Annotated in this window: 55 protein-coding genes, 1 tRNA gene and 1 pseudogene (2 of these 57 cut by a window edge); 21 read left to right on the top strand and 36 right to left on the bottom strand. The window is 50.2% G+C overall.

The annotated features are described in order from the left end of the window. Positions 1–2,569, top strand: partial view of a SusC/RagA family TonB-linked outer membrane protein gene (locus BMW65_RS07685; protein WP_090604183.1) — the 3' portion only. It extends 626 nt beyond the left edge of the window; only the last 2,569 of its 3,195 coding nucleotides appear in the window; its start codon lies off the left edge, out of view; the stop codon is at positions 2,567–2,569. Between the two features lie 18 nt (positions 2,570–2,587). Continuing rightward, on the top strand, positions 2,588–3,976 hold the full coding sequence (locus tag BMW65_RS07680; RefSeq protein WP_090604181.1) for a RagB/SusD family nutrient uptake outer membrane protein: 1,389 nt from the start codon (positions 2,588–2,590) through the stop codon (positions 3,974–3,976). 38 nt (positions 3,977–4,014) lie between these two features. On the opposite strand, the gene BMW65_RS07675 is transcribed toward BMW65_RS07680, so the two are convergent. The 5 genes from BMW65_RS07675 to BMW65_RS07655 form a co-directional block, all read right to left on the bottom strand. Further along, positions 4,015–4,374 (bottom strand): hypothetical protein, encoded by a 360-nt coding sequence (locus tag BMW65_RS07675; protein ID WP_090604179.1) that lies wholly within the window; start codon positions 4,372–4,374, stop codon positions 4,015–4,017. A 170-nt stretch (positions 4,375–4,544) separates the two neighbouring features. Then, positions 4,545–5,129: a MauE/DoxX family redox-associated membrane protein gene (locus tag BMW65_RS07670; RefSeq protein ID WP_090604177.1), complete on the bottom strand. Its 585-nt coding sequence runs from the start codon at positions 5,127–5,129 to the stop codon at positions 4,545–4,547. 52 nt (positions 5,130–5,181) lie between these two features. Beyond that, positions 5,182–6,207, bottom strand: a complete 1,026-nt coding sequence (locus BMW65_RS07665) for a helix-turn-helix transcriptional regulator (protein WP_090604175.1) — start codon at positions 6,205–6,207, stop codon at positions 5,182–5,184. Between the two features lie 98 nt (positions 6,208–6,305). Further along, on the bottom strand, positions 6,306–6,956 hold the full coding sequence (locus tag BMW65_RS07660; RefSeq protein ID WP_090604173.1) for a cyclic nucleotide-binding domain-containing protein: 651 nt from the start codon (positions 6,954–6,956) through the stop codon (positions 6,306–6,308). Continuing rightward, positions 6,953–7,282 carry a hypothetical protein gene (locus tag BMW65_RS07655; RefSeq protein WP_090604171.1) on the bottom strand — a complete coding sequence of 110 codons (330 nt, stop codon included), beginning with the start codon at positions 7,280–7,282 and terminating at the stop codon, positions 6,953–6,955. The genes BMW65_RS07660 and BMW65_RS07655 overlap by 4 nt, the downstream gene beginning before the upstream one ends. Before the next feature lie 36 nt (positions 7,283–7,318). On the opposite strand from BMW65_RS07655, the gene BMW65_RS23865 reads away from it, so the two are divergent. Then, positions 7,319–7,528, top strand: a complete 210-nt coding sequence (locus BMW65_RS23865) for a hypothetical protein (RefSeq protein ID WP_143053837.1) — start codon at positions 7,319–7,321, stop codon at positions 7,526–7,528. 51 nt (positions 7,529–7,579) lie between these two features. After that, positions 7,580–8,449 (top strand): LytTR family DNA-binding domain-containing protein, encoded by an 870-nt coding sequence (locus BMW65_RS07645; protein WP_090604166.1) that lies wholly within the window; start codon positions 7,580–7,582, stop codon positions 8,447–8,449. An 18-nt stretch (positions 8,450–8,467) separates the two neighbouring features. Here the strand turns inward: BMW65_RS07645 and BMW65_RS07640 are convergent, their stop codons facing one another. From BMW65_RS07640 to BMW65_RS07585, 13 genes are all read right to left on the bottom strand, one after another. Next, the gene (locus BMW65_RS07640) at positions 8,468–8,695 is read right to left on the bottom strand and encodes a fructosamine kinase family protein (protein ID WP_262497314.1); all 228 of its coding nucleotides are present in this window, start codon (positions 8,693–8,695) and stop codon (positions 8,468–8,470) included. 198 nt (positions 8,696–8,893) lie between these two features. Next, complete coding sequence (locus BMW65_RS07635; protein ID WP_090604164.1) at positions 8,894–9,274, bottom strand: TolB-like translocation protein; 381 nt, start codon at positions 9,272–9,274, stop codon at positions 8,894–8,896. A 2-nt stretch (positions 9,275–9,276) separates the two neighbouring features. Next, positions 9,277–10,296, bottom strand: a complete 1,020-nt coding sequence (locus BMW65_RS07630) for an Atu2307/SP_0267 family LLM class monooxygenase (RefSeq protein ID WP_090604327.1) — start codon at positions 10,294–10,296, stop codon at positions 9,277–9,279. Positions 10,297–10,343: 47 nt separating this feature from the next. Further along, positions 10,344–12,647, bottom strand: coding sequence for a cation:proton antiporter domain-containing protein (locus BMW65_RS07625; RefSeq protein ID WP_090604163.1), 2,304 nt, complete (start codon positions 12,645–12,647; stop codon positions 10,344–10,346). 10 nt (positions 12,648–12,657) lie between these two features. Next, positions 12,658–12,978: a MoaF-related domain-containing protein gene (locus BMW65_RS07620; RefSeq protein ID WP_090604161.1), complete on the bottom strand. Its 321-nt coding sequence runs from the start codon at positions 12,976–12,978 to the stop codon at positions 12,658–12,660. Positions 12,979–13,015: 37 nt separating this feature from the next. Further along, on the bottom strand, positions 13,016–14,506 hold the full coding sequence (locus BMW65_RS07615; protein WP_143053836.1) for a hypothetical protein: 1,491 nt from the start codon (positions 14,504–14,506) through the stop codon (positions 13,016–13,018). Between the two features lie 87 nt (positions 14,507–14,593). Next, positions 14,594–14,965 (bottom strand): nuclear transport factor 2 family protein, encoded by a 372-nt coding sequence (locus BMW65_RS07610; RefSeq protein ID WP_090604157.1) that lies wholly within the window; start codon positions 14,963–14,965, stop codon positions 14,594–14,596. Positions 14,966–15,032: 67 nt separating this feature from the next. Then, positions 15,033–15,197 carry a hypothetical protein gene (locus BMW65_RS24120; RefSeq protein ID WP_177180991.1) on the bottom strand — a complete coding sequence of 55 codons (165 nt, stop codon included), beginning with the start codon at positions 15,195–15,197 and terminating at the stop codon, positions 15,033–15,035. 44 nt (positions 15,198–15,241) lie between these two features. Then, positions 15,242–16,117, bottom strand: a complete 876-nt coding sequence (locus BMW65_RS07605) for a pirin family protein (protein ID WP_090604155.1) — start codon at positions 16,115–16,117, stop codon at positions 15,242–15,244. 7 nt (positions 16,118–16,124) lie between these two features. Further along, complete coding sequence (locus BMW65_RS07600) at positions 16,125–16,481, bottom strand: nuclear transport factor 2 family protein (protein WP_143053835.1); 357 nt, start codon at positions 16,479–16,481, stop codon at positions 16,125–16,127. 26 nt (positions 16,482–16,507) lie between these two features. Beyond that, on the bottom strand, positions 16,508–17,161 hold the full coding sequence (locus BMW65_RS07595; RefSeq protein ID WP_090604151.1) for a hydrolase: 654 nt from the start codon (positions 17,159–17,161) through the stop codon (positions 16,508–16,510). Between the two features lie 124 nt (positions 17,162–17,285). Further along, complete coding sequence (locus tag BMW65_RS07590) at positions 17,286–17,867, bottom strand: Crp/Fnr family transcriptional regulator (protein WP_090604150.1); 582 nt, start codon at positions 17,865–17,867, stop codon at positions 17,286–17,288. A gap of 203 nt (positions 17,868–18,070) precedes the next feature. Further along, positions 18,071–18,955, bottom strand: a complete 885-nt coding sequence (locus BMW65_RS07585) for a fructosamine kinase family protein (RefSeq protein ID WP_090604148.1) — start codon at positions 18,953–18,955, stop codon at positions 18,071–18,073. Between the two features lie 28 nt (positions 18,956–18,983). On the opposite strand from BMW65_RS07585, the gene BMW65_RS07580 reads away from it, so the two are divergent. The 4 genes from BMW65_RS07580 to BMW65_RS07565 all read left to right on the top strand — a co-directional run bounded on the left by BMW65_RS07580 (position 18,984) and on the right by BMW65_RS07565 (position 21,092). Continuing rightward, positions 18,984–19,493: a response regulator transcription factor gene (locus BMW65_RS07580; protein WP_245747537.1), complete on the top strand. Its 510-nt coding sequence runs from the start codon at positions 18,984–18,986 to the stop codon at positions 19,491–19,493. Between the two features lie 87 nt (positions 19,494–19,580). After that, a complete protein-coding gene (locus BMW65_RS07575; RefSeq protein ID WP_090604144.1) occupies positions 19,581–20,099 on the top strand; it encodes a DUF4199 domain-containing protein in 519 nt (172 codons plus the stop codon). 44 nt (positions 20,100–20,143) lie between these two features. After that, complete coding sequence (locus tag BMW65_RS07570; protein ID WP_177181041.1) at positions 20,144–20,713, top strand: CDP-alcohol phosphatidyltransferase family protein; 570 nt, start codon at positions 20,144–20,146, stop codon at positions 20,711–20,713. A 160-nt stretch (positions 20,714–20,873) separates the two neighbouring features. Then, positions 20,874–21,092 carry a hypothetical protein gene (locus tag BMW65_RS07565; RefSeq protein ID WP_143053834.1) on the top strand — a complete coding sequence of 73 codons (219 nt, stop codon included), beginning with the start codon at positions 20,874–20,876 and terminating at the stop codon, positions 21,090–21,092. A gap of 8 nt (positions 21,093–21,100) precedes the next feature. On the opposite strand, the gene BMW65_RS07560 is transcribed toward BMW65_RS07565, so the two are convergent. The 5 genes from BMW65_RS07560 to BMW65_RS07540 all read right to left on the bottom strand — a co-directional run bounded on the left by BMW65_RS07560 (position 21,101) and on the right by BMW65_RS07540 (position 33,280). After that, positions 21,101–23,647: an AfsR/SARP family transcriptional regulator gene (locus tag BMW65_RS07560; protein WP_177181040.1), complete on the bottom strand. Its 2,547-nt coding sequence runs from the start codon at positions 23,645–23,647 to the stop codon at positions 21,101–21,103. Positions 23,648–23,919: 272 nt separating this feature from the next. Next, entirely contained in the window at positions 23,920–24,657 is a 738-nt protein-coding gene (locus BMW65_RS07555) for a DUF3823 domain-containing protein (protein ID WP_090604137.1), read from the bottom strand. A gap of 18 nt (positions 24,658–24,675) precedes the next feature. Continuing rightward, positions 24,676–26,463: a RagB/SusD family nutrient uptake outer membrane protein gene (locus BMW65_RS07550; RefSeq protein WP_090604135.1), complete on the bottom strand. Its 1,788-nt coding sequence runs from the start codon at positions 26,461–26,463 to the stop codon at positions 24,676–24,678. A gap of 48 nt (positions 26,464–26,511) precedes the next feature. After that, positions 26,512–29,667 carry a SusC/RagA family TonB-linked outer membrane protein gene (locus BMW65_RS07545; protein WP_090604132.1) on the bottom strand — a complete coding sequence of 1,052 codons (3,156 nt, stop codon included), beginning with the start codon at positions 29,665–29,667 and terminating at the stop codon, positions 26,512–26,514. Between the two features lie 247 nt (positions 29,668–29,914). Next, positions 29,915–33,280 (bottom strand): glycoside hydrolase family 2 protein, encoded by a 3,366-nt coding sequence (locus BMW65_RS07540; RefSeq protein ID WP_090604131.1) that lies wholly within the window; start codon positions 33,278–33,280, stop codon positions 29,915–29,917. Between the two features lie 169 nt (positions 33,281–33,449). Between BMW65_RS07540 and BMW65_RS24830 the strand changes: the two are divergent. Further along, a pseudogene (locus BMW65_RS24830) lies at positions 33,450–34,016 on the top strand (DUF7010 family protein). Here the strand turns inward: BMW65_RS24830 and BMW65_RS07530 are convergent. Next, positions 33,934–34,266: a LytR/AlgR family response regulator transcription factor gene (locus BMW65_RS07530; protein WP_218145361.1), complete on the bottom strand. Its 333-nt coding sequence runs from the start codon at positions 34,264–34,266 to the stop codon at positions 33,934–33,936. The pseudogene BMW65_RS24830 and the gene BMW65_RS07530 sit on opposite strands and share 83 nt — an antisense overlap. Positions 34,267–34,407: 141 nt before the next feature. On the opposite strand from BMW65_RS07530, the gene BMW65_RS07525 reads away from it, so the two are divergent. Beyond that, entirely contained in the window at positions 34,408–34,794 is a 387-nt protein-coding gene (locus tag BMW65_RS07525) for a helix-turn-helix domain-containing protein (RefSeq protein WP_090604129.1), read from the top strand. 202 nt (positions 34,795–34,996) lie between these two features. Here BMW65_RS07525 and BMW65_RS07520 read toward each other — a convergent pair whose 3' ends face one another. Together BMW65_RS07520 and BMW65_RS07515 are read right to left on the bottom strand one after the other, a co-directional pair. Next, positions 34,997–35,470, bottom strand: a complete 474-nt coding sequence (locus BMW65_RS07520) for a hypothetical protein (RefSeq protein ID WP_090604127.1) — start codon at positions 35,468–35,470, stop codon at positions 34,997–34,999. Beyond that, the gene (locus tag BMW65_RS07515) at positions 35,467–36,438 is read right to left on the bottom strand and encodes a cytochrome P460 family protein (protein WP_090604126.1); all 972 of its coding nucleotides are present in this window, start codon (positions 36,436–36,438) and stop codon (positions 35,467–35,469) included. Before BMW65_RS07515 ends, BMW65_RS07520 begins: the two co-directional genes overlap by 4 nt. 180 nt (positions 36,439–36,618) lie before the next feature. Between BMW65_RS07515 and BMW65_RS07510 the strand changes: the two genes are divergently transcribed. Then, positions 36,619–37,716 (top strand): LytR/AlgR family response regulator transcription factor, encoded by a 1,098-nt coding sequence (locus tag BMW65_RS07510; RefSeq protein WP_218145360.1) that lies wholly within the window; start codon positions 36,619–36,621, stop codon positions 37,714–37,716. 613 nt (positions 37,717–38,329) lie between these two features. Then, positions 38,330–38,536, top strand: coding sequence for a hypothetical protein (locus BMW65_RS07500; protein ID WP_090604122.1), 207 nt, complete (start codon positions 38,330–38,332; stop codon positions 38,534–38,536). 217 nt (positions 38,537–38,753) lie between these two features. Here the strand turns inward: BMW65_RS07500 and BMW65_RS07495 are convergent. Continuing rightward, positions 38,754–38,835 (bottom strand) — tRNA-Leu (locus BMW65_RS07495). A gap of 187 nt (positions 38,836–39,022) precedes the next feature. On the opposite strand from BMW65_RS07495, the gene BMW65_RS07490 reads away from it, so the two are divergent. Next, entirely contained in the window at positions 39,023–39,445 is a 423-nt protein-coding gene (locus BMW65_RS07490; RefSeq protein ID WP_090604120.1) for a VOC family protein, read from the top strand. A gap of 11 nt (positions 39,446–39,456) precedes the next feature. On the opposite strand, the gene BMW65_RS07485 is transcribed toward BMW65_RS07490, so the two are convergent. Genes BMW65_RS07485 through BMW65_RS07470 form a run of 4 tightly spaced genes read right to left on the bottom strand, consistent with a single transcriptional unit; the run spans position 39,457 to position 43,433 of the window. Then, positions 39,457–40,335: a metal ABC transporter permease gene (locus BMW65_RS07485; RefSeq protein ID WP_090604118.1), complete on the bottom strand. Its 879-nt coding sequence runs from the start codon at positions 40,333–40,335 to the stop codon at positions 39,457–39,459. Positions 40,336–40,377: 42 nt separating this feature from the next. Further along, complete coding sequence (locus BMW65_RS07480) at positions 40,378–41,664, bottom strand: metal ABC transporter permease (RefSeq protein WP_090604116.1); 1,287 nt, start codon at positions 41,662–41,664, stop codon at positions 40,378–40,380. Positions 41,665–41,678: 14 nt separating this feature from the next. Then, complete coding sequence (locus BMW65_RS07475; protein ID WP_090604114.1) at positions 41,679–42,467, bottom strand: metal ABC transporter ATP-binding protein; 789 nt, start codon at positions 42,465–42,467, stop codon at positions 41,679–41,681. Positions 42,468–42,476: 9 nt separating this feature from the next. Further along, positions 42,477–43,433: a metal ABC transporter solute-binding protein, Zn/Mn family gene (locus tag BMW65_RS07470; RefSeq protein WP_218145359.1), complete on the bottom strand. Its 957-nt coding sequence runs from the start codon at positions 43,431–43,433 to the stop codon at positions 42,477–42,479. Between the two features lie 92 nt (positions 43,434–43,525). Here BMW65_RS07470 and BMW65_RS07465 point away from each other — a divergent pair, with 92 nt between their 5' ends. The 6 genes from BMW65_RS07465 to BMW65_RS07440 all read left to right on the top strand — a co-directional run bounded on the left by BMW65_RS07465 (position 43,526) and on the right by BMW65_RS07440 (position 49,993). After that, entirely contained in the window at positions 43,526–44,707 is a 1,182-nt protein-coding gene (locus BMW65_RS07465; protein ID WP_090604112.1) for an acetyl-CoA C-acyltransferase, read from the top strand. Between the two features lie 24 nt (positions 44,708–44,731). Continuing rightward, the gene (locus BMW65_RS07460) at positions 44,732–45,634 is read left to right on the top strand and encodes a hypothetical protein (protein ID WP_143053832.1); all 903 of its coding nucleotides are present in this window, start codon (positions 44,732–44,734) and stop codon (positions 45,632–45,634) included. 111 nt (positions 45,635–45,745) lie between these two features. Next, complete coding sequence (locus tag BMW65_RS07455; RefSeq protein WP_090604108.1) at positions 45,746–47,338, top strand: peptide MFS transporter; 1,593 nt, start codon at positions 45,746–45,748, stop codon at positions 47,336–47,338. A gap of 65 nt (positions 47,339–47,403) precedes the next feature. Further along, positions 47,404–48,159, top strand: a complete 756-nt coding sequence (locus BMW65_RS07450; protein WP_090604106.1) for a polyprenol monophosphomannose synthase — start codon at positions 47,404–47,406, stop codon at positions 48,157–48,159. A 45-nt stretch (positions 48,160–48,204) separates the two neighbouring features. Next, on the top strand, positions 48,205–49,227 hold the full coding sequence (ruvB, locus tag BMW65_RS07445; protein ID WP_090604104.1) for a Holliday junction branch migration DNA helicase RuvB: 1,023 nt from the start codon (positions 48,205–48,207) through the stop codon (positions 49,225–49,227). 73 nt (positions 49,228–49,300) lie between these two features. Beyond that, positions 49,301–49,993 carry a hypothetical protein gene (locus BMW65_RS07440; protein ID WP_143053831.1) on the top strand — a complete coding sequence of 231 codons (693 nt, stop codon included), beginning with the start codon at positions 49,301–49,303 and terminating at the stop codon, positions 49,991–49,993. On the opposite strand, the gene BMW65_RS07435 is transcribed toward BMW65_RS07440, so the two are convergent. Beyond that, a complete protein-coding gene (locus BMW65_RS07435) occupies positions 49,982–50,551 on the bottom strand; it encodes a hypothetical protein (RefSeq protein WP_090604100.1) in 570 nt (189 codons plus the stop codon). The genes BMW65_RS07440 and BMW65_RS07435 overlap by 12 nt on opposite strands. Positions 50,552–50,658: 107 nt before the next feature. Here BMW65_RS07435 and BMW65_RS07430 point away from each other — a divergent pair, with 107 nt between their 5' ends. Next, positions 50,659–51,864: an NAD(P)/FAD-dependent oxidoreductase gene (locus BMW65_RS07430; protein ID WP_090604099.1), complete on the top strand. Its 1,206-nt coding sequence runs from the start codon at positions 50,659–50,661 to the stop codon at positions 51,862–51,864. Between the two features lie 50 nt (positions 51,865–51,914). Here the strand turns inward: BMW65_RS07430 and xylA are convergent, their stop codons facing one another. Beyond that, positions 51,915–53,246: a xylose isomerase gene (gene xylA, locus BMW65_RS07425; RefSeq protein WP_090604097.1), complete on the bottom strand. Its 1,332-nt coding sequence runs from the start codon at positions 53,244–53,246 to the stop codon at positions 51,915–51,917. 37 nt (positions 53,247–53,283) lie between these two features. Continuing rightward, entirely contained in the window at positions 53,284–54,792 is a 1,509-nt protein-coding gene (locus BMW65_RS07420; protein ID WP_090604095.1) for a xylulokinase, read from the bottom strand. 132 nt (positions 54,793–54,924) lie between these two features. Here BMW65_RS07420 and BMW65_RS07415 point away from each other — a divergent pair, with 132 nt between their 5' ends. Then, entirely contained in the window at positions 54,925–55,947 is a 1,023-nt protein-coding gene (locus BMW65_RS07415) for a LacI family DNA-binding transcriptional regulator (RefSeq protein ID WP_090604322.1), read from the top strand. Here the strand turns inward: BMW65_RS07415 and BMW65_RS07410 are convergent. Together BMW65_RS07410 and BMW65_RS07405 are read right to left on the bottom strand one after the other, a co-directional pair. Beyond that, a complete protein-coding gene (locus tag BMW65_RS07410; protein WP_177181039.1) occupies positions 55,944–57,095 on the bottom strand; it encodes a PepSY-associated TM helix domain-containing protein in 1,152 nt (383 codons plus the stop codon). The genes BMW65_RS07415 and BMW65_RS07410 overlap by 4 nt on opposite strands. Positions 57,096–57,108: 13 nt before the next feature. Beyond that, positions 57,109–57,671: the final stretch of a TonB-dependent receptor gene (locus tag BMW65_RS07405; protein ID WP_090604091.1), read on the bottom strand. It continues 2,047 nt past the right edge of the window; only the last 563 of its 2,610 coding nucleotides appear in the window; its start codon lies beyond the right edge, outside the window; it ends in the stop codon at positions 57,109–57,111.

The following is a 57,671-nucleotide window of genomic DNA, read 5'->3' as shown; positions in this document are numbered from 1 at the left end:
GAGCATATGGGGCGCACGGGCAGGCAACGGCGTAATCGTGATCACCACTAAAAAGGGCGGAACGGATGGCAGGGTACATATATCGCTGAATGCGAACACCAACATCACGGACAAGCCCGATCTGCTCTACTCACGCGCGTGGCTGCCGAGCGCCACAGTAATGGAAATCGAAAAGGAACGCTATGGCCTTGGGCATTACGCCACTGACAACCGCACGCCAATACCCTTATACGTGGAATGGCTAAGGGACTATGACGAGGGGCGAATAAGTGCCGGAGAGCTGGCAGCGCAGGAGGCCGTACTGCGCCAGACCGACACGCGGCAACAGGCGATGGATTACCTGTACCGGCGCAGTGGCTTCCAACAATACGCACTGAATGTATCGGGTGGGGCCGAGCGCTACGGCTACGATGTGTCGGCCGGTTACCACGGCGCGTCAGGTGAGCTGTCCGGCGACGACAGCAAGCGGGTAAACCTGAGCATGCGCAATCGGTTTTCGCTGTTTTCCGGTACAGAGTTGGTCACCACCCTGGCTTACGTAGGGCAGCGCAGCGGCAACAACGGGATCGGCTTCGGAAGCCTGAGCCCTTCCAGTATCGGCCCGTCTCCGTACCTGCGGTTGGCAGACGGGCAGGGCAATGCGCTTGCCGTTCCGCGGGATCTGCGCTACCGCTACGCCGAGTCTGCGGCGTCCAACGGACTGTTGGACTGGTTGTACAGGCCGCTGGATGAACAGCGGAGAAACGCCAATACGACGTTCAGCAACGAATTGCGTATCAACGGCGATTTGAATACCCGGATATGGCGGGGGTTGTCGGCGAAGGTAAGCTATCAGTACGTGCGTGCCAACGCGGGTTCTCAAAGCCATCACCGGAAAGACAGCTACTACGTCAGGAATCTGGTCAACCAGTTTACCCAGCCGGATGGCACGCTGGTTATTCCGCATGGGGGCATATTGCAGGTGGGTAACCCCGCCGGACGGTTTTCCCATTTTGGCCGCGCCCTGTTGAACTTCGAGCGGGGCTTCGGGGATAGCCACCGCATGGCGGCGTTGGGCGGCATTGAGATACGCCACAGCCAGTCGGAGACCTTCCCTGCATCCGTACTGTATAATTATAACGACGAATACCTTACGGGAAGCAGCCAGCTCAACTTCAACCAGCGATATCCCACACTTCCCGAAGGCTCACCCACGCGCCTTATCCCGGGTGGATCAGACATCCACCGCCTGTTCACCAACCGGGATCTGTCATATTTCGGGAACGCCAGCTATACCTACCGCCAGCGGTACACGGTGAGCGGCAGCATACGCTGGGATGGCTCCAATCTCTTCGGCGTTAAGACCAACCAGAAAGGCGTGCCGCTATGGTCCCTGGGTGGCAGTTGGGAGGCAAGCCGGGAAAACTTTTATCCCTTGGCCGGGTGGTTGCCCTATGCACGGCTGCGTGCGACCTACGGTGTCGCGGGCAATGTGAACAAGACGGTTACGCATTATCCAACGGTAAACTTCGGCCGCTCCTTTATCAATTTGCCCTCAGCTACCATCCTCAGCGTGGGCAACCCGTCGCTTCGTTGGGAACGGGTCTCCACGGTAAATGCCGCATTTGACTGGCGTCTGAAGCGCGACAGGGTGTCCGGTTCCATCGAATATTATACGAAAAGGGGCAATGACCTTATCGGGGACGACTACATGGATCCGACCACCGGTATCACCGGCAATTACAAAATAAATTATGCGGATACAAAAACCCATGGTTGGGATATACAAATCAGCAGCCGTAACCTCGAAGGCCAATTAAGGTGGAACTCTTCTGTGCTGGCCAGCTGGGTTTTTAATGAAATAACGGGCTACCGGACGAACGAAGCGGTACGGGTGACCAATTATTTCAGTTCTGTCGCTCCTCCAGCGATTGGCAAGCCACGGGATGTGGTGTATGCCCTCCCTTGGTCGGGGCTGTCCGCAGACGGATTGCCGTTGGTTTTTATCGACGGCCGGGAGACCCAGGATTACCTTAGCTATTTTAATCAGTACCTCACGCCGGATATGTTAGCGGAAGCGGGTGTTTCAGTGCCTTCATTCTATGGTTCACTGCGAAATACATTGATGTGGAAGGGGCTGGAAGTGGAGGCGTTGATTACATGGAGGTCCGGATATGTTTTCCGGCGCCCTTCTATGGAGCCTGACGGGGACTATTACATGCGGTACCATGTGGATTATTTTAACAGATGGCAGCGCCCGGGGGATGAGAATGCCACCAATGTGCCAAGAAAGATTAGCTATGGCGAAATGACGGCTGGAAACAGTTCGGGTGCCAGCAATGCTTACAGGAATTCGGAAGCGTTGATAACGAGGGGCGACCACATTCGGCTGCAGGATGCGCGGATTAGTTACCTATTGCCGGCGGCATTGATAACGGACTGGCCGATTAGGGCCGTCAGGGTATCAGCATATGCCCGCAACCTGGGAATCCTGTGGAGGGCCAATAAACAGGATATCGACCCGGATTACGCAAATTCGCTTTACAGGGCACCCCGGCAATTTGCCTTTGGGGTTCAGGTTGATTTTTAAATCTTAATATAGACGAAAATGAAATTAAGCAACGCAGCGTCACTGGTTTTTATCGTGTTGTCCGCTTCATGCGGCAGGGAATTTTTGGAGGTCAAATCGGACGTGAGCATTGGCACGCCGTCAAGCATATCGGACTATCAGGCACTTCTGGATAATTCGACAGCCAAAATGAATATAGAATCGGCATCGTCGCTGAACATTATCGGTGCCGATGAGTATTTTCTGGAATCGGACGCATGGCACAGTTTGCCGACTACCAACAATAGCCTGCAATATAAGAATGCGTATACCTGGATGGATGATTTTTACAGCGGAGAGTCCGGGAATGATTGGAATAAAGCGTACTCCCGTATTTTGTACGCCAATCTGGTGCTGGAGGGGATAGCGCGAGTGGTGCCCGCAGCGAATGAGCGCGGCGCATGGAACAACGTAAAGGGTTCGGCACTGTTTTTCCGCGCACTCAACTTTTATCAATTGGCGCAGCTCTTTTGCCAACCCTATGAAGCCGCTACCGCAGACCTGGCGCTTGGCATACCGCTGCGATTGGAGCCGGATGTAAACTTGAAGTCCACGCGGGCGACCGTGCAACAGACTTATGGACAGATACTTTCCGACCTTAACGAGTCGGCCGGCTTGCTGCCGGACTATCCGCAAGTAAAAATGAGGCCCTCAAAGGCGGCAGCATATGGCCTGATGGCACGCGTCTGCCTGTCCATGCAGGATTATCAACAGGCTGGCTTGTTTGCAAGGGAGGCATTAGACCTCCATGGCGACCTGATGGACTATAACGAATTGGACCCGGCCTTGCCGTATCCATTCCCAGCGGATTATGGAGAAACCAATGTGGAGGTCGTTTTTATGAATATGACACTGAATTATCCGATGTTCGGCGATGCACGGATGCATGTTGCCGATGATTTGCTTGCCCTTTACGAGCCTTCAGATCTGCGGCGAAGTTTATTTTATGCCACGGGTACGGTAGATAACATCTTTTTCAGGGGATCTTTCATAGGGGCCGGGGCTTTCTTCGCAGGCATTGCTACCCCCGAATTGTTTTTGATCTCCGCCGAGGCCCATGCAAGGGAGGGAAGCGACGAGGAGGCGTTGGCCGACTTGAACCGGTTACGTGAACACCGGTTCGCGCAAGGCCGGTTCAATCCGTACCGGACGGCGGATGCTGAAACAGCCTTGGACCTTGTATTGGAAGAGCGCAGGCGGGAACTGGCATTCAGGGGGCTTAGGTGGGAGGATTTGCGGAGGCTGAACCAAACGCCTTCACATGCGAAAACCATCGAACGATGGATCGATGGCCAGCGTTACACGCTGGAGCCCAACAGCGTGAAATACGTGTGGCCAATACCGGATGATGTCATCGCGCTATCGGGTATGGAACAGAACCCGAGATAGCAAATCCGGAGCGCCTCGGCGCTCCGGATTCTGGAAACCTACTGATTCCTTCTCGCGTATTGTACGGAAGAAGATGCACCGGCCGCGATGGCTTCCGCGACCGTTAATTCATCAATAGGTGTCGAAGAGTTGAAATTAGTCAAATCCAGTTCCGCTTGACAGGGATCCTGGTTATTCAATGTACTGCAATTACCGGTAGGCGGCGCAGTCCCTTCAAACGCTTCGATCTGTTGATGCTCCTGGTTATCCGGATCCAGGGGATCGACGGTTATCGTGTACCAACCCGATTCCGCTTGATGGCGACTGGCAGCCTTAAACGCCGAAAACCCTACAAACGTGGCCGCTAAGGCCAGCATGAAAAAATACTGTTTAAAGTATGTGATGGTTTTATTTACCATGTTATGGACTTTTCTTTCGCAGTTGGAAAAAAAGCACCCCAAAAAAAGGTTTGATTTAACTTAATGGCTTTAAAAGCCGTTACACTCGCCCGGCCGCTGACGTGGAGATTCCGGCCACGTGCCCTGTCCGTTCGCCTTGGAACGGACGCAGGCAGGGTAGGGGTTTGTCATCAGGCCCTACGCCGGAATACGGCCATCTTCCTTGGGAAACGCAGCCGGATGGCAACGGCACGGCAACGGTATAATTGGCGGGCAATGTGCCTGCGGCGGAAAAGCCGGAGCGCTTTGCGGTATCTACGGTGTGGATGGCCTGCCAGGTGCTTCGGCCGCGTGAGCAGGGCGCCAAAGACGGAAAGCAGCAGGAATGCCGCATTGAACCACAGATGCCCCTCCCACGACAATCCGCTGATGACCGAACCGCAGCCGCACGGGCGCTTTTCATACCAGCCCAGTACACCGAAGAGAATGAAAAGCGTAAAGCCAAGCATGAGCAATGCCGAAAGCCACATACCGTGATGCACGCGCCTGCGACTATCCGGCCAGGCAATGAGCACGGCCGAGGCCAGCTCCAGCAAGGGCAGCGGCCAATACAGGGTATCGGCCCACCAGGCGGGGAAGGGCTGCCGCAGCAGGGTGCCGTGGAATTTTTGCAAATCCCACAGCTTTTCCGCTGCGACGGGCAGCCACAACACCACAAGCGAAAGCCGGATTACGGATATGGGGAGCAATGCGATATGTTTTCTAATAGTGATCATGACCCAAAGGTAGGGCGGGCCCGGCCCTCCTTAGTTGTTAGAATACCGATAGTTATTTTGGGTTTTGATCGGGAAATGGACAAGTACCGCGCTGCTGCCTCAGCTGTTGCGGGCTGAGGCCAAATCGCCTTTTGAAGGGTTTATTGAGTGCGGCCGCATCGCTGTAGCCGAAGGTTGCGGCCAGGGCATATACGGGCTCGTCCGTGCATAGAAGGGCCTGTTTGATGGCATCCATCTTCAAGGCTTGGAGATAATCCTGTGGAGCGGTGCCCAGCCCGGCCTTAAATAGTTGCTGCAGTTTTTCGGGAGATACGCAGGCAAAATCAATGACGGATGCCAGCGACGGCGGCTGGCCGTGCCGGGAGGTTTCTTGCCTGATATGGGCCACAATCGTATCGAGCTTTTGGCGATTATAATGCGTTTGCCCTTTGCCGTTCAGCAGCCCTTTGAAAGCGGAGAATACACCTTGGAGGTGGGCCTGGATGTGCAGGTTGAACGCTTTGCGCCGTTGCATGCTTGGCGGGCTGATAAGCTTGATGAGACGACGCATAAATAGGCGGTCGGACTGGATGGACGGGCTATAATAATCATCCATCAGGGGATTGCCTGCCAGGAGTGCGGCGAGCTCGGCAAAATCTTCGCCGATGACGGCCAACTGCGCGGTATGGATGGCAATGCTGATTAGTCTTCCGGTGCCGCTGGGTAGTTGGATGGGATAGGCATGCCCACTTATACGGGCCAGATAGGCCGCGCCGGGAGCCGAGGCTTCCCAATGGCGGGTAGGGGATCCAAAATGGAAGTGCCCATCCAGTACAACGGATAGCACATATACGGGCTTTTTCTTCGGGCTGATGGACAAGGTGATGGTGTCGGTACTGGTGGTTTCCATCAAATCGATGGTAAGCAGGCTGTTGATATAGTATTGCCGGGTGGCGGTGAATGCGGATCCCGATAGGCGACGGTAAATGATGGTACAGGCCAGTGGGATGGCGTGCTGGCATAGCGCGGGGTGTTCGCCGGCCCGAAAACAGGTTTCAGCGACTTCAAAGGGAAAGTCGATATGGAATGCAGTGGCCACGCCTATTTTGCTTACCCTGCAAAATTAACCACATTGGGAAGCGGCTGTATTGACCACGGTTAGGTGAAAGGGTTAACCGGGGTTAATCCAAAAACATGCTACAATGCCAAGAGCATGCCCAGCCGGTGACGCAGGGATGACTGCCCGCCCCGCCCCAAATTGCGGAGGATGCGGCTGAGCGACTCGGGTGCAATACCCACATGTGCTGCTTGGTATTTCTTGGCAATACTGTCCAACCGGTCGCCGAAATCTTCGGCCATATGGAGGTACCTTTCCGTGGCGTCGTACTGGTAGAGGTTGCGGTCGTAACTGTTCAGGTAGATATTTTGGTTTCTCACCAAATTTCGTATCGCTCCCTTCACCGGCCGGAAGCGATCGATGATAAACTTCACGTCGGCCAATCGCAATGAATAGACATCGGTATGCTGCTCTACGGAGATATCAAACCGGGCGGGCTTTTTTAAGAGCAATGCCCGCCAATCGGCCATCACCGCAGGGCCAAGCCAAAGGTAGGGAGCCACCGGAAACATATTGCGCAGGCTCTCCCGTGAACCCATGGCAAAGCCTGCATATTTGATGTACAGCTTGCGTGGAATATCATCCTTGATCATGAGCTGCCTGGCGGCTTGGCTGTGTTCCTTGTGGAGCAGGGGCATAAGCAGGGTCAGTAGGTCGGGCTTGAACGATTCAAGGCCGTCTCCAGCGGCGATTAGCTGATCAATGAAATAATGGAGTACGTGTGTTGTCATTGCATAGGATTTGCGTGTGTTTGTATCAGGGGTTGTCTTTTTTCTAACTTATCTTTCAATTGCAGCCACTGGACTGCACAAAGTGCAGTGGTGCCACGCGATTTAAGGAACGCTTCGTAGTCTTCTTCCCGCTGTTGCTGCAGGGCTTCTACAAATTCGGGGTCAAGCTGCTCTTCACAGGTACAGGGTTCGCCCTTGGGGAGGAAAATGGCCATTGCTGCGCCAGTAAGCAGTGCAAAAGGGGCCGCCGGATTGATGCCGTGCTCCTTTAGCCAGCAGGCTGCCCAGACGACGATATCTTTCAAACAGGTTGCGATTCGCTTCATGACAATCGTGTTTAATGTAAAATTAAAAACGGGGCTATGAAAGTCAAAGCGATTTTTGCGCGGATTTCCGCGAGTGGTACATTTGCGGTAGTGAATGGTGCACAACGGTATCGGATGGTACCGGTAGTGCATAAAAAAGTTACGGTTTTCGTGGCTGCATGCGCCCTTTTACTTCGTAACTTAGCAAGTAGAAACATACTGATCATGAAACGAATGATTGCCCCCTGCCCGGCGACGGGTGCCTGAGCCATTGATTGGATTGCACACGTATCCGGGATTTGTAAAAAATGAACGGATATGCATAAATACGTTACCACTTCTTTTTTTCGCTCACTGAAACACATCTTGGTAATGACGGGCCTTGCATTGGTAGGTGCTGTATTGCTATATGCAAATGGAATGGGGCCGCAGTGGCCATTGCTCTTTTCAAACCGGCATTATTTCAGCTTATTTATTTTAATAGTTGGGATTTCGCTGGCAGCTGTTTCACTGGTAGACTACATCACCGGTAAGCTGAATGGCTATGCGTGGGCCAATACGAGCACTTCGCGTCGGTTTTGGATACAGGTGGCACTGGGGATAGCAGGGGTGGGTACCCTGACTTACCTGTTTGAAGGGATGGTATTCGAATGGTTGCTAAATGGGATGTTCAGGTTTTCCCTGGACGTGATGTTTGCCCTCGTGTTTTTGCTCTATATGCTCCTGGTAAACATGGCCGTGCTCTTTATCCATGGGGTGCTGCGGCTTACGCCCACGGGTGCTACACCAAAAAATGTGTACTTGGAATACTTGCTTACGCTCGACGGGAAAGTAGCGGCGACCAACATCCGTTATTGCTATCACCATAAGCATAAGATGAATCGTGTCCGCTTACGGGATACGGTAAAACATGCTGATCCGGTGATGGAAGAAAGTCTTGACGATGCGGAAAGGCAGTTGGACGCCACGGAATTTATGCGCATAGCCCCCGATGTCATCATTCACCAGTCGGCTATCGTAGATGGGGGAAGAAGGCTCCCCAACCGCAATAGGTTGGTGAGGCTGGTGGAACCTTTTGACAAGATAGATATGCAGGGGCGGGTGAGGAAAATTGGAGAAATCGCTATCAGTAGGCGTAAGGTGAAGCAGTTTGATAGCTGGCGTGAGGAATACCGCAACCGAAAATAGGCGCGACGACCAGCCGCCTCAAATATACTGCTTCAAACTGCGCTGTATAGCGCCAAGATAAGACTCGCCAAACAGGTTGAGGTGTACCAATAGCGGATAGAGGTTCCATAGATCCATACGCTGCTCCCAGCCTGCCTGCAAGGGATAAGTTTCGTTGTATGCTGCATAAAAATGGGTGGAGAACCCGCCGAACAGCTTGGTCATCGCGATATCGACCTCCCGGTGCCCGTAGTAAACATGCCACAAGGTACGAAAATCGCCGGCCCATGCACCAAAGATTGTTTTAATCCCGTTGGTTTTATAGCTTTTTCAGCAATATTTTTGCAGTCGGATTATCTTTTAGTGTGGTTGATAGAGGGATGAGTAAAAAAATTATGCCCACCAAACGTGAGTTGTTTCTTTGCCAGCGTTACCATGTCAATCTTGAATAAATTCATATTCGGTTTATTGCCGGATAAGAAGTCGGTTTAATGAAAAGGAGGGTGTCAACTCTGTCAGGTTGGGGCGGTTACTGCCATCTGCATCGGCGATATAGGTACCTCTTACACCATCTACTGTTCCGGTGAAAGCAAATTGGCTGCCATCGGGGCTCCATACCGTTCTTCGGTACATGCCACTTGTCGACTCCTCAATATGTGCCAACGCGTCAATACTGCCGTCGAGTTCGTTGAAGGTGCAGAGGTTCATGTTGTTTTCGTCGAAAAAGCCGATACGGTTGCCCCGGGGTTTTTCTTCACTTGTCCTACTGCTGATTGTGCAGCTGCCGGCCAGTAAAAGTGCTGATAGCACAAAAATATAAGCCGATGATAAATTTGCGTTAATCATAATTATCCCTTTTTAACCCGCGGGATGACCTCCGCACCGATGAGTTCGATGGAGCGCAACAGCTGCTCATGGCTCAGCCCTGCATTATCCATTTGAAAGGTAAAGCGGTCTATACCACCCAGTGCTTCGCTATGCCGCAATAATTTTGCGGCCACCTGTTCCGGTCCACCCACCACTAGCACACCTTTGGGAGCCACCGCGGCATCGAATTGCGCCCGTGTTACCGGTGGCCACCCGCGTTCCCTGCCCGCCTTGGTCCAGAGTTCGGCATACCCCGGATAATAATCTGCAATCGCTTTCTCATTGCTATCGGCTACGTAGCCCGGCGAATGCAAGCCCACTGTTAATTGCTCCGGTGCGAAGCCGGCCCGGTGCCCTGCTTCACGGTATAGATCCACCAATGGGCGAAAGCGCGCCGTATCCCCGCCGATAATTGCAACCATGAGTGGCAGCCCCAGGGTCCCGGCCCGTACAAATGAAGCAGGCGTACCGCCAACACCAAGCCAAATCGGGAGCTTCGCCTGTGCTGACCGGGGATAGACCGGCTGGTTTACCAACGCCGGCCGGAATTTTCCGGACCAAGTGACGAATTCCTGTTCACGGATTTTCAACAGGAGCTCCAATTTCTCTTCAAACAGCGCATCGTAATCATTCAGGTCAAACCCAAACAACGGATAGGCTTCTATTGCCGAACCTCTGCCCACGACGAGCTCTGCCCGCCCCTTGGCTATCAGGTCTACCGTGGCAAATTGCTGGTAAACCCGTACCGGATCGGAGGTGCTCAGCACAGTGACGGCACTGGTGAGGCGTATGTTTTTCGTTTTGGCTGCGGCTGCGGCAAGGATGACAGCGGGTGCGGAATCCAAAAACTCCTTCTTGTGGTGCTCGCCGATACCGTAAACGGCCAGCCCCGCTGCGTCGGCCCGGACAATCCGTTCCAATAATTGTTCCATGGCATCGACACTGCTAAGTGTATGGCTGCCATACATCGCCGATGCAAAACTGTCAATTCCTATTTCCATTTTTTTATTTGCTAAGACGCCACTCCATTTTAACGCTTGAATAGCCATTATATGTTAAGGAAATCTCCTTCATGGGTTTTCAAACACGCATTTATTTTGCGTGTATCGCCCACGAGCCATATGATATCATTGGCAACGATCGCCTCAGATGAACTGGGATTGAGAATCCGGTTTCCGTTCCGCTCGATGCCGGCCACGTAGCTACCCAGATCTTTCCGGATGCCAGAGGCCTTTATCGTTTTGCCTGAATAGGGGTTGGCTGCTGTAACCTGTATTTTCGTAAGCTGGATATCGTGCACGTCAATATCTTCTCCGCCGTCTTCTTGCAGATCTGTTTGGTCAAAGAGCAATTTTAATTGGGAAATCTGCTCTTCCGTTCCCAATATGCCTACTTTGTCGTACGGCAATATCCGTTGTTTTCCGTTGGGCAGGTGTATAGTTCTGTCATTTCTGCGGATGTACACGACAGCTATCCCATATCGCTGTTTCCAGTCGAGCTCATACAACGTCATACCGGCAAAGCTAAAGGCATCGCCGACTTCAAGTTCCGTCACATAGGCATTCCATTCCTGAAAATGCTTCCTTGCTTCTTCGTTTTTTTGCTGCAATTCAATGGTTCCCTTATGTTGGAGATATTCCAGCCGTTCCCGTTCGTTGAGGTTCGCTACGAACTGTCCCGTTATCCGCTGATGGATTTTCTGAACCTTGTCAGAGAAAAGCCATAGCAATGCCACGATAATCGGCACAGCGACGATCAACGCATACCGGGTCGATGCGATCTGGTCAATGAAAAAGCCAATCAGGAATATCCCAACGAGGAACCGGATGGCATGGAGTGCAATACCTACCACCGAATAATTCAGGTAATACGAGTGAAAGGCTCCGCCGCCTTCTTTTACCGTGATTTTTTTGATCAGGATAGCCCAGAGGAAAGGCGATGCCAGCAAGGTAGCCGCACTGATCAACAGTATATTCCGCCAGAGCACACTTGTGATTTGCGCATCTAAAAACGGAATGAATGTGTATTTGAACAGCAGGGCGACGGCAACGAGCATAATGCTGTTGATGACCAGTATGCTGTTGTATTCGCGCAGCATTTTCTTCCAAAGCGGATTGTCTTTGTTTTGCTGCGCCTCTGACGTGTAGGCGTCCAGGCGTGCCACCCATTTTGGAGGAAGTAGTTTTACGATGGTATTGTACAGCGGTTCTGAAAATTTAATCAGATACGGTGTGGTAAACGTGGTGATTGCCGAAACGCCTACCGCAATCGGGAACAGGAATTCGGAGATTACGCCGAGCGACAACCCCAAAGCGGCCACGATAAAGGCAAATTCGCCGATCTGGGCCATGCTGGAACCTATTTGCACAGCTTGTTTCAACGGTTGCCCGGAAATCAATGCACCCAATGCGCTGAACAAAAACTTTCCGGTTAGCGTCAGCAGGGTAACGGCAATTATCGGAACAGCATAGGTGTACATCGCCTGCGGATCGATCATCATGCCCACCGAGACAAAGAATATGGTACCGAAAAGCTGTTTGATCGGTAAGGTAAGGTATTCGATTTTTTCTGCCAATACGGTTTCTGCAATCAGGGAGCCCATGACGAACGCACCCAATTCAGCTGAAAACCCGACCTGCGTAGCCAAAAGGACCATGCCAAAACAAAGGCCTATCGAAAGGATGAGCACCGTTTCTTCGTCCATCCATTTTTTTGTCCTTTTGATGAATGCGGGCAGCAGGTAAATCCCCACCAAAAACCACAGTACCAAAAAGAAGCCGAGTTTGAGTATGGTAAAAAGGATTTCCGACCCCTCGAATTGTTGCGTTACGGCAACCGTAGAGAGCAACACCATCAGTAGGATGACGATGATGTCTTCGACGACCAACACCCCGAAAACCACTTTGGCGAATTGTTTGGATTTTAATCCCAGTTCATCAAACGCCTTGAGGATGATGGTGGTCGACGAACTGGCCAACATACCGGCAAGAAATAGGCTATCCATTTTGTTCCAACCCAGCAGATACCCTGTTAGGTAGCCGCCCAAGCCTACAAACACGATTTCTACCACCGCCGTGATGGATGCCGCGCCCCCCACTTTGACCAGTTTTTTGAAACTGAATTCCAACCCCAGGCTAAACAGCAGCATGATGACGCCAATCTCGGCAAACGTATCAATGTTTTCGTGGTCCATAATGGTGGGCAGGTAGCTGAAATGTGGGCCGACCAAAAATCCCGCAATGATATAGCCCAAAACCAGGGGCTGCTTGATTCGCTTAAAAATAATGGTCACCAAAGCACCTACCAGTAGGATCAGTGCCATGTCTTGTATCAGTTCGGGTAAATGTGCCATCGATGGTGTCTTAGGGTGAAAGGGGTTTTATGGTGCCCTTCATAGTATAAAAGCTCCCATCGGGCAAGGTTGCATTGCTGTAAATAATGCCATTCTCATGGTCTTCAACATGCGTTACCGTAGCGCCCGAAAGTTCTTTCCATGCGATCATATACACCTGTGGACGAATCTCAGCCACAGTGGTTTCCACGTGTTCGGAATAGCCGTTTTCAGTTAAGGAGCCGCCGTCTATAATGGTAAACACCATGGATTCATCGGTTTCGAAGTAGAGTTCGGTTTTCAAAACGCCTACATCCATGATATATCGGTTGCCTGTTAAGTTGCTTTTCATTTTTAAACCTATTTAAACATCATTTAGTTAATTTTTATTACCACTGATATATGTTCGACAAATCAGCACCTTCTGTTAAGCTTACCTTCGGAATATTGTTGGTGATTTCGATTTGAAATTCGTCACTAAGTTTTACCGTGTTAAAATCAATGGGTTGTCCTGCTATCATATAACGTTCTATCTGCCCTGCAAGCTCTTTTTTGTCCAAATAAGTAGCACCAACGTTAATGAAGTCATCAACCGTTAAAATCTCATCTTTCGTTTTTGTCTTTCTAACCTCGAACAGGTCGAGCAGCATATTCCGGAGGGTAAATTTTCCGTTCGACGCTAACCGGATATGGTTATCGAGGCAGAAAGCATAGATTAGGCCCCGCCGGTACGGAAGAACGCCGTAATTGGCATAATCCGTCCAGTAATTTGCGGCAATGGAATCGTTGTGTACACCTTTAATCGCACTCTCGTAATGTTCTTTCAAATTCTCTTCATTGAGGTAATGCATAAACGCTTCCTCCGAGAAAATTTTGCTGTGGGCCAAATTAATGATGGTGGTATAATCGTTAAACCCCTCGCCGAACCATTGATGGTCAAAACTACCCTCACCTAACATGATCTTGATTCCTATCCACGAGTGGGCGGTTTCGTGGGCCGTAACGTACTTCTCCCGTATGCCGAATGCTCTACCCAACTTCATGACAAAGCCATTCTTTATCCCAAAACCACCTCCCCCTATTTCTTTTTGGTTGTTTTGCAGTGCCGTGACGGATAAAAAATAGAACGGAAAATCGGTATCGTTCCAAAACCTGTGGATGCTCTGGAAATAGCTTTCAAAAAAAGGGCTGAGACTCCCTTGCAGGTCATTGCTATACCGGTCTTCTTTGGTGGTCACGCAATAGTAAGGGATGCCCATAACGTTGTATTCCTCCACGCTAATGTTATCGCCCATAACGAATAGGCTAATTTTTGCGTCGTCGTAGTGGTCGGAAAGTTTTTCCGATGGATCTGTCTGGGATGGATTTACGGAATTGAAATAGCTGACATCTTCGGGATAGCTACGCCAAACGTAAGATACCAAAGGATTACGTTCATCGGTTATGTTCAAGGCAAACTGCTTAGTAACCAACGTCATTACGCCTTTGGTGATAACAGGCCTGAACAGTTCCATCTGGGAACTTATCGTGGGTTTATCAGCGGGAAGCGATCCGTCTATTTCATAAGTGAGCCTGTGTTCTTTTGCCCCGTTATGGTATACTGTGATCCGCCTGGCCACTTCGTCTACATTGAGGACTTCAGGCTCGACACAGCCGATATTTTTGATCACCGTAAATATATCGTTCTGCCCGCCAAAACTCGGATCTCCGAATATAAAGACGGTACTGTCTTTTTGTGCAGCCGAATAAGTGAGTTCAACACCTAATATATCGGAATGTCCGTCCCAGCTCAGCACATAGTCCATGAAGGGCTCTTGTTTAGTACAGGAACAAATGCTAAAAATTAAGGGAAGGAGGATAAAGATTTTGCTTTTTTTCATTTTTCCTGATCTTTTTAATACATATTTAACGGTTCGCCTAACTTATTTAAGAGCAAGTCATAAGTTTGCCTCATTTCTCAAAGGGTATTACAGAAAAGAAGTCATGGCATTTCCGTTTGCTGATTTGTCTGCCGGAACCTCTTCCTGCACGACATCCCAATGTTCGGCTATTTTTCCATCCTCCAGCCGGAAAATATCCACTACCACCACCGGCACCGGCCCCCATCCATGTACCAGGCTATGCGTGATCACGATGTTATTTTCCTCCACGATGACGCCGGGCTGCCACTTAAAATCTGCATCCAGAAACGGCAATAGGTTTCTCAGCCCTTCGTGACCGTTGATCATAGATGGGTTGTGTTGTTGGTAGTTTTCATGCCAGTAACGTTCGACCGCTTCGCTATCTTTTTCATGAAATAATTCATTCATGGCCCTCAATACGATTTCTTTATTTCCCATTTCGTCTTTATGCTAACGATATAACCTTGCTTTTTCGGATCCCTACTTTCGCAGAAAGGCCAATAATTCAGCATTGAATTTCTCCAGCTCTTCGTAAAACAGGCCATGGCCGCTCAGGTTTTCCTTCGCCTAAATCTGTCACGTGTAGCCTGACATTTTTTTCCACCGTAATGTACTCTTCTCTTCCGTAAGCGGCAGCACTAGCTTGCGCGCCATTTTTTTTCGTTTTCATCCCGTTGTTAATTTAAATTAAAGGTGTTTTGATGCTATTTGAACTTATACTTTTCCTTTTTGATCATCGATTTTGCCGTATTTCCCAGCATAAAAGTCGCGGTAAGCATCTGCTATCTCAGATCGGCTGTTCATCACGAACGGACCTTCGGCCACAATCGGTTCGGTATAGGGTTCCCCGCCGAACAACAGGATGTCCGTGGCTTCCTGCAATTTATTTTCAATTGTTATCTCACCAGCCGCCCGGTCAAATTCTATAAACTCTCCTGCCTGAAATTCAGCATCATTGATTATTGCGGCCTGCGTAGGCAAGAATGCAGCAATTTCGACTTTCTCGCCAGCGGCAAGGGTGAAATTTTTACCTGCTTCGACTTGAATATGATATAAAAACTGCTCCGAATAATTGGGTATTTGGGAGCTCAGTTCTTCATAGTTTCCTACGATTACTTTTATCCAGCCACTGTCATTTAGTAATGATTTTTGTGGGACTTCATTGCTCTGGATGGCAAGGTATGCTGGTTTTTCAACTTTGTTCTTTGCCGGCAGGTTAATCCAGAATTGAAAGGCATGCGTCTGACTACTGTCTGTTTGCGAATCGGCATTTAGCGTTTCGTCGTGGAGGATACCATTTCCGGCTTTCATCCATTGGATGCCGCCGGAGTGAACCGTCGCGTGGTTCCCGGCACTGTCGAAGTGGGTGGCCTCTCCTGCAATGAGGTACGTGAGTGTCGCAATGCCGCGATGGGGGTGCACCCCGGTTCCTCCATTCTTATGGGCAGCGTGCATTTTTGGGGCGATATGGTCCAGAAATACGAACGGACCAACCGCATCAGTATATCTATTCGCCAATATCCGGTAGATGGTCAGATCGCCTATATCGGCCCGTTGTCCTTTTGTAGAAAAGCTGGTTTTCTTCTTCATCCTTTAGCTAATCAAGAAATACATACAATGATTTTATTTTTCCGTCTTCAAAGAATGCGATATCCATCCCCGTTGCGACAATCGATTCTATATTTGGCCCCATGCCCCATATCAGTCGTCCGATATCGTTGTTGATGACGATTGGTTGCAGTTTGAAAAAGGAAAACGTGGCAGGGACATTTGCCAGCACCTTACTTACGCTGTCATTGATAGCCTCATACCCGGTCGTTTGATGCCCTACATGGTATAGGCCACTATTAATCGCGTAGATGGTTCGTATCGATTCTATTCTGTGGGAAGCATCTCTTTCGCTCCATACTTGAGCCAAATTTTTTTCGAGTAGAAGGGCTAAATCATTATTCATATATGCCATTTTATGGTCAGTTTCAGTTAGTGTTTTTCAGCATGGGTTGCCAGCAGCTGCAGCTCCCAAGCTAGAGCAACGCCGCTTGCTCCGCCGTGCTCAAATAAAAGAGGCCCCAATTGAGCGGCTGTTTCGGTACGGGCCCAGTCGCGTTGCCATTCTGAAACCGCGGCTATCCAAGTGATTGGTACGATGCCTACCTGCACCATTCTGCGGACAGCCATATCATGGGCCTCCGCGCTAACTGCACCACAGGCATCTGTAACAACGAACACCTCATATCCTTCGCCCAAAGCCTGGATTGCGGGCATAGCAACACAGATTTCTGTCCATAGACCCGCCAAAATCAACTGCTTGCGACCGCTTTCTTTTACAATATCAGTAACCTTAGGGTCTTCCCATGTATTGATGAACGTCCTGTTGATTGGTTTTTGTTCAGGGAATACGTCTTGTAGTCCTTTAAGGATGTATCCGCCACGCTCTTCTGTAACCGTTGTCAGAATGGTCGGCACATGAAAGATTTTTGTGGCTTTGGCAAGCCCCACAGTGTTGTTGATAATCGTTGTGGGCTCGTGGCTGTTCAGGTTTGCGAACTGAAAGGGTTGATGATCAATTAACACGACGAAGCTGTCTTCCGGGCGGAGTAGACCATCAAGACCGATTTTGGGAGATTTTTCCATTGCTTTGTTTGATTTAACTTTGTGTAACAAAATTGCATTAAACCCAAAGGAAAAAACGTAGACAAATGGCGAAAAAAAACATCGACAAATGTCTATGAAATATAAAACAAGATGGAATAATCGCTTACTTCTGGCGTGTTTTTTTGCGAACTCGACTGAGTGTGTCTTTTGTAATGCCAAGATATGAGGCGATGATGTGTTGAGGAAAACGCTGGACAAAATAAGGATGGGAGCCAACGAAATCTTCATAGCGTTTCTCTGCGGTAAAGCTAATCGAAGAGGTTATTCTTTTTTGTGCGGCAATGTTATTTCGTTCATCAAGTTTTAACAACAATTCATTAAAAGCACGGCATTGACTACACAATTTTAAGGTGTCTTCTCTCGAAATGAGCAGTAATTCACAATCTTCCCATGCATCTATATGATAGATACTGGGCGTAAACATGACAAAACTTTCACGGTCACCTGCCCACCAATTTTCAATATAAAGGTCTACAATATTTTCCGTCCCCTTCTCATCTATATAGTATTTTCGCATAGCTCCTTTCACTACAAAAGCCATATGTTTACCTATTTCCCCCTCTTGTAGTAAGTATTGCTTTTTCCTTATTTTTTTTGGGGTAAAGTGGCGCCTGATAACCTCAAACTCTTCATCCGAAATTAACGTAGAAGCATATTGATTGAGATAATCGCGTAGTTCTTGCATGCGTACGGAGTCTTTTATGTAAAATTAGTCATTTTTTTGTTTTCTATCCCATTATTGACTTCTTTCCACACATTCGTAACAGCCTTGATGACGGTTGCATTTGGGTTTTCATGTCTGCATCCTGGAAGTCCCGTCGGGGAGCACGGCTGCCTGGCCTGCGCAATACAGGGTGCTTTTCACTTGTTTTACTTCTACTGCTGGGCTCAAGCATACTGCTTCAAACTGCGCTGTATAGCACCAAGATAAGACTCGCCAAACAGGTTGAGATGCACCAATAGCGGATAGAGGTTCCATAGATCCATACGCTGCTCCCAGCCTGCCTGCAAGGGATAAGCTTCGTTGTATGCTGCATAAAAATGGGTGGAGAACCCGCCGAACAGTTTGGTCATCGCGATATCGACCTCGCGGTGTCCGTAGTAAATGGCGGGGTCAATCAATGCCGGACGATCTGCCGTATCCACAAGGTAGTTGCCGCTCCAAAGGTCGCCATGCAGTAAAGCAGGAGGCTCTTGTGGGTACAGCTCGCCCAGGCGGGAAAACAGCCGGTCGAATGGCGCTTGCAAGCCGGCTTCGCCGAAGTGTTGCCGGGCGATATCCAGCTGCTTTTGCAGGCGCTGGCCGATGAAAAATTCCGTCCAGTCTGTCGAAGGCGTATTGGACTGGGGCAGCCGGCCGATAAAATTATCATGGTCGAGCCCGAAGGTATCGTGATGCTGGCGATGCAGCGTGGCCAGCATATGGCCCAATGCCTCCTGCCCGGCTTCGCTATGTTTGCTGGCTGCGTGTATCCATTCCATCAGGATGAACGCTTCACCGTGTGCCTGGCCCACCATGAGCGGCTGCGGGGCATGGATGCCGACTGTCTTTCGTAGCAGCGTTAGTCCTGCCGATTCGGCCAAGAATAGCTGGGTGGCGTGGGCGGTATCATTTACTTTGGCAAAGTAGTGGCCAAATTCGGTCTTCAGGTGGTAGGCACGGCTGATGTCTCCGCCGGACACCGGCATCACCCCCTGGATGTGGAAATCATTGGGCGCTGCTGCGTTGAGCGCCGTCTCAAAGGCTTGAAAGAGTGACTGGGACAGAAACATGGGCTAAGATACAAAACACTTGCCTTTTATGGGCAAGTTGGCTAAGTTTGTTCCGGTAATTTCAGGAAGCATGCCCGTAAGACGCCCCACCAGATATCGGATTCCATTGCTGTATGGCATTGCCTTGGCGGTGCTGCTGTTCCTGCTGCAATGGTTTAAGCTGCGTTTTATCATCATTGACCACTACTTCGAAATTTATGTGGGCGCTATCGCAATCACGTTTACCACACTGGGGATTTGGCTGGCATTGAAACTGGCTAAACCTAAGGTGCAGACGGTAATCGTAGAAAAAGAAATCACCCGTAATGGCGCGTTCGTATTCAATGAAACGGCGGCGGCGCACCTGGGGCTGAGCGGCCGCGAAGTGGAAGTGCTGGGGCTGATGGCCGAGGGGCTGAGCAACCAGGAAATCGCTTCGCGCCTGTTTGTTTCGCTAAACACGATCAAAACGCATTCTTCACGGCTGTTCGACAAAATGGAGGTCAAACGCCGCACACAGGCCGTGGACAAGGCCAAGAAACTGGGAATCATCCCGTGATGCTTGCAAAATCACCCGAAAGTATGACCCGAAAGTGAGGTTTACCTGCCATCTTTGTACCCGAAACAAACAATTAATCCTTCAACAATGAAAAGAACAGCAATTGTATTCGGACTGATATCGGGGGTGATCATCACCGCCATGATGGTGTACGGCGTTTATTTATGCTACCACAAGGAAGATTTCAAGGGCAACACCACCATGGGCTATACGGCCATGGTCGTTGCTTTTTCGTTTATCTTCGTGGGGATAAGAAACTACCGCAATAAGTACCTCGGTGGGTTCATTTCGTTTGGCAAGGCTTTCAAGACGGGGCTTTTCATCGCCTTGGTTGCATCCACCATCTACGTCTTGGTGTGGCTGGTCTATTATTACGGGTTTATCCCTGATTTTATGGACAAATACGCGGGTTATGTCTTGCGTACGGCCGAAGCGGAAGGGGCTACGCCGGCTGAGCTGGCCGCGAAAACCGAAGAAATGGCTACCTTCAAAGAGCTGTATAAGAGCCCGGTGATGGTGGTGCTGATTACCTATGCGGAGGTACTTCCCCTGGGGCTGATCATCGCATTATTCAGCGCGCTCGTATTGAAGCGCAAACAGGACTAAACGAAGTTGCCTCGTCAACTAATTTTCGCGACCTTTGGTGTGACATGCGCAAAGCCTATCACATCGTCAATGGCATCACGTACTATCGCCTGGTAGCTGCTCCGGTGTTGCTGCTATTCATCCTCACGGACCAGCAGGATGTGTTCAAATGGCTACTGCCATTGAGCTTCTTTACCGATGCGATAGATGGCTACCTTGCCCGTCGCTACAGGGTGGTGAGCGTGATGGGGGCAAAGCTGGATTCCATCGCCGATGACCTGACGGTCTTGATGGCCATCGTGGGGCTTTTGGTGTGGCATTGGTCATTCATTGTACAGGAGTATATGGGAGTGCTGCTCCTATTGTTGCTTTTTCTGGTACAGCTGTCGCTTGCGTTTTTCAAGTATGGAAAGGCGACCAGCTTTCACACCTACCTGGCCAAGGTCGCGGCCGTCTTTCAGGGGATATTCTTGGTGCTTGCATTCTTCCAGCCCTCACCTTCATTAGGGCTGTTCTATATCGCGCTATCCGTTACCGCCTTGGACATCATTGAAGAAACGATTATGGTCTTGCTGCTGCCCACATGGGAGGCCGACGTCAAAGGGCTTCATGAAGCATTGAAGCGGAGACGCTGATGTGTAAGCACGGGCCGTAATATTTTTTGCATAATCTTCTTTGACTAATTGGAAATTTTTTATATATTTGATACCCCCGGTAGGATGAGCGGGTACTGAACCGAGGCCGGGAATCTCATTAAGGAGTTATAAACCACAGGGTAAACTTAAATTTTAAGCCATGGAGACTTTAAAATTTATGACAAACATCGATTCTCCTAAGGAGTTTGGCCGTATCAAATCAATCCTTGATCGATTTTCGGAAATCAAGGAATGGGATCTTGACTTCGATTCCATTTACAATTTATTGGTTGTAAAAGCAATCAACCTGAAGGGCTCAGTAATTGCAGATGCATTGAGTGGCTTGGGCTATCATGCGACGCTCTTGTACGAAGAGTAATAGCCGTATCAGTCTACGATATCCGTCAGCGAATGGCTGAATGCGATCCCCAGTAGCTGCTGGTAATCCCGGCAGAAATTGTCGTATACGTGTTTGGCGATGCCTTTTCGGCCTGAATTAAATAAGATGGAGCATTTGAGGTGCAGTGCCTCTTCGTTGACGGGGTCGTGGATAAACAAGATGTCTGCAATGGCCAGCCGTATGTCGTCATTATCGACATAGGGGCTGCTATGGAGCAGCTTGGTCAGGAGTTCCACAGTTGTACTTGAAAATTCGCTCTTAAAGGGGTCTATCCAGTCTGTTTCCACGGCAGGCAGCAGTTCGCCGCGCTGGAGCAGTGCCAGCAGTCGGTAGATTGCCGTTTTGTCCGAAGGGTTGCCGGACTTGAGGCGGTCGAAAAGATCCAGGATTTCCGTATAGTCACACCGCACGTCGTTGAGCTTGATAGACCAGGTCTCGTTGGTGGATTGCACCTCGAACTGGCCCAGTTGGTCGGCGATGGCGCGTAGCTTGCTGAGGTATACATTGCGGTTGTTCTTGGCGGATTCCTCGGACTTGTCCGGCCACAGAAAATTAATCATCTTTCTGCCCGCCAGCCCCTTGATGTCTTTTCGGGAATGCAGGATGAGTAGGATCAGCAGGTACTTGAGCGTCGGAGTAAATTGCCCGGATATGTCGTTGCCCTCGCGGTCTATCACAGCGAAGCCTCCCAGGAAGCATATGGCGCTTTTTGAAAACTCATGGTGCGTATCTGCAAGTCCGATTTCCAGGGGCTCAGGTTGTTGTAGTGTATTGATGGCGGGGTGGGGGCTGCTGCGCAAGTCATGTGGCTTGTGGGTGCGGCGCCGCCGATATCGCCATACGAGGAGGGACACGCCGCAGACCGCTGCTGCGAGCATCAGGTAGTGGCTGAGGCTGAATTTACGCTGTTGGCCGTTGCGTACTGTTTGGTGTATGCTGCTCAACGATATGGGCGGAAAATTCATGGAATAAATGGAGACTTCGGTCTCCGTCTGGCTCTTTTTTTTGCATATCAGTGCATAGAGCGCGCTTTGGCTTGATGAATAGTAAAGGTTGGTATAGAGGTATAAGCCTTCCAGGTCTTCTTCGATCGGGAAAGAGACCGTATCGAAGCCCTGCTTATCCGGCGTTATGCGGATGAGCCTGCCGCCGCTTACCTGGGTGGTCAGCACGTAAAACGCACGGTTTTCGGTGTCTACAATCATGTTTTCACCGGGCAGGAAATCGGAGGGTACGCTGGTTTCTTCCCACAGCTTCGTGACTTTATACCCGGGAATGGTGACCGAATAAAGATCGTAATAGTTCCGCGGAGACAATTCCTGCCTGCCGGATGGATTGCCCCGCCCGGCAAAGATGTATAGGGAGTTTCCCATCATGGCCGTCGCCGAAAAATAACGGGGCGGGATGCTGGAAAGCGTGATGGTCTCGAACCCATTGCCATGTGGCGACATCCGGATTAAATCGTTGTTGTAGCTGTAATATCCGTATCCGCCGAAAGAAAATACCGCTGAATCCCGGGCGGAAAACACGCTCGAATTGTTTAGGTATCCCGGGTCTTTGGTGCCTTTTTGGTCGGACGACCATGATCGGGTATGAAACGAAAAGGTCGAATACCTGTTTTCGTCGATATTGTAGGTGATCAATTCATCCGTGAGGGCGTCGTAATAGATTTGGTTCGGGGCGTTGGAAGCCATGCAGCCGTGGAGCACCGCCAGCTCATGTTCGGCATGCCGTGCCGGATCGAATACCAGTATTTTGTTGGTGTCCGGCTGCACGATATAGAATTTATCGCTGCCGTTAAACGCAAACAGCGAGTTATTCTGCACCTTTTTGGAATAAACTTTTTCCCACGTGGCATACATGTCGAGCATCCAGACGGGATTGGTAGCTACCGCTTCGGCGTGGTTCAGGGAGTCCAGCGCTCGGTCGCCGTTATGTTCCTTTAGTTTCCAATAGTAGGCCAATGCCTGATTGCGGAATAGTTTGACATCCCTGATATTCACGGAGGCGATATCGGCCATTTCAAAGGACTCAAATGGACAGCGCCCGAATGCGATTCGTGCACTGGAAGCTTTGGCAAGCCCGAAGGGGACGGAGAGTTCCTTGCCATCGAAAACCAGGGATACCTGGTTGCCGGTTTTGGAAAGGCCGACGGATACATTGATCCATTTCCCGAAGGCGATCTCCCGCGAGACCGGATGGACTTCCTCGTTGACGACCAGAATCGGATAGCGCTCGTTGTTTTGCCCTGCGGTAAACAGGAGATCGATATGGTCGTCATTATCCGTGATCAACCTGAAAACGACACCGAAGGCGTTGTCCTTTCGTACGAACATATCAAAGCTCAACCTCAATTCCCGCCCTAAGCTGATGGGATCGTTGGCATTAAGAACCAATGAAGTTTTTTTGGAATCTATTTCCGGATAACTTTTGATGTACAAGCCATAGTCGATTTCCTTGCACTCCGCTGGCCTAACCAACATTAGGATAAGGGAAAAAGAAAAAGCAAAATAGGGTATTATGTTCCTCACCAACTGCCAAATCATAATTTAAGGGTGTCACTCAAAAGGCCTACACCATACAAAATTAAGCTAATTTTTTGTGTCCTCGAAACCTCGTGATAGCCAGATCGGCAATAATTGTAAAAGGTTCATTGTGGCCGTAAAGGAAGGACCAAATGAACCTTGAATGCTCCTTAGTTTTTCGAACGGTGTTTTCGCGGCAGCAAAAACCACACAGCTGCTTTCTTAAGGTGCAGGTAAATCAGCAATTATGAGGATGTTAGCACTATTCATTTATCTCCACATTAATTTACGGTGGCTTTTACCACAGGGCTGTAATTGTAGGTGGATGACGGTGATGAAGCCGCGCGTGCGCCTACCCGGAAATAATAGTCTCCTTTTGGCAATCGTGTCTCTGCCCAGTTGATCGTAAACGTCTGTGGCATGTCCATGATGGCTTCGTCCGCTACGTCATCCCCGATGGGAAGTTTCCAGAGATTGGGGTAATAGGTGCCCGGGCCGGCTACATTAGAACAAACGTTTTCGTTGACTATCGGATAGTCATTGACCATGAAAATCACCTCGACCAATTTGGAGTCGTTTGCTGCCGATTTGGTAAGGGTGTAGGTGAATGTGCTGTCTGATACCGTGGCCGCTACCCGGTAATAGGGGTGTACCTCGAAGTTGAGCTCTGTGAGCCGCCCGTCGGAGAGGGTTACATTCACGGAATCGTCCAGGTAGCGGAATGGGCCATTCCAGGGGAATGCCTTGTAATCATCGGCGAAAAAACGGGTAGACGAGTAGGTGCCATCGGCTTTGATGGAAATATCAACGGGCTGCGGACTGGGGTATTTTTGCAAATCCCACTGTAAAAGGCGGATGGAACCACCGCCCGGTTGTTTGGTCTCGATGGGCTGCCCGGTTTCGGCATCGATGATGTTACCGAAAATGCCGGCTTCGGGTGCGGCATAATTATCATATTTCGTGCAGCCGGCAGCAGCGATGAGTGCCAATATCGCCAATTTTAATAATGTCGTTTTCATATAATTTCAATGCTATGATTAATAACCCGGATTGTCTACCAATGCCGTATTCAATGCGCGCTCGCTTCCCGGAATCTGGAAATAGTAATCCCGGTCCTGGTAGGTCTTGCCGCCATACACGGGCACCTTTTTAAATACATAATCACCGGCGTCTACATCGTAATAGATGTCCAAGCCATAGAGCTGCCGGACGTTAAACTCGGTGGTCAGCGTTCGCCAGCGTACGTAATCCCAATACGTTTTGTTTTCAAACGATAATTCAACACGGCGCTCGTGCCGGATTTTTTGCCGGTCAATGGACGTGTGCAGCGGCATGCCTGCCCGTGTCCTGATCTGGTTTACCGCGTCCAATGCTTCAGCGGGGTCATTCCCCAGTTCAAACGATGCTTCGGCATAGTTCAGCAGGATTTCGCCATAGCGGATGTCTATCCATGATGTCCGCGATGTCCACGCCCGGACAAGGTTCCGCTCGATGACGGGATCGGTCCATTTCTTGAGCCAAAAGGTTTGTGAGCCGGAGCTCGAATTGCCCGTGCCGACAATGGGCGTCACGCCGCCCTGGAAAGAGCGGCTGCCGGTATCGAAATACTGCAAGACGGTATTGCCATTGTACTCCTGGCCCCCGTAGATGACGCCACGCTGTGCGGTGATCACTTCGCCCCGGAACTCGGTGCCCGGAATGACTACCGTGGCGGCCAACCGGGGATCTTTATTTTCAAACGGGCCGCCGAGCGTGCTATGGTGTACGTAGTTGCTGGGGGTGCCGATGTCCAATGCGCCGGGCGTGCCATCACGGTATTCAAATTGCTCGACGAAATCCAACGTGGGTTGCAGCCTGTTGGCGTAGCCGTCCGGCGAGCGAATGTAGTCGGGCAACACCATGAGATCCTGCGAGTGGGTAGACTGTGTCGATGCAAAATCGAATCCCTTGGCGAAAATGGCTTCGGGATTCTGATCGCCGGGCTTGCATTCATAGAATAAATACTGGAAGTTTCGGATCTTATCCGTGGGGTATTGATTGAATAAGTGGTAATACCCGTCCGTTATGATGGTCCTGGACGCAGCATAGGACGACTGGAGGTATTCGGTTGCCTTGGCGGCATCCACGCCTATGACACCGTTTAGCTGTACGGTTCCGAATTTACCGATGGAGCCGGCATGCAGCATGGCCCGTGAGAGCAGGCCCAGCGCCACATACTTGTTTGCCCTGCCGTATGGGCTCTCCGCTGGCAGGTTTGCCGCGGCAAAGTCCAGATCTTCCTTGATGAAGTCCCACACCTCGGTTTCCAGGTTTCTCGGCTGGTTGCGCAGGGGCCCGGGATCCAGGGCCGGGCCGGTCAGGATGGGTACGCCGCCCCAAAACTTGACGAGCGCAAAATAGTAGTAGGCTCTTACAAACCGGGCTTCGGCCGTGTAGCGTGCTTTCGTGGGCTCATCGACATTGGTCACGGTTGCGATTTCTTCCAAAAAGGTGTTTACATTCCTTATCGCACTGTAAAGCTTGCCCCAGTTCTCTGCATTCAATTGCGAATTGCGCGTACCGTAAGCAAAGGCTTCTTCGGTCCAATTGGCGGTATAGGAGTCGCCGTTGGCCGGAAATTCACCAAAGCGGCCGTTGCAGAAGGTGTAATCTTCAATCGGCATATCGCGGTACAGCGAAGCAAAATAGGCGGTAACACCTTCGGGACTTGCATATATCTGGTCTTTGGTGAGCATCGTTACGGGATCGACGTCCAGCAAATTATCCCGGCAGGCGCTTTGCAGCACCGACACGGCGATGAGTAGAAAATAGATAACATGTTTCATATGGAATAGCTTATGAGCATCGTTAATAATGAGTCATTTGGCTGGGGGCTAAAAACTTAGCTGGGCACCAATATTGACATTGAATGTGATCGGGTAATTGTAGCTGTAGTACCGATTGCCGGAGTATTCGGGGTCGATAAAGTCGAGTCCCTGGCCTGTCCACGTATATAAGTTATAGGCGTTTACAAATACCCGCAGGCTATTGGCCTTGATACGGCTTAGCAACTGGGGGTTGAATGTGTATCCCAGGTCGATGCTTTTGATCCGTAAGTAGCTTGCGTCAAAGGTGTTGAAGGTATTTGGCGCATCTTTGTAGTTTTGACGTTGGCCGGTCGATGGGAATCTCCCCGGAATCCACGCGCTGTTCGGATCGTTGATATCCGCCCTGTGCCAGCGATCGTAGAAGACGGAAATGGGGTTGGCACGGTCAAAATAAAATGGACGCGACAGTTGGTCCTGGTAGGTGATGCGGTACATCGTTGCTCCTTGGAGCAATATCGAAAAATCGAATCTTTTCCAGCTGAGGTCAATGTTGGTGCCAAAGTAGATGGCGGGTTTTCCGCCGCCGCGGCCGATGACGGTTTGGTCCCGGCCATCGATGAGGTTGTCGCCATTGACATCAACGTACCTGAGATCCCCCGGCAGCAGTGTCCTATTGCCTGCGCCGTCATGGATGGGCGCAGCGTAGATTTCCTCAAAATTCTGGAACTGCCCATCGATTTGATAGCCCCAGATAATATCGTTGTACCGCCCGGCATTTCGATTCCGGTAGTAGTCCAGCTCGTTCCCCGCCGGGGTCTCCTCCCGGTAGCGGTAGTTGGTGCGGGCATAGGTGATATTGCCTGAAACTCCGAAGTCTACGTTGCCCAGCTTGCTCCGGTGGCCCAGCACCACTTCAAACCCCTGGGTGCGATCTTCGTTGAGATTGACCTGCGGGAGGGTGACACCGTAGGTGCCGGTCACTTCGGATATGGCAAAGGCCAGCAATCCGTCGCGATCGCGCCTGAAAATATCGCCCTCAAACGTGAGTTTGCCTTTCCATAGGGAGATGTCCAGGCCAATGTTTGCCGTAGTGGAGGTATACCAGGTGATGTCCGGATTGGCCGAATTTTTGAAATCAACGCCCCTGACGAATCCTGAGCCGAATACAGCGCCCCCTCTTGAACCTCCCTGTGTACTTGGATAGGTATAGCCCGTCAGGTAAGCAAAGGTGTTCGCTGCAACGATGTCGTCCCCGAGCTTGCCATAGGACAGCCGTACTTTCAGATTGTCAAGAAACGGCACGTTGTCTTTCAGGAAAGACTCTTCGGAAATGCGCCAAGCGAAATTCCCATAGGGGAAAAATCCCCATCGGCTGGTTGGCGGAAAGTAGGATGACCCGTCATAGCGGAAACCGAATTCGGCCAGGTAACGGCTAGCATAGTCGTAATTGACCCGCCCTACATAGCTTCTGTTGCTGCTTTCACTGAATCCGGATCCGACCACATCCGTGGAGCGGTCCCCGGCGGCCAGCTGATCGATTGCATCTACCACGTATTGGGTTTGTGCGTTGTTGCTGTTGCCTTTCCGGTAAATTTCATCATACAAGGCCAGCACGGTAAGGCCGTGGTTGCCAAACCGGTTTTGATAGTTCAGTGAGACCTGTAAGTTATTGGTATAGCCCTGCCCGAAGTATTCATTGAGCTGCGACGGGCCGTTGTGCAAAAATGTCCGTTGCTGCTGGGTGCCTTCGTCAAACTGGTATTGGTAGTACTGCTTCCTGAACGAACGGTTGAAGGAATAGCTGTTGTCATAGGCAAATAATGCCTTGGCACTCAGCCCCTCGATGAATGGAAGTGCATAGTTCAGCTGGAAAGTGGAAGTCAGCGCCTTGTCATTCGTATTGTTGTAGCCGCTGACATCCTCGGTAATGGATGCGAGTGGGTGGTCATGCGGCGCGTTGAAAAACTGCCGGTAATAGCCGGTTTCGCCATTGGAATACATGGGCTCCGTAGGGCTGATGCGCCAGGCATTCCTGATGATGCTGACCACATCCATATTCGGCCGTTTGCTGAGTACATTGTTGTACCCCAGATTCAGCCCAAATGTCAATCCTTTCAAGATCTCGCCGTCCAGGTTTGCGCGGAAATTGTATTTTTTGCCATACTCAATGTCGGAGGCGAATAATCCCCCTTCGTCGAAATAACCGGCAGAAAGGAAGAAACGCAATTTTTCGGTTCCGCCGTTCATCGTGAGGTTATGCTGCTGCTGGTCGGTTTGGTTGGAGAGAATGGCACCCAGAAAATCGGTGCTGGGCACGGCTCCGCTTTCAAAATCGGCCAACTGCTGGTTTGTAAATTCAGGCGGGGTCAGCTGCTGGCGGTTGCTAATCATGTTGTTGATCTGCTGCTCATTGAATAGCGTGGCATACTGAAATGCATTGGAAAGCTCCGGGTACCTGGTGATGTACTGCTTGCCAAACCGGGCGGTGTAGTTGACCTGGATGTCGCCTTGGCGTCCTTGCTTTGTGGTGACTAAGATGACGCCATTTGCAGCTTTTACCCCATAGATGGCGGCGCTTGCGTCTTTCAGGACGCTTACGCTTTCGATTTCATTCGGATCCAGGCGTTCAAATCCCGATTTATCGCGCTGTACGCCATCAATGATGAACAATGGGCCGCCTTGCTGGTTGCCTCCGTAATCACCGGGATCCGTGTAGCTGAAACCGCGGATATCAATCTGGCTGTCGAACCTGCCGGGCTGGCTGGACAATTGCGTGATTCGTACACCGGGAGCCCTTCCGGTCAACGTATTGGTGACATCGTTGTTCGAATTTTTGACGACGTCTTTGGCTACCACGGTGGATACGGCGCTGGTTAGATTCGCGCGTTTTTGCGTGCCGTAGGCAACGACGACCACTTCATCTAAATTCCCCGGATTGGGGGAGAGTACGACAGTCAATGCCGTTTCTCCTGCTGTAAGGGCAACTTCCTTCGCGAGGTATCCGAGGTAGCTCACCACCAGCACGGGGTTTTCACTCGATAGCCGCAACTCAAACGTGCCGCCCGTAACGGTGCGGGTACCTCCGGCACCGTTTTTTACTTTGATTGATGCGCCGACAAGCGGGGTGCCGCTTTCATCCGTTACTGTCCCGGTAACGACTCGCTCCTGTGCGTACAACTGCAAGCAGATGCCGCACAATAATAGTAATAGAAAACTCCTCATAATTTTTAATCTAGGACTATGAAAAAATTGATTAGGTGAGCAAAGAAAGAAATAGCCCTTAAAATAAAATTAAAATGGAATTAATACGGGAAAAGAATGGGTGTTTTGGTTACAACTATTTGATAATTAATGTGATATTTTGGGGTGTAGTCGGCATGCCTACGCAAGGATAGCTGCCGTATTCGCCGTGGAAAAGCGATTTTTCCACGGCGAATACGGCAGCTATCGACGAATGTATAAACTGCGCTTAAGGCTTCTCAAATGCAGCGCCAAGCTCGGCAAGGAATGCAGGTTGATTGCTGGTCAGCCGGCCGCTGAATTTCCAATCCCCGCCTTCTTGTATCACTTTGATGAGGATATGGTTCCAGCCTTGCCGCAGCTTCATCGCTTCTGCGGAGGTTTGCCCGCCTTCGATGGGGCCCACGCGGATATTGTCGATGATTTGTTCGCCATTCAGCCATGCCTGTACGGCGTCATCGGCGGCTACTTCGAGGTTGACTTGTGGCATGTTGGGCTCCACCAGTAAGTCCGCCAACGATCGAGGACTTGATACCCAAAAACTCAGGTATGCGACGGCATGGTCTTTCTGATCCGGTATAGCCAAAGATTTCAGGTCAAGGAAGCCGTTTTCGGCCGGTACGACAGTCCATTGTTTGCCGGCGGTCGTCGCATCGGGCTTGAACGCATCACGCTGTGCTAATGGCAGGGTATGCTGCGCACCATTGGATGCCGAACTCACTGGAAAATTGCCGAGGTAAAGCACATTGGCGATTTCTCCCGATGCAGTCAGCGGTTTTCCTTCCACAGCTGGTTGGAGGGCAATACCTGCATTGGACAGCAACGTTTTTACGGCGGACTTCGCTTTGGCGAGCGGTATCCGGCCGGGTAGCGTGGTCACCAAAAGATTCCCATTGCCCACGCGATGCCCTATCAGTACCGCACCAGCTGGTTTTTCCTCACGTTCTGAGCGTAATACCATAGCGGTTTTTACGTATTCACCTTGTTTGTTCCATTTCAACCAATCGGTAGGATTGGCCTCCAGCAATACCGTGCTTGTCCGTACCAGCTCGCCGCCCAGGCCATGCTGGACGATTTCAGCGGGGACGAGCTCTGAAAAATACCAGTCCGCGTGTTCCATGCTGTCGGTCAGGTTGCTTTGGTGCCTGATCAGCAACGATGAGGCCTTCCGGTCGGTGACTTCAACGGGGGCTGGGAGCAGCGCACCCAGCTGTGGTAAGGCAGCGGGAGAGACACCCCATATCCAAACGGTGCCGCCCTTTGCTTGTACGGCGCTGGCGCGTTTGGCGGCGCTTGCCTCGGGCGGGTGGCTGCCATCGATGAAAAGCACGTCCGGCAATTCACGTTCCTTAGCTTGCTGTACGGGCACCCCTAAATTCAGCAGATCTGCCGCAAGCGTACTGCCCTGGCCGCCTATGACTTCGACAGCTGTGATGCCGCCCTTCACGGCAAACGAATAGGGCATCTTACCGCCTTCCGTAAGCGGGATTTCAAAGGGCGCAAGCGGATCGGCTGCTGCATCTTGTATAGCGTCAAAGAGCGGCCAGGTCTCATACAGTGGCAGCGCGGGGTCGTAGCCGGGGTTGAAGGTGGTGGTATAGGGGCCAAGCCTTTCGGGCTGTACGCCCGGAGTTCCTTCTTGAAATGCGGCAAAATAGATGCCATCGTCCAATGTCGGGGCTTTGGAGGTGTCCTTCAATCCGATGGCTAAAGGCTTCAGGCCGTACCACGCGAGGTTGAAGACACTCCGATAGGAAGCGTCCCGTTGCCGCTGTGCGACCAACGACTGGTAGGAAGAACGTGCGACGCCTTCCATCCGGCCCAAAAACGATTCATAGGCCCGGCTGCCATTCGTGGCGGCTACTTGCTGGGGTGTCCCGTAATAGGCGTTGCCATCTTCGCCCACGCCCCAGGGTTTCCCGCTGTTTCGGGCATGATCCATGCCGCCTTCCCCGCCGTAATGAATCATATAGATGGGCAATTTTCCCTGCCCGTCATCCTCGCCATCGGCCGAAATCCAGGGCCTTGTGGGATCCAATGTCCGGCAGATATCGGCCCACACGCCGTAGTACGCGATGAGTTTGTCGCGTAGGCCGGGCGGATTGCGCATCACGTTGACGATCACCGGCATCACTTCATTGGAAACACTCCATCCAAAGACCGATGGGTGGTTTCTATCGCGGCGGATAAGGGCCGAGAGGTGTTTTTCCGAGTCTTTCCAATACCGTTCATCGCCGAAGTTTGGCCCGCCGTCACTGGCCCATACCGCGGTTTCATCCAATACCAAGATGCCCATTTCATCCGCCATATCCAAGTAAAACGCGGGGAAGGGCTGTGCATGCAACCGCACGGCATTGCTGTGCGCATCTTTCAGCGCTTTATACCATGCCCACGCATACCGTCGGGTCATCTGCGGAATGCCCATAAAATGCCAGGAGTCGCCTTTCATGGTTACCGGCTTGCCGTTTAGTAAAAATTTGCTCCCTTCGATGGTGGTCTGCCGCCAGCCAAATCGCTCGTATTTGCTGTCGATACGCTGCTTATCGTGCGCCACGTGCAGCACCATTCCGTACAAATTGGGCGCTTCGGGCGACCACGTCTTGAGCTGATCGGCCACGCGGACGCTTAGCTCCACCTTGGTTTCGCCGTGGGCGGGAATGCTGACCGTAATCGGTGGGATGCTGAGCGCAGGCTTTTCTGCCAGCTTCGTTTGCGATGCTGGCGAAGCCAGTCCATCCGGCCCGATAGTGGGAAGCCATTCGTATACGTTTCCCCCGAGCTCGCCCTGTACGGCATGGGACGTCTGGTTTGTTAAGGTTACCTCAACTGCGAGGGTGTTTTTGTCCAGCCAGGGTTTTATATACGTATCGGCAATGGACACGGCAGGGGAGGCCACTACGTGTACATCCTGCCAGATGCCGGCGATATGCTGGCCCCAGAAGGATCCTGCTTGGTAGGTGCGTCTGCCGTTGGTGCTCCTTTTGTCAAACAGTGATGCTTTGCGGATGCCCACATACAGGGTGTTTTCTTGGCCCAGTTTCACGGCATCGGTGATGTCGATATCGAAAGGCAAGAAAATATCGAAGTGCGTGCCTACTTCTTTGCCATTCACGATGATCTGTGCGTCACCGGCAACGGCCTCAAAATGCAGCTGGATCCGTTTGCCTTTCCATGATGCCGGAATGTGGAATGTTTTTTTCAGCCAGCCCAGTTTTACCTGCTCCCATGCCTCCGGATAACTTGGGTAGCTTCGGAAATCTCCGCCACGGTCTTTTTCGGCAAAACTGTTGACATTCCAGGGCGATGGTATTTTGACTAATGTCGAACTCCATTTCGCCTCATCAATAGTGGGTAATGTTGGCGATGCGTCTTCGCCTTCCCGGAATCCAATAGGGAGATCGACCGGCTGGAATTGCCAGCTCCCGTTGAGGCATATGGCGTCTCTATACGGTTTTTCGACTTCTTTTACCAACGTTTCGGTAGGCGCAAATATCATCGGTTGTTGCTGCCGGGATTGCCCATGCGCGCAAACGGTGAGTAGTAGGGTTGCTGACAGGCAGCAGAGCCTTTGCAGGCTTTTTGGATAATTAAGCATATATACGTTTTTTAGTATCTTGGTATATGTAATCTATGGGGGCAAATAAAAGCCCAGCACTAAATATTTCCTTAAAAAATGGTTAACGGGTAGACTGGCCTTCGGAAAATAATGGTGGAGTGATATTATTGCTTATATTTATGCATTGTAGCCAATTTGAGAAAATGATATGGATAAAATGCAACTAAACCGCTTGCGGCTCGATCTGGCCACAAAGGCAAAAAACGGACTTGATTTTATACTGGCTGCCGCAATCGTTTGGTCAATTATTTCGTTGGTATGGTACCTCGATTATTCCAGTTATGACAAAAGTATCCTCACTTTTATCGTTGGGAGCGCCATGCTTCCGCTGGCATTGGGCCTTTCTAAGCTATTGAAGACAACCTGAAAAATTAGAGATAACCCGTTGCAACCGCTGGGACTTTGGCTGAATTTTGCCCAGCTCTTTTATTTCCCCTTTTTGATTTTTGTATTGATTAAACAGCCCGACTATTTTTTGATGACGTATGTTATCATTACAGGGGCTCATTTTTTTCCTTACGCCTGGTTTTACAACGAAAAAGGTTTTGCTGTAATGGCTGGCGTCATCAGTATGGGTGGTTTATTGCTGGGACTAAGTTTGGATGAAGAGAACATGTATCTCCTTGGTGTTTTTATGGTGTGTTGTTTGCTCGTGCTGGGAATCTGGATTTATGTTTCTTATTTAAGCAAAAGTAGGAACAGCACTGCGCGATGAAGTATGGCCGGATTCCATTGTGGTCAATCTTATCAATAGCTACCATGAAGGATCGGTGCACGCGGGCAAAATGATGAGATGGCCGCAATTCCTCCAGTTTTGCAAAGTTAATAAGGGTCATGATCTTTCCATGTACGGTATGCACGCGAAGGTAATCTTTCATGCCCTCAATCAGAAGGATGTCTCGGATGGTAATTTTCTGAATGCGGTGACCCACCTTCAGGAAGATGTACCCCTGCTCGCTTTTCACTGCTGTCTGATCAGTGGGTTGCCTAGTGCGGTGTTCCTGGTAGATTGACAGCAAGCGTACCGTGTATATCCGGTTTATTGGTACACAAGCTAAATACGACAAGTTAAAAGATTGTTCGAGGGTATAAAAATTAGGAAAGTAATGATTAATAAGATACGGAACGAAAAGCAATATCACCAAGTGATGACTATGACTGAGGGATATCTTCAAAAGGCTACTGATGGCGGTGGATTCCACGCACTAAGCCAACAAGAGGCAGACGAATTGGAGAAACTAAGCCTTTTGGCCGAACGCTATGAAGATGAGTATATGAAGTTGATGCCCATGCCATTGACACTTGCCGCTGTGGTGGAAGCCAAAAAGGAAGAATTGGGTGTTACCCAAAAGGGGCTTGCATCCATCCTTGGCATCGGCGCACCGAAATTATCCCAAATACTCAACGGCAAACGTGACCCCGATGTAGGTTTCCTGAAATCATTGCATCAAAAACTGGGGATTGACGGGAATTTTATTTTGGAAAAAGTGTAAAACTCATTTTATGCGTTAGAACCGAAGCACAGATTTGAAAGTAAATATAGCAATATTGCTGGAGTCGCCCTGACCTATGGGTACAATTGTCCGTATAATACCGCTTGCGTTTGTAAAACAGCCATGGGGCCTTCTATTCCCGAAAAATTTTACGAGAATGGCCAAGAATTTTACGAGAATTGAATATCATCTTGTTAACGAATTAAGGACTCACAGCCATGCGTAGGTTCGTAATCCATTTAATTCTTGTTGTTTCGTCAGGATGTTTTGAATTGTTAAGTTCAAATCCCTCAAACAACGTGTACTGTGGCATATTGTCTTTAGAAATTTCAATCCGCTCGATGGATTTAATGACTTTTGGAATGTTTGCCCCAAACCATTGCTCATCTTCTTGTAATTGCCAGGTTACCTCATACAGCACGGCACCTATCGGATAGTTTCCATCGTTGCTTACTTTGCCATGATGATAAGCAATATCGTTGCCATATAGGACCGCCAGGGTACTATCTTTTGGATACACTGAACTGGTTATCGCGTTCAGTAATAACGGGTTTTCAGGTAAATCTCCTAAGCTGTTAATGGAAGCCTTTTCATTCAAGCCCAATTCATTTTTCGAATGGCATCCATAAACTAAAAGTAAAGCTATGAAACCGGAAATAGATAGGGAACGTTTCATTTTTTGTTGGTTTTTTGTTGGTAATCTTTTAAATACAAAGGTTTTGTAAATACATAATCGTTGTTTTTCATGGGCTGATGACAGGCAATGCATTCCGCAGTAAATAGCGCTTTTCCCCCATAAGGTTTCAGATCGGTCCCTCGCCATCTTGCCCAACCCCAATCGTTGGTCGCCGCATATTTATGGGTATCTTTGATCATGAATTCAACCTGTACAAACGATCCGGCAGTGATACTTCCATCCGCGTTGGCCTGTTGCTTCCAGGCCGTCTTGGCAAAAATGGCTCCATCCGGCCAGGGATTTGTCGCGTGGTTCTGTATGGCTTTTACAGCGATATCATTTCCATAGATGATGCGCATGGTACCGTTGTCAAAGCGGTCTGAAATGCTGATCACTTTCCAATTGCGGTAATCGGGTATATAATCAATACCGTTGGGTGCAGGTTGAACCGATTGTTTTGATAAAGCCATTTTTCCGTCGACAAAATCGGAAAACTGTTGATTGGATTCATGGATTTGTATGCTGTCAATTGGTTTTCGTGGCGTTCGGGTAATCAGGAAGTTTTTTAATGTCATTATATCATCCGTTGAAAGCTTCGCATTGGGATGGATGGCTGTATAAGAAAACAGTGGCATTTCTCCTTGTAAGATCTTGTTGAGTGAATAGTACAGTTTTGTATTTTGATCTGCAGGTGCTAAGGAATCCCATGTTGAAAAATCCAGCGCCTCACGGCCTTTTGCAATGTGATTGGATACGATGTAGTTGGCAGGCGTCAGTTTGTCATACCACCTTAATTCGGTTTGTGTTGAATGGCAATCGAAACAGGAACTCCGGATAATGGCATTTACTTCCTGCGGTATTCCGGTTAGATCATTGACGGGCTGATATTCCGGCTCTTCCGGCCCGATGAATTGCAATAATCCGATACAAATGGTAACTAAAATCAGTATTATACTTGCCTTTTTCATTGTTTTCAATAATCATTTATCAGGACAAAACTATTGCTAATGAAATGGTTATAAAACAACGAATTGGTCAGTGGGAGAAAATGGCAAGTAAAAGGGAATAATTAGCTTTAAAGCGGAATGAAAACGCATCAGCTATATGCGGGATGGGTATAAAAAACTAATTTAGCGCTATCGGTTTCAATGATGAAAAAAACAAAGCTTTATATACTCACCTTCTCCGCCATTGCGTTGGTCACGTTGGTGACTGCCTTGGGATCGTTAAGGTATTACTATGTTAGCGCCCGTGAAGCACTGTTAGCACAGAAAGCACAATCAGGCCAGCGGGAAATACGGGAATTGGGTACGTTGCTGGAACAACAGCTCCAGGCCGGCATTTCTTCCGTTGACGTCATTGATAATTTGCAACAAAGTATTCAGAACACGGATGTACAAAGCGAATTTGTCTGCATGTACAACACCGATGGAATAGAACTGTGCCATCCTGATCCATCGTTGATAGGCCGGAAGATAGAAGCCGGAAATTCCAGCTTTTCAGGCTCCGGCAGCACACAAAGTTTTCAGGATATACTCAAAAGCGGCCTGCTGGCATCGGGTGTGAGAAATTTTCCTGAACAGGCTAACCGCAGTTCCGAAATTGTAAGTGTTTATCCCGTAAAAGGTACGGACTGGATGCTGGCAAGCCATACTAATATCAACGCTCTGCAATTGCAGTTGGATAACTTGTACCAACGGTTTTTAGTGGGCACGATAGGGTTGATCCTTGTCATTACTGGTAGTAGCTTTTGGCTGATATGGATGATATACCGCAAGTATGAAACGGAAATGGATGTGAAAATCTCTGGTTTAAATGAGGAAATCAACAGCTTAAGCATGCTCAACAGGCAATTGGAACTTAAGCAGCAGCATACCGAAAATAGTCCGATCCCGAAAAAAGAAAACACGCGGAAACGGCTCATGACCTACCAGAAGGATGAAATCATAACGATTGATACCGATGAGATCGTTTATATTGTTTTGAATGATAATGGCGTTTCTGTCATCACTTTTCAGGGCAATACCTATACCATAAACAGCAGCTTGGATGATTTGATGAAGGAATTGGATACTGAAATCTTCTACAGAGCCAACCGCCAATATATTGTCAACGTCAATGCGATTGAAAGTATATGGATATATGGACGGAATCAATTACGTATAGCCACCCGACCCCAATGTCCTGAGCCGATTATCATCAGCAAAAATAAAGTTTCAGAATTTAAAAAATGGCTTGACCGATAAACTAAAGGTTCATTAAATACTCAAATAAAGGGATACATCTCCAAAAAGCTACCGATGGGGGTGGTTTCTATGGGAAGGCGAATTTCGGCTTTAGGGGCTTGAAATGCACTATCTTTACATCATAGCGGGCTGCAACGGGGCGGGAAAGACCACCGCCAGTTATACCATATTGCCTTTCTCCTTTCAATCCCGAAAGCGTGGCGCTGGAAGCTGGCCGGATTATGCTTGCTCGTATCCGTGAGCTGTTGGATGAACAAGCCGATTTTGCTTTGAAACTACGTTAGCAACCCGTAGTTACGTGTCGTTAATCAAGCGGGCAAAGGCTTGCGGATATAAGGTTGTCTTACTTTATTTCTGGCTGGATTCTCCCGAACAGGCGATAAAACGTGTTGCCAAACGTGTAGCTAAAGGAGGGCATCACATCTCCGACAATGTTGTGATACGAAGGTATTTTAGGGGGGTACATAATTTGATACATTTATATACCCAATATGTGATAAATGGTTGATTTTGGACAATATGAAACTTGTTCCTCAGTCGGTCGCAAAGCGGGACGAATTTGGAGAAATGGTATTTAATGACGAACTTTGGGATGTTATAAAAAGGCAGTGTGATGAACAACATTGATGCTTCATTGTTTCCAGACAAAAATTCGTTCACTGACAAAATTCTTTTTGGTGTTCAAAAAGCATTGCGCAAACTCGCTGAAGAAGCGGCAGCCAAGGATGAAAACCTCGTGGTGAAAATTGATGGGGAAATTAAAGAGGTTCCTGCCAAGGAACTGTTAAAAACCTTGCCTGAACAAGACGTTACTGAATAACCCAGTATCCCGCCGTATAAATCCTGCTTCTCAGGATAGGAGCGCTTATCTATCATCTTATTCCACATGTGGGCCTTTTCCAAATGGACAGCATTGGACATTTGCATCGCGGTGCGTTCGAAAAGCTTAATTGATACAAGCAATATGAGCCATACCCCCATGTTGCAATAGCCAGAAAACGAAAAAACCCTCCTTACATGCTGTAAAGAGGGTTCCGTACCCAGGGCCGGGATCGAACCGGCATGGGTCGCCCCACTGGTGTTTGAGACCAGCGCGTCTACCTATTCCGCCACCTGGGCTTATTGTAAAGTACGATTCCCCGTTTCGGGGATGCAAATGTATCTATTAATCCGTATTCCGCAAAATGTTTTTCAAATTTCTGTTTTTTGTCACGATCGCCCCTTACGGTTGGCGCATTCCCCCACCACGGTTGATAGTGATGTAGGCTATCTTTGTAGGCATAAACGACACAACAAACAAATAATTATGAAACTCAATCCCTATTTGAATTTTGATGGCAATGCGGAAGAGGCGTTCCGGTTTTATCAATCGATTTTTGGCGGAGAACTGTTTGTCCAGCGTATGGGCGATGCACCCGGTGGGGAGGAATTGCCGGAAAACGAGAAACAGCGCGCCATGCATGTTGCCATTCCCATTGGCGACGGCCAGCACCTGATGGCATCGGATTGCCTGCCCTCTGCGGGGCATGTCTTGCATGTAGGCAACAACAACTACATTTCCATCACGCCGGATAGCAGGGAGGAAGCCGATAGGTTGTTTAATGGGCTTTCTGCCGATGGAAACGTCGAAATGCCCATGGAAGATATGTTTTGGGGCGATTACTTTGGTTCCTTTGCGGATAAATTTGGCGTGCACTGGATGATCAATTTTCCTACGCAAGCGCAATAAGATGATAGCGCCTAGCCGATAGCCTCTCCCGGCATGGCTGGGCTGCTTTTCCTTTTGGCAATGCGCTGGGCGACAAACACGGAGGCAAAGCATATGCCCGTGACCACAGCCATGCAACCAGCAATGGACGCATTCAGCCAGTAGGCCATCCAATAGCCTGCAAAAGCGATGAAAATACCCAGCACGGCTGTGATGGCGAGCATGTGTTTCAAGTCGTGGGTCAGCAGGTAAGCAGTGGCTGGCGGGCCGATGAGGAACGCAATGACCAGTATGGCTCCGACAGACTCGAAAGAGCTAACGGTCGTCAATGATACAGCAGCCATGAGCAAGTAATGCCAGAGGGCGGTGGAGATGCCCAATGCCGATGCAAAGGCAGGGTCAAACGATGTCAGCTTGAGCTCTTTGTAGCCCACTTTGATAAACAAAATGACGACGAGCAGCATGGCAGATAGGATGTATACCGGACGGGGTCCTAAGATAATGCCGCCATCCATCACCCACAGGTCGATAGGGACATAGGCGATTTCGCCGTATAATACACAATCTTGGTCAAGGTCTACTTTTCCGGCAAAGACGCTGATGAGGATGATGCCTACGGCAAAAAGAAAGGTAAACGTAACGCCGATAGCGGCATCGGTCTGCAGGTTGGCCCGCCGGTGGAAATACTCGATGAGAAAAGTAGCCAGCATGCCCGTGGCTCCGGCACCCAGCAACATGGGCAGTGTCTCGCGGCTTCCGCTGAGCAAAAAAGCAATGACAATGCCCGGCAATACGGCATGGCTGATGGCATCGCCCACCATGCTCATCTTACGGAGAATCAAAAAACATCCCAGCAGCCCACAAGTGATGGCTACCAATGCTCCGGTGAGTATAATCCAAAACGCTATCATTTTCTTTCTATTTAAAGCTGCCTGCCGACTTATAACTTACGGCTATTTCGGAATCTCCGTATCGTGCGGATCCTTATCGGGATATCCCAACTGATGTTCAAGCTCACGCTCCAATTCAGGGGTGAGGATGTGTTCGATGGTTTCGGCATCATCATGCACATGATCGGAAGCAATATCCATATATTTTGTCAGGTACAATTCCCACAGGCGGTGTAACCGGACTACCCGCATGGCTTTTTGGTGTCCCGCATCCGTCAGCGCCCATTGGCCGTCCCGCGAGGCCAATAACCCCTTTGCGACCAGTCGCCGCAAGGCCGTTTTCAGCAAGGCCTTGTTGACTTCCCGGGTGCTGGCCAATTCATCCAGGCTTCTCATGCCGTCAAAATGGCTATTCCGTTCACCAAGGTGGTAAAACATTTTTAGTGTGTTTTCTTCCACAATCACCCGCTGGTTTTTGCGCTGCATGTACATCCGTGGTACGATTCCTTTCCGGGGCGCGAAGAAGAACGAAAAGAAGGCAATGGCGGATGAGACCACCACCATCCATGGACCGGTAGGCATGGCGGGGGCGACATACGAAATGTAAGCACCGGATAGGCCCGCGAATACCCCGAAGGCTACGGCGATGCCCACCATACGCCGGATATTGTCTGTCCAATAGCGCGCAGCCGCGGCAGGCGTGACCAGCATGGCCGCCATCAGCACGACGCCTACGGCTGTAATGCCCGTGACTACCGCTAATACGGTAAGGCTGGTAAGCAACAGGTCAAGCCTACGCACGGGATAGCCCAGTGCTTCGGCATAAGGCTTGTCGAAAGCGACCAACGCAAACGCTTTAAAGAATACGCCCACCGCAAGGAGCAATACCGCGGCAAGGATGCTGAAAACCACCAAGTCTGCGCCCACAAGGGTGGCGGCGTTGCCAAAGATGAAGTGGTCAAGCCCGCTTTGTGCAGCATTGCCCGATTGCTGGATGTAGGTCATCATCACCATGCCCGTACCGAAGAATACCGATAATACCAAACCGATGGCAGCATCCTTTTTGATTTTGGACTTGGCAGCGATGTAGTCGATGGTAATCAAGGCCAGCCAGCCCGAGACGAAGGCTCCGATCAGCATGAGCGCTGTATTTTTACTGCCGGAAAACAGGAATGCGGCGCAAACACCAGGCAAAACTGCATGGGATACCGCATCGCCCACCAGCGCTTTTTTCTGAAGCAGGATAAAGGCACCTACCATGGCCGCACTGGCGGCGAGCAGCACATTGCCGAGTACGACATAGCGTACATTGGGATCCGAAAACGAAATGAAATCGATTAAATTCTGCATGGTTTCCTCCCGGCTTAATGCTCCCTGCTGGGGAAGGCACGTTTTTCCATGACATCACCCACCTGTGACAACAGGCTGAGCCTGCCACCATAGGCTTGCTGCATCATTTCTTCGGTAAAGACCTGATCGGTTGGCCCTGCTGCAACCAAGTGCATGTTGAGCAGAATCAGCCAGTCGAAATAGGCACGGACGGATTGCAGGTCATGGTGCACCACCACAATGGTCTTATTGGCGGAAGCCATTTCGCGCAGTAGCTTGATAATGGCTTGCTCCGTAGCGGCATCTACGCCAGCAAAGGGCTCGTCCATGAAATAGATGTCGGCCTCCTGGGCCAATGCCCGCGCAAGGAAGACACGTTGCTGCTGGCCGCCGGACAGTTGCGAAATCTGGCGCTTGGCAAATGCCGACATGCCCACCTTGTCCAGGCAATCAAGCGCAATCGCGCTGTCACGCGTACCGGTATTGCGAAAAAGCCCCACCTTGCCATAGCGGCCCATGAGTACCACATCCAAGACCGAGACCGGAAAATCCCAGTCGACCGATTCGCGTTGCGGCACGTAGCTCACGCGGTGCCGTACTTCCTCCAAGGGGCGGTCAAACAGCTTGACGTACCCACTTGAAAGGGGAATCAGACCCATGATGCTCTTAAGCAACGTGGATTTACCGGCACCATTGGGGCCTACGATGCCTGCTATGCAGCCGGTAGGCAGCGTGAAGTCTACGCCCCACAGCACAGGTTTGCGCGAATAGCTTACCGTGAGATCGTGTACTTCAAGTACGGGTTGTTGTGTATGTACAATCATATGCTTGTTCTATTTGCTCAAAGCCGCCACAATCGTATTTACATTATACTGGACCATGCCGATATACGTGCCCTCAGGTGTACCCGGGGTACCCATGGCATCCGAAAACAGGCTGCCGCCGATGTGTACGGCACCTCCGCGTTGTTGCACACCGGCCAAAACGGCTTTCAACGAGCGGTCGGACACTGAGCTTTCTACAAACACCGCAGGTATCTGGCGGTCAACAATGTAGTCTACCAATGCCGATACATCCTGCAAGCCAAATTCTGAAAGCGTGGAAATGCCTTGCAATCCCCTTACTTCCACGCCATAGGCGCGGCCGAAGTAGCTGAATGCATCATGGGCGGTGATCAGCACCCGTTGGCGGGGAGGGATGGTGTTTAGCTGTGCATGCACCCATGCATCCAGTGTGTCCAGCTGAGCCATATAAGCAAGGGCATTGGCATGGTAATAGGTGGCATTGCTGCTATCAAGTTGTGCCAATTCCTTTGCAGCGTGGGCGGTAGCCGCTTTCCAAAGCGATACATCAAACCAGATATGCGGGTCATACGTGTCCGCATTGATCATGATCAGGTCTGCTAAACCTTCACCCACGGCTACCACCGGTTTCACGCGTTTCTGCTTGTTGAGGATACTGGCCAGCTTCCCTTCCAGGTGCAACCCATTGTAAAAGATAAAGTCGGCATCCAACAGCTTGCGCAGGTCGCCCTGGCTTGCTTTATAAAGATGCGGATCTACGCCGGGATGCATCAATGCTTCTACAACGGCCGAATCCCCCGCGATATGCTGGAGCATGTCAGCAATCATGCCGGTGGTCGCCAGTATATAGGGGGTTGCGTGGCCTGTATCCGCACCTGTTCGGTGCTGGCAGGATGAGCATACCGATATGCCCCATAGCGCAACAAAAACGAAATATACTTTCCTCATGCTGAACGCAAAAATACGAAATTTAGATGAATCTAACATTTTTTGTAAGTTTATTTTAACTCCCGGATTTTGATGTTTGGCTGAGGTTTCCATCGTATTTCGTAACTTAGCGCCTATAATCCGATATTGTTATGCAGGATGTCTATATTGTTTCGGCGGTGCGAACACCTATTGGCAGCTTTGGTGGCGGGTTATCCGCGTTGTCGGCCACGCAATTGGGGGGCGCTGCCATCAAGGCGGCGGTACAGCATGCCGGGCTTTCCGTGGCACATATCCAAGAGGCTTATATCGGCAACGTCTTATCAGCCGGTTTGGGGCAGGCTCCTGCTACGCAGGCTGCCAAGGCTGCTGGACTGCCCGATATACCCGCTACTACGGTAAACAAAGTCTGTGCATCGGGAGCCAAATCCATTATGCTGGCTGCGCAGAGTATTGCATTGGGCTTCAACGATATCGTGGTGGCTGGAGGCATGGAAAGCATGAGTAACGTGCCGTATTACTTGGATAAGGCACGGACAGGTTACAGGCTGGGGCACGGGCAGCTGACGGACGGCCTGGTCAAGGATGGACTTTGGGATGTATACAATGATTTCCATATGGGGTTGGCAGCAGAGCTATGCGCCTCAACATGCCGTATCAGCAGGGAAGAGCAAGACGCGTATGCTATTGAATCCTATAAGCGGGCACAGGCAGCGCAGGCGGCGGGTAAATTTAAAGACGAAATCATCCCGATCGAGGTTCCCGGCCGGAAAGGGGAGGTGGTGCTGGTGGCCGAAGACGAGGAAATACACACGGCGGTGTTTGATAAAATGCCGTTGTTAAAACCCGTATTTAAAAAGGAGGGTACCGTGACCGCTGCCAATGCTTCTACACTCAACGATGGGGCGGCGGCGCTGGTATTGGTCAGCGAGGCGAAGCTCAGCGAACTCAACTTGCGGCCATTGGCCCGCATACGGGGGTATGCGGATGCCCAACAGGCACCGGAATGGTTTACCACAGCGCCCTCCAAGGCCATTCCCCGGGCATTGCAGCATGCGGGCATCGGTGCCGCTGATGTTGATTTCTATGAAATCAATGAGGCGTTTTCCGTGGTTTCCATCGCCAACAACCGGGAACTTGGCTTATCTACCGATAGGGTCAATGTCAATGGTGGTGCCGTGGCACTTGGCCATCCGCTGGGTGCTTCGGGTGCACGGATTGTGGTGACACTGCTTTCCGTGTTGGCCCAAAATGATGGCCGTATTGGTGTCGCCGGCATCTGCAATGGCGGTGGTGGTGCCAGTGCCTTGGTCGTGGAGCGAATGGAATCTTAGGGTTTACGAAAAGGTGACGTGCTGATGAAACGATTTTTCTTTTTAATGGTCGGGTTGTTTTTTTTTGGCGTTCGAGCGTGGTGCCAATCCGATAACCGCAGTGAAATCACGGCATTGCAAGATAGCTTGGTAAAATTGGGGTACATCATGTACAATGAACCCAGCGAACCCGATCGGCTGGACGCTAATTTTACCTTTGTCAAAACGTTGGTCGCCGCGTTGAAGGTTCCGCATTCGTATTCCTTTCCGTTTGATTCCCTCAACATGGTGTCTATACTTGCAGCGCCGGATGGCAAATTCAGGATATTCTCCTGGCATATCCAGCTCAACGACGGGTCTTATTTATATTATGGCACTATCCAGTTGAATACGCCGGATGGCAGCCTTAAGTTATACCCCTTGCTGGATAAAACGTATGAAATCCAAGATCCCGAGCGGGCCGTCACCGCGACGGACAATTGGTATGGGGCGCAATACTACCGGATGATTCCGCTTGATGGCGACTATATTTTGCTGGGGTGGAAAGGGTATAACCCCGGCATGACACAGAAAGTCATCGACGTGCTCCAGCTGACGGGCAGCGGTGCACGGTTGGGTAAGGCGGTTTTTAATGGTGCGGATACCCAGCAAAACACACGGATGATTTACCGCTATAGCAGGCAGGCCAGCATGTATATGGATTACGACAGCGCTGCGAACCACATTATTTTGGATCACCTGGCACCCGCAGACACACCCTATGAGGGACAGTATGAGCACTATGGGCCTGATATGTCCTACGATGCATGGCAGTTAGGTGGTGGAAGGCTCAGACTCATTTCGGATGTCCCGTTGATGAATCCGCCGAGCCCTTCCGACGATGGGTATAACGACCCCAAAAACCTCAAAAATCATCCCAAAAGTGGCTTTTCCGGACAGCAACCTTGATAGGCATTTCCAATATTTTTTCTTTAAATTCCATATAAATCGCAAAAACTTTGTTTTATTTGCAGTCCATGCCGATAAAATAAGGCGTTTGGTAATACCTAATATCGCATTATGCAACAATTACAGCAAGATGAACAATTGAACAATCACCTCATTAAGAATGGTGTGAATACGAAGATGGTGTTCGGGCATCCGGTAGGCCTGTTTGTATTGTTTTTCACCGAGATGTGGGAACGATTCAGCTACTACGGCATGCGTGCGCTGCTGACCCTTTTTTTAATCTCCGAACTTGCCGAAGGGGGTTGGGCATGGTCAAGGGAGGGTGCCATGGAGCTTTATGCGTGGTATACGGGATTGGTCTATTTGACGCCATTGATTGGCGGGTTTATTGCTGATAGACTGACGGGATACCGAAAGGCGGTCATCATCGGAGCGGTTTTCATGACGCTTGGCCATGCTTCCATGGCATTGGAAGGCGTTGGTTCCAACTTTTTCTATTTAGGCTTGTTGCTGATCATTTTGGGCAATGGCTTGTTCAAGCCGAATATTTCCTCCATTGTGGGGCAGCTCTACCCGGATAACAGTGCAAAGAAAGATTCAGCTTATACGATTTTTTACATGGGCATCAATGCCGGGGCATTCCTCGGCATGTTGCTCTGCGGATACATCGGCGAGAAGATCGGCTGGCATTATGGATTTGGTTTGGCGGGTATCTTTATGTTTTTCGGCATGTTGCAGTTTTATTACGCGCAGCGGATTTTTGGCTTGTTGGGCAATCGGCAAAAGGACACGCCTGATATCGAAGAGACAGCCGGGACTGTTGTTGAGCCAGCGGCGGATAAGGCACCGAAGCATGTGGTCCGCGATCGGCTGATTGTCATCATCGTCCTTTGCTTGTCGAGCATTTTCTTTTGGATGGCATTTGAGCAGGCTGGCGGTTCCATGAGTATTTTTGCAAGGGACTATACCCAGCGTGTCCTGGAAGGCAACGCTGCATTGACGTTCAAGTGGATCGATGCTATCCTGACGATTTTCCCCCTGCTTATTGTGACACTGGTGCTTTTTTCCTTGGCGAAAAAGGTGTTTTCGGAGTATCCCATATCGATAGTATTTACGGCATTGAGCTTTGCCGTGATCTGGTGCCTGGGTATCTGGAAAGTACAGCGTGAATTCTATGCGGTGGAAACAGAGGTGGCGGCATCCTGGTTCCAAATCCTCAATTCATTTTTTATTATTACGCTTGCCACTCCTTTCAGTAGGATATGGGAAAAGGTGTTTAATCCGAGTGGACCGGTGAAATTTTCCATTGGATTAGTCCTTTTAGGTATCGGTTTTGCGGCACTTGCGTATGGCAGCCGGCATATTCCCCAAGGTGCAGCCACAGCTCAGGTGAGTATGGTGTGGTTGGTGCTGGCATACTTTTTCCATACATCGGGCGAGTTGTGCATCTCGCCGGTGGGGCTGTCTTACATGAGCAAGCTGTCGCCTAAAAGCTTGGCTGGCTTTATTTTCGGCCTTTGGTTTGGCTGTACGGCTGTGGCCAATTGGCTGGCCGGTATGTCGGGAAGCTTGATCGACCGCATCAGCGAAGCGTATTCACTGTCGACGTTTTTCTTGATTTTTGCTGTGATTCCGGGGTTGGCGGGACTGATACTGGTGCTCTTTTCACCGTTGCTGAAACGGATGATGCACGGTATCCGTTAAACGGCATTTTTGTATTCAACCTTTTGCTGATAATCGTTACCTTTATCGCCAAATTATAGTCGATAGTGTCAGATAGCGTAGTCATTGTTCCTACATACAACGAAAAAGAGAATATCGAAAAGCTCGTCCGCAACGTGTTTTCGCTTGCCGGAGATTTTCATATCTTAGTAGTGGATGATGGTTCGCCGGATGGAACAGGGGCGATTGTGAAACGCCTGCAGGCGGAATTTCCCGGGCGGCTGTTTTTAGAGGAGCGGGCAGGCAAGGCGGGATTAGGCACCGCTTATATCCATGGTTTCCGGTGGTGTATTGTCAGGGCGTATACGTATATTTTTGAGATGGATGCCGACTTTTCGCACAATCCCGAGGATCTGCCCCGGCTTCGTGAAGCGTGTGTATCCGGTGCCGACATGGCTATCGGATCGCGGTATATCAAAGGGGTCAATGTGGTGAATTGGCCGATGAGCAGGGTGCTGATGTCTTATTTTGCTTCGGGTTATGTACGGCTGATAACCGGAATATCCATACGCGATGCGACGGCTGGGTTTGTATGCTACCGGCGGGAAGTGCTTGAGACCATCCCACTCGATCGGATTAAGTTCGTAGGTTATGCCTTCCAGATTGAAATGAAATTCACAGCCATCAAGTATGGCTTTAATGTGGTAGAAGTACCGATTATTTTTACCGACCGTACCGAAGGGGTTTCCAAAATGAGTACACGGATCTTCCGTGAAGCTTTTTTTGGTGTCATCCAGATGAAGGTGAGCAGTTGGTTTAGGGGGTATAGCCGGAAGTCTGAAGTCGGAAGCAATAAGGCTTAGGTTGAAGATTGATTTCTGACGGCCCGTGTGGCTAAAGCAAAGAAAATGAACGAACATTTGGATCCGAATGCGGAAAGGTTATCGAATGTTGAGCGCGAGCTTGAAAAAGTGTTGCGCCCACAGGCCTTTGAAGATTTTACGGGCCAGAAAAAGATATTGGAAAACCTGAAGGTATTCGTACAAGCCGCCAAGCTACGTCGGGAAGCACTTGATCATGTATTGCTTCATGGACCTCCGGGATTAGGAAAGACTACACTGTCGCACATCATCGCCAATGAGATGGGGGCGGGCATTAAAATCACTTCAGGCCCGGTATTGGATAAGCCGGGCGATTTGGCGGGCCTATTGACCAACCTGGAAGAGGGCGATATCCTCTTCATTGATGAAATACATCGCTTAAGCCCGCTGGTAGAGGAGTACCTCTATTCGGCCATGGAGGATTTCCGGATAGATATCATGCTCGAAACCGGCCCCAATGCACGCTCCGTGCAGATTACACTCAATCCATTTACGTTAGTGGGTGCTACCACGCGTTCGGGACTGCTTACGGCACCGCTGCGGGCAAGGTTTGGCATCAACGCCCGGTTGGAGTACTATGATGCCAAATTGCTGACGACCATCGTACTCCGGTCGGCCAGTATCCTCCGTACGCCGATTACCGATGAAGGGGCATACGAAATCGCCCGCAGGAGCCGTGGAACGCCTCGGATAGCGAATGCGTTACTCCGGCGCACGCGTGATTTTGCACAGGTAAAAGGCAATGGGGAAATCGATACACCCATTGCGAAATATGCGCTCAATGCACTCAATGTGGATGAGCATGGCTTGGATGAGATGGACAACCGTATCCTGATGACCATCATCGATAAATTCAAAGGCGGACCGGTAGGCCTCAAAACCATTGCCACGGCGGTGGGAGAAGATGAAGGAACCATCGAGGAGGTTTATGAGCCTTTTCTGATCCAAGAAGGATATTTAATGCGCACATCCCGAGGTCGGGAATGTACAGAAATTGCGTATAAACACCTGGGAAGGGTGAATTATACGAAAGGAAATACACTTTTTTGAATAAAAAAACACAAACGTATGAAAAGAGGCACACTTTTAGTCACATAAACCCAAAAAATTCCTTTACTACGCTATGAAACTACCTGGAATTACACTTTTTTTCTTTACCTGTTGTTTTCTTGTCTGTATAGCACCCGCCAAGGCTCAGTTCGGGGATGAGTCACCGGTGCCTTATTTCAGATATGCGCTATCTTTCGGTGGCGGTCCTGCCATGATATCCGGTGATCTCCAGGGAAAAGCCTTGGGAGCTGGAATCTTCTTAAGGGGAGATTATTTCTTGCGCCATGGGATCAGCATTAGCCTCGAAGCCCAGGAAGGCGCACTGCGAAGCGGCGATCAGTATGATAATATCGACTCTTATCCGGTTACGTTGTTGTTTTTTACGGGGCTATTGAACGTCCGTTTTCATCCACTCATGTATATGCAGGATGATCATGACCGGCGGATAATGTACCGGAAAACGTACCTGCAAAAGGCAATCAATACGGTTTATTTAGGCGCTGGGTTCGGTGGGATGTTCAACTTTACGAGGAGCGAGGCCGTGCGAACCTATACCAACGGCTCGTTTTTTGGGTACATCTACCACACCGATATCGGTGTTGATCTGCCGTTAAACAGGATGGCGCCTTACTTGATGGATTCATTTATGTGGTACATCAATGTCAATGGCCAACTGAACTTCGCTGCCGATAAAGGAATGGATGGTTTCGGCGAACAACGGGACAGCTACGGGATGTTTTCCGTGGGCATCAAGCTAAAACTTTGATCGAGCCAACTTGGCCATTATTTTTTTGCCGCGGCTTTGCATTGCCGCCGAGCCATCTTTCAGGAGAAATGCAGTCTGTTGTTTCAGCTCAGCTGCTAACCATTTAATTTCATCACACATATTGAATAGGGCTGCTATGCAATTGACCTGTACGGCTACCGGTGCGCGGGGCGCGATAAGCCAGCTGAACAGGATTTCCACCAACTGCTCGTGATCAATGGTGGCAAAGGCATTTTGGTAGGGCTTAGGCGCTTTTGGATGCGTGATGCACATGACTATTTTGGTAAAATGGCGTTGGCAGCTTACATTTCGTTGTTCGGGTAGCCGGGATAGGAATGCGTCAAAAATGGGCATGAACCGATCAGGATAATGGGTCGCGATATGCTCCAGTACCCATGCGGCCCTGAACGCGACGGTGCCATGCTTTTGGTCATAGCATATGTCATGCAATAATGCTATTGGGAGGGTAGCATCCTCGGCCAGGGCCACTAATGCTGGCGTTTTGACTTTTGCCGCTGCGGCTGAGAGGCGCTCAAACAGATTTCCTTGGAAAGGCATGCACAATGTCCTGTTGATGAGTTTGTGGGGTAAATATACGATATCGTTGCGACCCTTGCCAGGCGAAACAATCCATGTCTTGCATTGTTTATTGAGAAATATACAATATGGACCTGCATTCTGGGCTTGCTTACTGGATTGTCAAGAACGAGCTGTTTGATTATTTCCATCCGCTGAGGGATGATTTTGTCATCGATGTGGCCATTATCGGGTCGGGTATTACCGGTTCGCTGGTAGCGCATGAACTGTGTATGGCAGGTATCCCCTGTGCGGTATTCGATAAGCGTACCATTGCCACCGGGAGTACGGCTGCCAGCACATCCCAGCTTCAGTACGAAATCGATGTGCCACTGTGCGAAATGATGGATAAAGTGGGGGAGAAGACAGCGGTGAAGGCTTACCATGCCAGCTTGCAATCCATCACGGACATTGAGGAGGTATTTCATGCCATAAGGGTCAATCCAGACTTCAAACGGGTGTCCAGTGTTTACCTGGCAAGCAACAGGCGTGGACTGGGATTGTTGGAGCGGGAATACGAGGTGCGCATAAAACACGGCTTGCCCGTGGAATTTTTGGATGCCGATGCGTTATTGGCAAACCATCGCATTGAAGGTCCGGGGGCATTAAAAAATAGGGAAGCTGCACAGATGGATTGTTACCAAGCGGCTACGGGATTGCTGAGGCACCATATCAAGCAACATGATTTGCCGCTTTTTTCCCATACGGACATTGTAGCCTATGAGGAAAAAAAAGGCGGGTATACGTTGTTGACCGGGGATGGGAAGGCTATCCGGTGCAAGTATGTCGTTATCGCGGCAGGCTTTGAAGCCGGGAGATTTTTGCCCAGGCAGGTCATGGATCTGAATTCTACCTATGCGTTGGTCTCCCAACCTGTCGAAGCATCCCAATTGTGGCCCGAACGTAGCCTTATATGGGAAACTGCCCACCCTTATTTCTACATGCGCACGACGTCGGACAACCGCATGATGATTGGCGGGGAAGATGTTGCGTTTAAAAATGCGGAACGGCGGGATCGGTTGCTGCGCTGGAAAATAAAGCGGCTCGAACGGCAGTTCAGGCGGATTTATCCGGAAATCCCATTCACTGTAGACATGGCTTGGTGCGGTACCTTTAGTTCCACGCGTGATGGGCTGCCATTTATTGGGCCGTGGCCTGGCAAGAAACGGATGTTCTTTGCCCTGGGATACGGCGGCAATGGAATCACATTCAGCATGATTGCCGCTCAAGTGATTAAAAACAAATTGATGGGTATCAAGGACGAACGGGAACGGATATTTGGGTTTGGGCGATGATGGGTGATGGATGGCAAAACGCCACCGACCACCCATCATTGCCCCGACCACTAAATAAACCTGTTGACCAAGTTCTCGTAAAACTCCTGTTTGCCGCTGATGGTTTCGGGCTCGCCGGATGCTGCCGCGATATCGCGGAGATTGGTGAGGGTCAGCTTGCCGTCTTCGAAGTCCTTGCCTTTTCCGGAATCATAGGAAGCGTAGCGATCGGCCCGTAATTTCAGGTAATCGGATTTTTGGAGGATGTTATCTGCCGCGATGAGCGCACGGGCAAATGTGTCTGCACCACCGATATGGGCATAAAACAAGTCAGCCCTATCTGTGGAATTGCGGCGTATCTTGGCGTCAAAATTGATGCCGCCGCCAGCAAAGCCACCTGCTTCCAGGATGATAAGCATGCATTCCGTAAGCTCGTTGATGTTGTTTGGAAACTGGTCGGTATCCCATCCGTTCTGATAATCACCCCGGTTGGCATCCATCGATCCGAGCAGCCCGGCATCAGCCGCCACTTGCAACTCGTGCTGGAATGTATGGCCGGCCAGTGTGGCGTGGTTTACCTCCAGGTTGAGCTTAAAATCGCCGAGCAAGTCGTACTGCCGCAGGAAGCTGATCACCGTAGCCGCATCATAATCGTACTGGTGCTTGGTGGGCTCACAAGGCTTGGGCTCAATGAAAAATGTGCCCTTGAATCCTTGGCTGCGGGCATAGTCCTTGGCAAGATGGAGTACGCGTGCAAGGTGTTCCTGCTCGCGTTTCATATGCGTGTTGAGCAAGGTCATATACCCTTCGCGACCACCCCAGAATACGTAATTTTCGCCACCAAGGGCAATGGTCGCATCCAATGCCGCTTTAATTTGTGCGCTGGCATGCGCCAGCACCGCAAAATCCGGGTTGGTCGCTGCGCCGTTCATGTAGCGTTTATGCGAAAACAGGTTGGCCGTGCCCCACAGTAGTTTTACACCGGTAGCTGCTTGTTTTTCTTTCGCATAGGCGACCAAGGTTTGCAGCCTGCTTTCGTTTTCAGCCACGTCATTGCCATAGTCCACCACGTCCACATCGTGGAAACAATAATACGGCATGCCGATTTTGGTGATAAACTCAAAGGCGGCATCCATCTTGTCCTTTGCACGTTGGATAACGTCGTTGCTTTCATCCCAGGGAAAAAACAGCGTAGGGCCACCGAATGGGTCGCCGCCATTGCCATTGAACGAGTGCCAGTATGCCACAGCAAACCGCAGGTGCTCTTCCATGGTTTTGCCGGCAATGACCTTGCTGGCATCATACCAACGGTAGGCCAATGGATTGTCTGATTCCAGGCCCTCGTATTGGATTTTGCCGATGCCTTTGAAATATTCTTTTTCGCCGATAAGTACGTTTGACATATTGTTTTTTATTAAAAGCTGTTAATTTATTTGTTCGTTAATGATGGTTTGGGGACTTTAGTTCTTTTGTTAATTGGTCATCCAGTAGCTGCTTCCACTCTTGGTAAAATTCTTCATAGTGGAGCGAAACCTGTGGTTCCACAGTCTTGATGGCTTTCAATTTGCTGAACGCTTCTTCCGCCGATGCAAAGATGCCTGAGCCGATGCCTGCTCCCAGGGCAGCTCCCACGCTACCGTCGTTTTCATACAGTTCTACTGGCACGCGGGTGATGTCCACAAAAATCTCGGTAAACAGCTCACTGAGGAACATATTGGCCCGTCCTGCACGGATGATTGCCGGATTCATGCCGTTTTCGCGGATGATGTCCAATCCGTAGCGGAAAGCGTAGGCGATGCCCTCTTGTGAAGCACGGAAGACCTGCGACCGCCCATGGGCATTGAAGTCGAGATCGATAAACCGTGCGCCGAGAATCTTATTGTGGAGAATGCGCTCGGCTCCATTGCCGAACGGCAGGATTTTCAGGCCATTGCTGCCGGGATTTACCGCTTTGCCCAGTGCATTCATCTGCTGGTAGTCGAGCCCATGCCCGAAGTGCTCCTTCACCCAGCGGTTGAGGATTCCCGTGCCGTTTATGCAGAGCAATACGCCTGTCCGGGGCACCTCCGGTGTATAGTTGACGTGGGCAAAGGTATTGACCCGGGATGCATGGTCATAAACCAGCTGGTCGCTTACGGCGTAAATAACCCCCGAAGTGCCTGCCGTGGCGGCTACTTCCCCGGGCTGTAGTACATTGAGGGATAATGCATTGTTGGGCTGGTCGCCAGCCTTGTACGATACCGGGATGCCGGGGCTGAGGCCAAGTTGCGCCGCCACGTCCTTCCGCAATGTGCCATGCTCGCCGAATAGGGGGGTGATGACCGGGAAGATTGACTCGTCAAACCCGAAGTATTGGAGGATGTCCGTGGAAATGGCATTGGATTGGAAATCCCAAAAGACACCTTCGGAAAGCGCGGATATGCTGGTGGTAGCTTCGCCCGTCAGTTTCAGGGCAATGTAGTCGCCGGGCAACATGATTTTGTGGGCTTTAGCGTATGTGTCCGGCTCGTTCGCTTTCACCCAGGCCCATTTTGAAGCCGTAAAGTTGCCGGGGGAGTTGAGCAAGTGTGCGAGGGTATGTTGGGGGCCTATTTTGGCGAACGCCGCGTCACCGATTTCCACCGCACGGCTGTCACACCAGATGATGGAATTGCGCAGCGCATGGCCGGCTTTGTCTACCACCACCAAACCGTGCATCTGGTAGGCAATGCCAATGGCAGCGATGTCTTTCGTATCGAAAGTGGCATTGGCTGTGAGTTTTTTGATGGCCAGGGATACTTGTTCCCACCACATGTCGGGCGATTGCTCCGCCCACCCGGGAATGACGGAGAGGATGTGGTTTTCATGGTCGTCCGGATAGCGGGCAGACGCGATGCTGGTCTGTGTGTGGGCATCTACCACCGAGACTTTGATGGATGAGGTGCCGATATCAATGCCTAATAATAACATGGCCAAACTAAAATAGGTTTCATGGATAATGCTAACGTTGGCATAAAGGTAGGATATTCCTTCATATTTCCAAAATCTATCGTTACTTTTGTTTATTACGAGAAATTCATTAGCCATTTAATCCTTTCAAGCTTGAAGAGAGTTACCATTTTAGATATTGCAAAGGAACTTAACATAACCTTTTCCACGGTAGCCCGTGCGCTCAATGATCATCCAGCCATCAGTGCCGCCACGAAGCAGGCGGTACGGGAAACCGCCGATAGGCTGGGCTACCGGCCCAATCGGGTAGCCTCATCCTTGCGCTCGGGCAAGACCAAAATTATCGGTGTGCTGGTACCCCGCCTGGATGTGAGCTTTTTCAGCTCCGTCGTCCATGGCATAGAAGGGATAATGAATGAAAATGGATATACCATCCTGCTCTTTCAATCACAGGAATCCATCAAGCAGGAAGCCAGGGGCATTGAGACCTTTTTGCGTTCGCGTGTGGATGGCATTATTGCTTCCATTTCCCTGGAAACCGAAGATGACGGAAGCTACGGCGAAATCAAGGAGCGGAATATCCCGTTGGCCTTTTTTGACCGCGTGCCGCAGGGCCTCGATGTGCCCTCGGTGACCATCGATGATTACCGGGGGGGATTTATCGCAACGGAGCACCTCATCCGGGCAGGCTACCGCCGGATTGTACACATCAGCCAATACCGGAATATCAATATTTTCAACGAGCGCTTGCGGGGATACCTTGATGCACTCAAGCAGTACGGGCTTCCCGTCGATGAAAACCTGATTATCAAGGGAGATTTTTCCATAGAATTTGGCCGCCAATGTGTCCGCGATTTGCTGGCGGGTGGCATCGATTTCGATGCCATATTCACACTGGAGGACTTTACGGCGATGGGTGTCGTGCAGGAATTGAAAGCAAGCGGCAAGCGCATACCCACAGATATAGGTGTGGTGGGCTTCGCCAATGAAGCATTTACCAGCTTGGTGAGCCCAACGATATCCACGGTAGACCAATGCACCGTGGAAATGGGGGAGGAAGTCGCCCGGCTATTCCTTAAGCTGCTCGAAAAGGGCGATTATTATAAGCACAAACCCGAGAAAATCGTCCTGGAACCCAAGCTGCTGATTAGGGAGAGTTCTTCGCGGGAAGTTTAAACCAAGTTCCGCCTTTTCTTCTTCTTCCCCCACTTGCGGTTGTACCAGATGAGGAAGCCGGTGATGGGGAGGGAGGCACACACCAATGAAGCTAAGAAAGCAAGGATCTTGCCGGGCATACCCATGAAAGAGCCCACATGCAGATCGAAGTTCATGGCGCGTACTTTCTCCGCGGTATTGAGATCATCGGTACCATAGGTATACAGCAAGGTTGCATTCGTGCGGTCATAATATGACCATTCGAAATGGTAGGTACGGCTTTTTTCCTTCCGGATCTGGAAGTCATAGGGTGTGGTGGGATTGTCGTTGAAGCGGATGGAAACCATATCGGCAGAAGGATGTTTTTGCAGCACATCCGATAACGCACGATCCAAGGGCAGCAATGTGGCCGCCAATTGGGTGGCCGACTGCGGGATACTGCGCTCCGCTTTCTGCTGCCCCCCGCTGAATAGGAAATAGAGGGAGTGATCCACCCATGGAAAGGAAAACACCAGTCCGGTAATGGCCAGTACCAATGCGGGTACCAGCGTGTAAAATCCCAGTACATTATGCGTGTCATAATTGACCCGCTTGAAGGTGGCCCGCCACTTGATTTTGACGCTTTGCAGAAGAGCTTTTTTTGTCCACTTTTTTGGCCACCATAAGATAAGGCCACTGATAAGCATGAATACAAAAATCAGTACGGAATAGCTAACAATGGGGTGACCGATTTTTTGCCCGAGCAGCAGGCGCATATGGGCGTCCAGTATCAGCTGGAAAAATTCGGTGCGTGCATCTTCCACATGCACGACCGCTGCCGTATACGGATTGACGTATACCCGGTAGTAATAACGGTAATAACCCCAATGGCCAATGCCATCGGGGTTAGTTTCCAGCGCGCGGAAAATCCAGGTACGGTTTGCCGCCAGATGAATGTCAAACCGGCTGATCCGGTACTCGGAACCCAGGGCTTGCTTCGCGTTGGCCAGCATGGTCGATAGCGGTTGCACAGGTTGATCTGCCGGCTCCACGAATAGCCGATCTGGATAGAAGGCCGCCTTAAGCTCGTCGGTAAAGACGTAGATACAACCCGTGATGCTCACGATAAAGACCACCAAGCCGGTAATCAAACCGAGCCACAGGTGTAGCCAGCCGTTTAGTTTACTCAACCTACGCATTCGATTAAAACGAATAACTGATGCTCAAACTCGTCTTGGCACCATTGCCCATATAATATTGTTCATTCAATGCGCTATACTGGCTATAGTAGGGGAAGTATGCATTATTGAACAAGTTTTCCACGCCCAAGCTCGCCCGCAGCGCTTGGCTAAAGCGATAGGAAGCATTCAGGTTAAACAAGTTGACAGCTTTCGTAGGACCCTCCGAGGAGCGGTACGTGCCATTGTCCAACGGATTGAAGCGATCGCGGTCGCCTGTGTATACCCAAAACAGTTGCAGATTCAATCGATCTACCGGGGCATAATATACATAGGCGGTGGCTTTAGGAGGTGCGATGCGCGATCCGGTGAGGTATTGCTTGGTGCCGTTTTCCAGTTCGGCTTTTCCCTCCACGTAGGCATAGGTAGCACCCACCGTCAGGTTGGGGAGCAGGTACGCATCTGCCGTCAATTCATAGCCGTACACCCGCTCGGGTGCCCGCTGCGGTACCATATAGCCATCACCGCGATCAACAAGATTGGCTCCTAACTTGGAGGTGCTGATGTAATAGGCCGCCGTGAGGTGGA

Origin of the sequence: Parapedobacter koreensis (genome assembly GCF_900109365.1) — a bacterium.
GTDB classification, from domain to species: Bacteria; Bacteroidota; Bacteroidia; order Sphingobacteriales; family Sphingobacteriaceae; genus Parapedobacter; species Parapedobacter koreensis.
Note: the sequence above shows the minus strand (reverse complement) of the source record. Positions and strands in the feature narration are given on the sequence as shown.

Bases quoted from the DNA above. Each gene is read 5' to 3' on its own strand.
- BMW65_RS23865 (WP_143053837.1), top strand. From the start codon at position 7,319: ATGAAAGTCAAAGCGATTTTTGCGCGGATTTCCGCGAGTGGTACATTT.
- BMW65_RS07485 (WP_090604118.1), bottom strand. From the start codon at position 40,335: ATGATAGCGTTTTGGATTATACTCACCGGAGCATTGGTAGCCATCACT.
- BMW65_RS07680 (WP_090604181.1), top strand. From the start codon at position 2,588: ATGAAATTAAGCAACGCAGCGTCACTGGTTTTTATCGTGTTGTCCGCT.
- BMW65_RS07625 (WP_090604163.1), bottom strand. From the start codon at position 12,647: ATGGCACATTTACCCGAACTGATACAAGACATGGCACTGATCCTACTG.
- BMW65_RS07555 (WP_090604137.1), bottom strand. From the start codon at position 24,657: ATGAAAACGACATTATTAAAATTGGCGATATTGGCACTCATCGCTGCT.
- BMW65_RS07630 (WP_090604327.1), bottom strand. From the start codon at position 10,296: ATGGAAATAGGAATTGACAGTTTTGCATCGGCGATGTATGGCAGCCAT.
- BMW65_RS07430 (WP_090604099.1), top strand. From the start codon at position 50,659: ATGGACCTGCATTCTGGGCTTGCTTACTGGATTGTCAAGAACGAGCTG.
- BMW65_RS07570 (WP_177181041.1), top strand. From the start codon at position 20,144: ATGCGCAAAGCCTATCACATCGTCAATGGCATCACGTACTATCGCCTG.
- BMW65_RS07675 (WP_090604179.1), bottom strand. From the start codon at position 4,374: ATGGTAAATAAAACCATCACATACTTTAAACAGTATTTTTTCATGCTG.
- BMW65_RS07540 (WP_090604131.1), bottom strand. From the start codon at position 33,280: ATGCTTAATTATCCAAAAAGCCTGCAAAGGCTCTGCTGCCTGTCAGCA.
- ruvB (WP_090604104.1), top strand. From the start codon at position 48,205: ATGAACGAACATTTGGATCCGAATGCGGAAAGGTTATCGAATGTTGAG.
- BMW65_RS07565 (WP_143053834.1), top strand. From the start codon at position 20,874: ATGGAGACTTTAAAATTTATGACAAACATCGATTCTCCTAAGGAGTTT.
- BMW65_RS07635 (WP_090604164.1), bottom strand. From the start codon at position 9,274: ATGATTAACGCAAATTTATCATCGGCTTATATTTTTGTGCTATCAGCA.
- BMW65_RS07455 (WP_090604108.1), top strand. From the start codon at position 45,746: ATGCAACAATTACAGCAAGATGAACAATTGAACAATCACCTCATTAAG.
- BMW65_RS07480 (WP_090604116.1), bottom strand. From the start codon at position 41,664: ATGCAGAATTTAATCGATTTCATTTCGTTTTCGGATCCCAATGTACGC.
- BMW65_RS07655 (WP_090604171.1), bottom strand. From the start codon at position 7,282: ATGAAGCGAATCGCAACCTGTTTGAAAGATATCGTCGTCTGGGCAGCC.
- BMW65_RS07500 (WP_090604122.1), top strand. From the start codon at position 38,330: ATGAACAACATTGATGCTTCATTGTTTCCAGACAAAAATTCGTTCACT.
- BMW65_RS07580 (WP_245747537.1), top strand. From the start codon at position 18,984: ATGGGCAAGTTGGCTAAGTTTGTTCCGGTAATTTCAGGAAGCATGCCC.
- BMW65_RS07470 (WP_218145359.1), bottom strand. From the start codon at position 43,433: ATGTTAGATTCATCTAAATTTCGTATTTTTGCGTTCAGCATGAGGAAA.
- BMW65_RS07600 (WP_143053835.1), bottom strand. From the start codon at position 16,481: ATGAATAATGATTTAGCCCTTCTACTCGAAAAAAATTTGGCTCAAGTA.
- BMW65_RS07465 (WP_090604112.1), top strand. From the start codon at position 43,526: ATGCAGGATGTCTATATTGTTTCGGCGGTGCGAACACCTATTGGCAGC.
- BMW65_RS07590 (WP_090604150.1), bottom strand. From the start codon at position 17,867: ATGCAAGAACTACGCGATTATCTCAATCAATATGCTTCTACGTTAATT.
- BMW65_RS07605 (WP_090604155.1), bottom strand. From the start codon at position 16,117: ATGAAGAAGAAAACCAGCTTTTCTACAAAAGGACAACGGGCCGATATA.
- BMW65_RS07520 (WP_090604127.1), bottom strand. From the start codon at position 35,470: ATGAAACGTTCCCTATCTATTTCCGGTTTCATAGCTTTACTTTTAGTT.
- BMW65_RS07645 (WP_090604166.1), top strand. From the start codon at position 7,580: ATGCATAAATACGTTACCACTTCTTTTTTTCGCTCACTGAAACACATC.
- BMW65_RS07490 (WP_090604120.1), top strand. From the start codon at position 39,023: ATGAAACTCAATCCCTATTTGAATTTTGATGGCAATGCGGAAGAGGCG.
- BMW65_RS07575 (WP_090604144.1), top strand. From the start codon at position 19,581: ATGAAAAGAACAGCAATTGTATTCGGACTGATATCGGGGGTGATCATC.
- BMW65_RS07545 (WP_090604132.1), bottom strand. From the start codon at position 29,667: ATGAGGAGTTTTCTATTACTATTATTGTGCGGCATCTGCTTGCAGTTG.
- BMW65_RS24120 (WP_177180991.1), bottom strand. From the start codon at position 15,197: ATGAAAACGAAAAAAAATGGCGCGCAAGCTAGTGCTGCCGCTTACGGA.
- BMW65_RS07515 (WP_090604126.1), bottom strand. From the start codon at position 36,438: ATGAAAAAGGCAAGTATAATACTGATTTTAGTTACCATTTGTATCGGA.
- BMW65_RS07550 (WP_090604135.1), bottom strand. From the start codon at position 26,463: ATGAAACATGTTATCTATTTTCTACTCATCGCCGTGTCGGTGCTGCAA.
- xylA (WP_090604097.1), bottom strand. From the start codon at position 53,246: ATGTCAAACGTACTTATCGGCGAAAAAGAATATTTCAAAGGCATCGGC.
- BMW65_RS07670 (WP_090604177.1), bottom strand. From the start codon at position 5,129: ATGATCACTATTAGAAAACATATCGCATTGCTCCCCATATCCGTAATC.
- BMW65_RS07595 (WP_090604151.1), bottom strand. From the start codon at position 17,161: ATGGAAAAATCTCCCAAAATCGGTCTTGATGGTCTACTCCGCCCGGAA.
- BMW65_RS07460 (WP_143053832.1), top strand. From the start codon at position 44,732: ATGAAACGATTTTTCTTTTTAATGGTCGGGTTGTTTTTTTTTGGCGTT.
- BMW65_RS07585 (WP_090604148.1), bottom strand. From the start codon at position 18,955: ATGTTTCTGTCCCAGTCACTCTTTCAAGCCTTTGAGACGGCGCTCAAC.
- BMW65_RS07510 (WP_218145360.1), top strand. From the start codon at position 36,619: ATGATGAAAAAAACAAAGCTTTATATACTCACCTTCTCCGCCATTGCG.
- BMW65_RS07475 (WP_090604114.1), bottom strand. From the start codon at position 42,467: ATGATTGTACATACACAACAACCCGTACTTGAAGTACACGATCTCACG.
- BMW65_RS07435 (WP_090604100.1), bottom strand. From the start codon at position 50,551: ATGCCTTTCCAAGGAAATCTGTTTGAGCGCCTCTCAGCCGCAGCGGCA.
- BMW65_RS07620 (WP_090604161.1), bottom strand. From the start codon at position 12,978: ATGAAAAGCAACTTAACAGGCAACCGATATATCATGGATGTAGGCGTT.
- BMW65_RS07610 (WP_090604157.1), bottom strand. From the start codon at position 14,965: ATGGGAAATAAAGAAATCGTATTGAGGGCCATGAATGAATTATTTCAT.
- BMW65_RS07615 (WP_143053836.1), bottom strand. From the start codon at position 14,506: ATGAAAAAAAGCAAAATCTTTATCCTCCTTCCCTTAATTTTTAGCATT.
- BMW65_RS07420 (WP_090604095.1), bottom strand. From the start codon at position 54,792: ATGTTATTATTAGGCATTGATATCGGCACCTCATCCATCAAAGTCTCG.
- BMW65_RS07440 (WP_143053831.1), top strand. From the start codon at position 49,301: ATGAAACTACCTGGAATTACACTTTTTTTCTTTACCTGTTGTTTTCTT.
- BMW65_RS07525 (WP_090604129.1), top strand. From the start codon at position 34,408: ATGATTAATAAGATACGGAACGAAAAGCAATATCACCAAGTGATGACT.
- BMW65_RS07660 (WP_090604173.1), bottom strand. From the start codon at position 6,956: ATGACAACACACGTACTCCATTATTTCATTGATCAGCTAATCGCCGCT.